A 56,458-nucleotide genomic window follows, 5' to 3' on the forward strand; every position below is an offset into this window, starting at 1 on the left:
GCGGCCTTTTTCACGGTCTTCTTGGTGACGGCCTTCTTGGGCGCGGCCTTTTTCACCGCCTTCTTGGTGGTGGCCTTCTTGGGTGCAGCCTTTTTCACGGCCTTCTTGGCGGCCGTCTTCTTGGGCGCAGCCTTTTCTGCGCTCTTCGGCGCAGCTGCCTTCTTGGGGGCGGCCTTGGGCGCAGCCTTCTTCTCGCCGGCAGCGGCCTTCTTGGCCTTCACGGCCTCCGCGGCCTGCTTGACGGCGCTGACCTTGCGCTTGGGCGCGGGTTTGGCGGCGGGCTTGGCGGGGGCTGCTTCCACCGGCCGCTCGCTGGCGGCCTTGACCAGTTTTTCGGCGCCGCGGGTGACGGCCTGGAAGATATCGGTGATCTCGCCTTCCCCGTCGATGGTCTCCAGCACACCCCGGCTCTTGTAGTAGTTCACCAGGGGCTTGGTCTGCGCCTCGTAGACGCGCAGGCGGTTGCTGATGGTCTCTTCGTTGTCGTCGGCGCGGTGATGCAGGTTGCCGCCGCACATGTCACAGACGGTGTCGTGGCGCGGGGGCTTGGTGTAGCGGTTGAACACGGCGCCGCAGGATTCGCAGGTCAGCCGGCCGCTGAGGCGCTGCATGAGCAGGTCGAAGTCCACGTCGATCAGCAGGGTGCCGTCCAGGGGGCGGCCCATCTCTTCCAGCATGCGGTCCAGGGCTTCGGCCTGGCTGATGTTGCGGGGGAAACCGTCAAGGATGAAACCGGCGTCGGCGTCGGGCATGGACAGGCGTTCGCGGATCATGCCCAGGACGATCTCGTCGGGCACCAGCTGGCCGGCATCCATGGCGGCCTTGGCCTGCTGGCCCAGGGGGGTACCGGCGGTGACGGCACTGCGCAGCAGGTCTCCGGTGGAGATCTGGGGCACCCTGTAGCGCTCCACCATGTGTTTGGCTTGCGTTCCCTTGCCGGATCCCGGCGCTCCCAGAAGCACGATGCGCATGGCGTCTCCCCCTCACTGTTCGCCCGCAGGCGCCACAGCCCGGCAGGCGAGGTTTATTGGAAGTGTTTGGGCCTGACTTATACCTCCTCGGCCGGTGCCGCGCAAGAGAGCGACGGCCCGCTGTCGGCGGGCCGCGGAGCCGGTATAATGCGCGCTCCACACCGAATTCTCAGGAATCGAGGCATATGAACCTGGACAAGATTTCGGCAGGCAAAGACCTGCCCAACGACATCAACGTGATCGTCGAGATCCCGGCCCATGGTGCGCCGGTGAAGTACGAAGTGGACTATGAGAGCGGTGCGCTGCTCGTGGACCGTTTCCTGAACGTGGCCATGTTCTATCCCTGCAACTACGGCTTCGTACCCCACACCCTCTCCGAGGACGGCGATCCCGTGGATGTCCTGGTGCTGACCCCGGTGCCGGTCATGAGTGGCTCGGTGATCCGCTGCCGCCCCGTGGGCATGCTCAGGATGACCGACGAGAAAGGTCCGGATTCCAAGATCATGGCGGTGCCCGTCAATGACCTGCACTCCTCCTACGACCATGTCCAGAGCCCCAGTGACCTGCCTCAGTCGCTCCTCGCTCAGATCGGTCACTTCTTCGGGCACTACAAGGAACTAGAGCCCAACAAGTGGGTCAAGATTGACGAGTGGGTCGGTGTCGAAGAGGCCAAGGCGGAACTCGTCGCTTGCCAGAAACGCTTCCAGAAGAGCAAGGTCTGATGCCAGTGGCAAGTGGCAAGTCTCAAGTGGCAAGGAACAAGGGAAACCACCCTCTGACATGAAGGAACATCGTGATGGTTTTCCCTTGCCACTTGCCACTTGCCACTTGTTTTTATAGCACCCAATGGCTGTCCGACAGGCGATCAAGAACCACCAGCAGGAGCAGCGCCTGTTCTTTGTCCGTGCCGTGATCATGGTGCTGGTGGTGCTGATCCTGGTCGGCATCCTGGCCACACGGCTCACCTTCCTGCAGGTGGTCAACTATTCCCACTTCACCACGCTGTCCCAGAACAACCGCGTGCGTCTGGAGGCGGTGCCCCCGCCCCGCGGCCTGATCTACGACCGCAACGGCGTGGTGCTGGCCGAGAACCGTCCCTCCTACCAGCTGGAGATCACCCCGGAACAGGTCCGTGACCTGGAGGACACCCTGGCCCGCCTCACGGACCTGCTGTCCCTGGAGGAGGCGGAAATCACCCGCTTCCGCCGCGAGCTACGCGGCAAGCGTCCCTTCCAGGCGGTGCCGGTGAAGCTCAACATGAGTGACGAGGAGGTGGCGATCTTCGCCATCAACCGGCACCTGTTCCCCGGCGTGGACATCCAGGCGCGTCTGGCCCGGCACTATCCCCTGGGCGAGGAGATGGCCCACGTGGTGGGTTACGTAGGACGCATCGACGAGCGCGAGCTGGCGCGCATCGACCGGCGCAACTACAGCGGCACCACCCACATCGGCAAGATCGGCGTGGAGCGCTTCTACGAGGACGTGCTGCACGGCCAGGTGGGTTACCAGAAGGTCGAGGTCAACGCCCAGGGCCGGGTGTTGCGGGTGCTGGAGCGCGAGGCCCCGGTGCCGGGGCGGGACCTGGTGCTGAGCCTGGACGTGGGCCTGCAGGCCGCCGCGCGCCGGGCCCTGGAGGGGCGCAACGGCGCGGTGGTGGCCATGGACCCCAACACCGGCGAGGTGCTGGCCCTGGTGAGCAAGCCGAGCTTCGACCCCAACCTGTTCGTGCATGGCATCCCCGCCAGCGTGTTCAACGAGCTGCGCAACGACCGCTACCAGCCTCTGTTCAACCGCGCCCTGTCGGGCCAGTACCCGCCCGGCTCCACCATCAAGCCCATCGTCGGCCTGGCGGGGCTGGAGGCCGGCGTGACCACGGCGGCACGCACCATGTTCGCCCGGGGCTACTTCCAGCTGCCCAACGACGATCGTCGCTACCGCGACTGGCGCCGGGAGGGACACGGGCTGGTGAACCTGGACAAGGCCATCGCCCAGTCCTCGGACGTGTACTTCTACGACCTGGGGGTGCGCATGGGGATCGACCGCATGTCGCCCTTCCTGGGCCAGTTCGGCCTGGGGCAGGTGACGGGGCTGGATACCACCGGCGAGCGGCCGGGCCTGCTTCCCAGCCGGGAATGGAAGCGCGCCACCCAGAACATGCCCTGGTTCCCGGGCGAGACGGTGATCACCTCCATCGGCCAGGGCTACATGCTGGCCACGCCGCTGCAGATGGCTTCCATGACCAGCACCATCGCCACCCGGGGCGAGCGGGTGCGTCCGCACCTGCTGCGCGGCATCATCGACCCGGTGAGCGGCGACCTGCGCCTGCATGAAACCGAGTGGCTGACCCCGGTGCAGGTCTCCCGCCCGGAACACTGGGACCAGATTATCCAGCCCATGATCAATTCCGTGCACCGCAGCAACGGCACCGCCTACTGGTCCACCGGACGCTTCATCCGCGGCTACACCCTGGCCGGCAAGACCGGCACCGCCCAGGTGTTCGGTCTGGCTGAGGACGAGGAATACGACGAGGAGGGGCTGGCCAAGCACCTGCGCGACCACGCCCTGTTCATCGGCTACGCACCGGCGGAGGCGCCGCGCATCGCGGTGGCCGTGATCTCCGAGCACGGCGGCAGCGGCGGGCGTGTGGCCGCGCCCATCGCCCGCGAGGTGATCGACTACTACCTGCTGCGGGAGGATCGCTGATGCGTACCCTGGTTCGGGCCCTGCACCTGGACATGGTGCTGTTCACCGGCCTGCTGCTGCTCGCCGGTGTCGGACTGGTGGCCCTGTACAGCGCCACCGGCGAGAGCATGACCATGCTCAACCGTCAGCTGCTGCGCCTCGGGATCGCCTTCACGGCCCTGCTGGTCATGGCCCAGATCCCCGCCGACAACCTCAAGCGCTGGAGCCCGTGGATCTACGCGCTGGGCATCGGCCTGCTGGCGGTGGTGCTGGTCATGGGCGAGATGGGCAAGGGCGCGCAGCGCTGGCTCGACCTGGGCTTCGTGCGCTTCCAGCCCTCGGAACTGATGAAGATCGCCGTGCCCATGATGGTGGCCTGGTACCTGGCCGACCGGCCCCTGCCGCCGCGTTTCCTGGAGGTGGTGGCAGCGGGCCTGCTGGCGCTCATCCCCATGGTGCTCATCGCGCGCCAGCCGGACCTGGGCACGGCGCTGCTGGTGGGCGCCGCCGGCCTGCTGGTGGTGTTCCTGGCCGGCATCCGCTGGCGCATCATCTTCGCCCTGGGCGCGCTGGCCCTGGTGGCGCTGCCGGTGCTGTGGCATTTCATGCGCCCCTACCAGCGCCAGCGGGTGCTGACCCTGCTCAATCCGGAAAGCGACCCCCTGGGCGCCGGTTATCACATCATCCAGTCCAAGATCGCCATCGGCTCCGGCGGGCTGTATGGCAAGGGCTGGCTCAACGGCACCCAGTCCCAGCTGGAGTTCCTGCCGGAACGCTCCACGGACTTCATCTTCGCGGTGTATGCGGAGGAGTTCGGCCTGCTCGGCGGGCTGCTGCTGCTGAGTCTGTACCTGCTGGTCATCCTGCGTGGTCTGTACATCTCCGTGAAGGCCCAGGACGCCTACGCGCGGCTGCTGGGCGGTTCCCTCAGCCTGACCTTCTTCGTCTACCTGTTCGTCAACGTGGGCATGGTCAGCGGCCTGCTGCCGGTGGTGGGCGTGCCCCTGCCGCTGGTCAGTTACGGCGGCAGCTCCATGGTGACCCTGCTGGCGGCATTCGGTATCCTCATGTCCATTCACTCCCATCGGAGGCTGCTGGCCCGATGAGTCTTCTTCCCCTAGACCGCCCCGTGTTCCGTTTCCTGACCACCCTGTTGCTGTGCCTCGCGCTGTCCGGCGTGGCATGGGCGCAGCCGGCCTTCGTGGCCGGTGATCCGCCCTACCTGGAGCGCGAGGCGGTGCAGCAGTTCATCGACGAGATGGTGGCCGAGGGCTTCGAGCGCCGCGAACTGGAGGCCCTGTTCCGGGGCGTGGAGCCCCAGCAGCGGGTGCTGGACCTGATCTCGGCCCCCGCCGAGGCGCGGCCCTGGTACCGCTATCACCCCATCTTCCTCACCGAGCAGCGCATCCGCGAGGGCGAGCGTTTCTGGCGCGAGCACGACGAGCTGCTGGCGCGCGCCGAGCGGGAGTTCGGCGTGGAAGCGGCGGTAGTGGTGGCGATCATCGGCGTGGAGACCTTCTACGGCCGCAACCAGGGCGGCTTCCGGGTGTTGGATGCCCTGGTCACCCTGGGCTTCGACTATCCGCCCCGCTCCCGCTTCTTCCGCTCCGAGCTGGGACACTTTCTGCGCCTGGCCCGGGAAGAGGGCCTGGACCTGCGCGACACCCGCGGCTCCTACGCCGGCGCCATGGGTCGCGGCCAGTTCATCTCCTCCAGCTACCGGGAATACGCGGTGGACTTCAGCGGCGACGGACGCCGCGACCTGATCGGTTCCTGGCCCGACGCCATCGGCAGCGTGGCCAACTATTTCCGCCGCCACGGCTGGGCCCAGGGCGAGCCGGTGGTGGCCCGCGCCGAGGCGCAGGGCGAGGCCTACCGGGCGCTCATGGGCGGCGGCTTCCAGGCCCGCCACAGCCTGGAGGACCTGGCCCGGCACGGGGTGACGCCCCGGGAGCCCGTGCCCGAGGACGGGCGTTTCTCCATCATCGAGCTGGAGACGGAAAACGGCATCGAGGTCTGGCTGGGCTATCCCAACTTCTACGTGATCACCCGCTACAACCGCAGCCCTCTGTACGCCAAGGCGGTTCACCTGCTGGCGCAAGAGATCAGCCGGTCCATGACCAATTGAGGTGATGCGTGAAGCGTGAGGCGTCAGGCGTGAGGCGTGCAAAGATGAATGCGGCTGTTCTGCTCAGGGCGGCGCTGCTGGCCCTCGCTGCCCTGACGCTGGCCGCCTGTGGCAGCCCCGGGTCAAAGAAACCGGCCTCGTCCACGGCCGGGCCGGCACCGGCGCATGTACAGGACGGTGCCCCCCGTCATCGTCCCGCGGACCTCTCCAGCATCCCCGACGCGGTGCCCCGTGTGGAGCCGCGCAGCCGCTACGGCAACCCCGCCACCTACGAGGTGTTCGGCGTGACCTACCGCGTCATGGATTCCGCCGATGGCTACGTGGAGCGGGGCGTGGCCTCCTGGTACGGCACCAAGTTCCACGGCCGGCGCACCTCCAGCGGCGAACCCTACGACATGTTCGCCATGACCGCCGCCCACACCCGCCTGCCCCTGCCCACCTACGTGCAGGTCACCAACCTGGAGAACCGCCGTTCCGTGGTGGTGCGGGTCAATGACCGGGGCCCGTTTGCCCGGGGCCGCATCATCGACCTCTCCTACGCCGCGGCCTATCGCCTGGGCATGCTGGAGCAGGGCACGGCACTGGTGGAGGTACGCGCCATCGATCCGCGCGCGCCGGGCACCCAGATGGCCCAGACCCAGCCCGCGCCCCTGGCCGGGAACACCGGCGGCGCGCCGTCGGTCTACGTGCAGGTGGGTGCATTCAGCAGCCGCCACAATGCCGAGCAGCTGCTCGCCCGGCTCAATGGCCACAACCTGGGCCGGGTGGCGATCCACGAGGCGCCCGATCTGTCCGTCTACCGGGTGCGCATCGGCCCCCTGGCCAGCGTGGATCTCGCCGACAGCGCCGCCCGGGACCTGGAACGCATCGGCTTCCCCGACTACCGCATCGTCGTGGATTGACCGCCGTCCCGTTCCCGGCGGGAACGGCTGTGGTAGTGTACGGGGCCGGTGCATGGCCCCGTCGATGCAGCCTCTTCTCCCCAAGTGAACCCTGTCTGAACCCGAGAGTCCGACCCGATACCATGATTCAGCGCATTCTCCTCAGCCTCATCTGCCTCCTCCTGATCGCCCCCCTGGGCCAGGCCCTGGCCCAGTCCACCGTGCGCGTGCCGCCGCCCTCGGATCTGGAGTCGCGCAACTACCTGATCATGGATCACCTGAGCGGCATGGTGCTGGCCGAGCGCGCCGCCGACGAGCGGGTCGAACCCGCCAGCCTGACCAAGCTCATGACCGCCTACCTGGTATTCCAGGAACTCGAGCGCGGCACCATCTCCCTGGACGACGAGGTGCGCATCAGCGAGCGCGCCTGGCGCACCGGCATGCAGGGCGCCTCGCGCATGTTCATCGAGGTCAACAACCGGGTGCGGCTGCAGGACCTGTTGCGCGGCCTGATCATCCAGTCCGGCAACGACGCCAGCGTCGCCCTGGCCGAGCACGTGGCTGGCACCGAGGGGGCCTTCGTGGACCTGATGAACGCCCAGGCCCGGGTCCTGGGCATGGTCAATACCCATTTCACCAATTCCCACGGCCTGCCCACCGAGGAGGCCCAGTACACCTCCGCCCGGGACATGGCCCTGCTGGCCAGTGCCCTGATCCGGGATTTCCCCCAGCACTACGGCTACTACTCCGAGCGCAACTTCACCTTCAATGGCATCACCCAGTCCAACCGCAACCTGCTGCTGTGGCGGGACAGCCAGGTGGACGGCCTGAAGACCGGCTGGACCCGTGCCTCGGGCTACAACCTGGTGTCTTCCCGCGAGCAGGAGGGCATGCGCCTGGTGGCCGTGGTGATGGGTATCGACGCCCCCAGCCATCAGCAGGGCGGCATCAAGCGCGCCAACGAGTCCCAGGCCCTGTACAGCTGGGGCTTCCGCCAGTTCGAGACCCACCGCCTCTACGAGGCCGGCACCGCGCTGACCGACGCGCGGGTGTGGAAGGGCGCCACCGACCGGGTGCCCATGGGCCTGCGCGAGGACCTGTACGTCACCGTGCCCCGTGGCCGCTACCGCGACATGCAGGCGCAGATGGAGCTGGACGCGAGCCTCGAGGCCCCGGTGCAGGCCGGCGAGGTCTACGGCGAGGTGCAGCTGATCCTGGACGGCGAGATCCTGAGCCGCCGCCCCCTGGTGGCCCTGGAATCCGTCGAGACCGGCGGCATCTTCCGCCGCCTGCTGGATTCCGTGCTGCAGATGTTCTGATCGGCAACCAGGAGCGGCGGGTTCGTCCCGTCCTCCTTGCCACTAGCCACTAGCCACTAGCCACTGGTTCACATGACTGTCTATCTCAACGGCGAATTTCTCCCTGAATCCGAGGCGAAGATCTCGGTGCTGGACCGCGGCTTCCTGTTCGGCGACGGGGTCTACGAGGTGGTGCCCGTGTTCGGCGGCCGCCTGTTCCGCCTGGAGCAGCACCTGGACCGCCTGGAGCGCAGCCTGTCGGCGGTACGCATCGACCCGCCCCTGGACCGCGCCGGCTGGGCGCGCATGCTGGAAGACCTGGTGGCGCGCAATCCCGGCGACGACCGTTCCGTGTATCTGCAGGTAACCCGGGGCGTGGCCCGTCGGGACCATGCCTTCCCGCCCGACGTGCCGCCCACCGTGTTCGCCATGGTCAGCCCCATCAAGGCCCCGGACCCGGCCCTGTTCGAGCAGGGCGTGTCGGCGGTCACCGTGCCCGACACCCGCTGGAACCGCTGTGACATCAAGGCCATCACCCTGCTGGCCAACATCCTCGCCCGCCAGCAGGCGGTGGAGGCCGGTGCCGCCGAGGCCATCCTGGTGCGCGGCGGCTTCGCCACCGAGGGCGCGGCCAGCAACCTGTTCGTGGTGGCCGACGGGGTGATCGTCACCCCGCCCAAGGACACCAGCCTGCTGCCCGGCATCACCCGCGACCTGGTGGTGGAACTGGCCCAGCAGCACGGCCTGCCGGTGATGGAAAGCGCCATCCCCGAGGCCAGCCTGCGCGACGCCGAGGAGATCTGGCTGACCAGTTCCACCAAGGAGATCCTGCCCGTGGCCCGCCTGGACGAGCGCGCCGTGGGTGAGGGGCGACCCGGCCCCGTGTGGCGGCGCATGTTCGACCTGTACCAGGACTACAAGCGCAAGCTTCGGACCGGCGAGCATGGCTGACGAAACCCTGATGGAATTCCCCTGCCGCTTCCCTCTGAAGGTCATGGGGGCCGCGGTGCCGGAGTTTCATGCCCAGGTGGCCCGCATCGTCGAGCGCCACGTGCCGGGCACCCCCGAAGAGGCCTACACCCAGCGGGCCTCCAGCGGCGGCCGCTACCTGGCCATCACCGTGGTGGTGGAAGCCCACAGCCAGGTGCAGCTGGACGCCCTGTACCGGGAGCTGACCGCCTGCGAGCTGGTGACCATGGTGCTTTGAGCGGAGAATTCAAAATTCAAGATTCAACATTCAAAGGGAAGGCTGCAAGTGCCTGCATAGGTGGCGCGGAGGTCTTCCTTTGAATTTTGAATCTTGAATTTTGAATTCTGAATCGCCCCTCCCGTGCCCGACATCATCCTCAAGCAACTCGGCCTCAGCGACTACGACCCCGTCTGGCGTCGCATGCAGGCCTTCACCGATACTCGCGACGAGACCACCGCCGACGAACTCTGGCTGGTGGAGCATCCCCCCGTATTTACCCTGGGCCTGAACGGCAAGCCCGAGCACGTGCTCGACCCCGGCCCGATCCCCGTGATCCCCGTAGACCGGGGCGGCCAGGTGACCTACCACGGCCCGGGCCAGGCGGTGCTCTACGTGCTGGTGGACCTGCGCCGCCGCGGCCTGGGCGTACGCGCCCTGGTCACGTTGCTGGAACAGGCGGTCATCGCCTTCCTCGCCGATCACGGCATCCGGGCAGAGGCCCGCCCCGACGCCCCGGGTGTCTACGTGGACGGCGCAAAGATCGCCGCCCTGGGCCTGCGGGTGCGCCGGGGCGCCAGCTATCACGGTCTGGCGCTGAACGTGGACCCTGACCTGTCCGCCTTCGCGCGCATCAACCCCTGCGGCTACGAAGGGCTCGAGACCACCTCACTCAAGGCACTCGGCGTGGAGATGGACCTGGAAACCGTGGGCAGGGCAGTGGCCGACAAACTGATGCAAAGCCTCGCCCCGTAGGAGCGGCGACCCCGCCGCGAATGGCCCGGGATCATGGACGAGTTGTGGATGTCCCAAAGCGCACCACTCTGAGGGTGACTGGTTCTTGGTCGGACCGGTTGCAGTACTACCTGATATGCAGCGTCGCGGAATCGGTTCGGCGCTCCTCGAGGCAGGTCTGAGTGAGTTACGGGACAGGGGAGCGAAAGGGTGTGTCCTGGTTGGCGACGCCGGTTACTACAGCCGGTTCGGTTTCAGCACGTTTCCCGGTCTGGAGCATGACGGCGTCCCGAATGAGTATGTGCTCGGATTGCCTTTCGGATCTGATACCCCTGCCGGGAGCATCCGGTCCCACGAGGCCTTTGGGGTCGAGCCTGAGTGATGGGCCTGGGCGTGTCTTGGCGGTTTTGGGGCGGTTTTGGACACCCAAAATCCCTGACTGTGGATGTCCCAAAGTACTTTTGAAATCCCTGACTGTGGATGTCCCAAAGTACTTTTGTGAATGACGACCATGAGTCTCCTCGATGTAATCCTTCTGTTTTCAGTCATGTCCCTTTTGGCGCTGGTTCCAAGTGCCAGCGTTGCCCTGGTCGTTACTCGTTCATCAACCGCAGGATTCCCGCATGGGGCAGCGGTCGCCGCCGGCATCGTGCTGGGCGACCTGGTGTTTGTTTGTCTGGCGGTGCTTGGATTGGCGGTGATCGCTGAGGCGATGGGGGGATTCTTTGTGGTCGTCAAGTACCTGGCAGGGGCCTACCTGATCTGGTTCGGTCTGTCTCTGCTGAGAGCCAAGCGGCCAACACTGGCGGGTATGCGTGATCGAAGCACGTCATCTTTGACGGTGAGTTTTTTCTCTGGCCTCATCCTGACCCTAGGGGATATCAAGGCAATATTCTTCTACGCAAGCCTGTTCCCCGCGTTTGTCGATCTGTCCTCCATATCTGCAACAGATCTAGCCTCGATTGTGGTGATAACCCTGCTTGCGGTTGGCGGTGTGAAAGTTGGTTATGCATACGCCGGAGTCAGAGTGGCAAGCCTGGCAGGCGGGCGCGGGGCTGGGCGCGGCGCAAAGGTTGCTGCGGGCGGTCTGATGGTCGGTGTCGGTGCATACCTGGTTGCGAAGGCATAACGATGCAAAGGTATATGCGTTTTGGTCACGCCGAAGGGAATGGCGCTGATTCGCTCTGAATCACACTCAGGCCAATGAGCGTGACTACTCGCTTGGCTACTTCTGTCCCGCTGGGCACCGGCTACGGTGTGACCTATACTGAATTCCTGTCCTGAGGAGCATCACATGTCACTCGTAAAAGAGAAAATGGCGGAGGTCATACAGTCGCAGCCCGAGGATGCGACCTATGAAGAGATCATGCGGGAGCTTGCTTTCGAGCGCATGGTCGAGCGTGGGCTGCAGGATTCGCGCAATGGACGCGTGATTTCTAATGATGATATGGAGCGTCAAGTCCGGGCATGAGGAACAAAAAGGGGTCGGTGACAAATGGTTCTCGTTTGTCACCGACCCCTTCGTCGTTACCCCTGGATATCGACAGATATCTTCCTTGAATTACTTTTCGTATAAACAACCTCTGCGCCCTTTGCGCCTCCGCGCCCTCTGCGTTAAATCCCCCTAACCCACATCACCCCTCAGCAATCACCTTCTGCGCCTGCTGGTCCGCATGGTACGAGGACCGCACCATCGGTCCACTGGCCACCTGGCTGAAGCCCATTGCGTAGCCGATCTCGGCGAGACGCTCGAATTCCTCCGGCGTCACGTAACGCTTCACCGGCAGGTGGTGCAGGCTGGGCTGCAGGTACTGGCCCAGGGTGAGCATGTCGCAGCCGTGGTCGCGCAGGTCGCGCATCACCGCTTCGACCTCGTGCATCTCTTCGCCCAGTCCCAGCATCAGGCCCGACTTGGTGGGCACCTGGGGATGGGTCTCCTTGAAGCGCTGGATCAGGTCCAGGGACCAGTCGTAGTCGGAGCCGGGGCGGGCCTCACGGTACAGGCGGGGCACTGTCTCCAGGTTGTGGTTGAAGACGTCCGGCGGGGCCTCGTTGAGGATGGCCAGGGCCACGTCCATGCGGCCGCGGAAGTCCGGCACCAGGATCTCGATGCGGATGTCGGGGCTGTGGGCGCGGGTGGTGCGGATGCAGTCCACGAAATGGCGGGCGCCGCCGTCGCGCAGGTCGTCCCGGTCCACGGAGGTGATCACCACGTAGCGCAGGCCCATGGCGGCGATGGTGCGGGCCAGGTTCTCGGGCTCCTCGGCGTCGAGCGGCTCGGGACGGCCGTGGGCCACGTCGCAGAAGGGGCAGCGGCGGGTGCAGATGTCACCCATGATCATGAAGGTGGCGGTGCCGTGGCCGAAGCATTCGCCCAGGTTCGGGCAGGAGGCCTCCTCGCACACGGTGTGCAGGCGCTGTTCGCGCAGTACGCGCTTGAGGCGCTGCACCTCGGGGCTGCCGTGGGTGCGGGCGCGGATCCACGAGGGCTTGCGCAGGGGCTTTTCCGTGGGGGCGATCTTGACCGGGATGCGGGCCACCTTGTCGGCGGCGCGCAGCTTGACCCCGGGCTCCGGTGACTTGCGGGTATCGGTCATGTCGGTTGTGTCTCGGTGTTGTAGGGTATGAACTGCGGGCGTCAGTCGCCGCGCAGCATGTCCATGACGGCGCGGATCTCGGCCTCGGCCTCTTCCACGGGATCGATGCGGTCACCGGCGCAGACCTCCGAGAGGCACAGGCGGGAGAAGGCGGGCACCGCGTCGAAGCGTGGCACGTCGTTGCGGCCCGCCTTGGCGTAGGCGTAGAGCTGGGCCACCTGGACCACGTCGCAGTAATCGACCTTCTCGCCGCCGGCGCGTTCCCAGTGATCCGCCTCGCGCACCACCAGGCTCATGTCAGGCCCCAGACCCCAGTGGTTGATCACCAGTTCGCCCGTGAGGGCATGCAGGCGCGTGATGATGCGCTCGAGTTCCTCGGGGGCGATGTCCGGCTGGTGCTTGCCCACGTAGTCGAGGATGGGCACCACACCCACGTCGTGCAGCAGGCCGGCCAGCAGGGCGTGCTCGGCATCCAGGCGGCCGCAGTGACGGGCGATCACGTAGCACAGGGCGGAGACGTGCACGCTGTGGTCCCAGAGGCTATGCATGCGTTGTTTCAGGGACGGCACGTCGGTCTTGAACACCTGGCCCATGGCGATGCTGATCACCAGCTGCCGGGTGGCATTCGTGCCCAGGCGCCGGATGGCGTCGCGCACGTGGTTGACCGGCGCGGAGCCGCCGTACATCGCGCTGTTGGCGGCCTTGATCAGCCCGCCGGTGACCGCCATGTCCAGTTGCACGATGCGCGCCAGGTCGTTGAGGTCCGTGGTCGGGTCCTCGGTGGCGCGCTGGATCTTCAGGGCCACGTCGGGGACGCTGGGCAGGTCCAGCTGGTTGCTCATGCAGTCCTGGTAGAGCCGGGCGATGATGGCGCCCTCGGTGGGGCCGTACTCCACGTCTTCCAGTTCAATGCCGGTGCTGGTCTCGTCCGCCTTGAAGGTCTCGAACAGCTGGCGGTCCACCCGCAGCAACTGACCCTGGGTGAGTGCCACGGCGTAGTCCTGCATGCGCTCGTCGCCGAACAGGGGGCGCAGGGAACGGCTGGAGTGGGCCTCCACTACGTGGGGCTTGCCGTTGCTCATCAGGTTGACCTTGCCGGCCAGCAGGTAATTGATCCAGCGGTGCTCGTCCCGGGCGTTGAGACGCAAGCCGGGGTTCAGATCCACCAGCTTAGCCTTCTCGGCCAGCCGCGCACGATTCTCGGCCTTCAGCTCCTGCAGCGGCCAGAGCCGCGACAGGAGCTCGTCCAGAGGCTCATGCGTTGAGGACATGCTTGATGGCTTCCAGTTCGTCCCGGACCTCGTCCAGGATCGCCAGGTTCATGTCCGCGTCCACGCTGCCGATGTCCATCTTCTTGAAGGCGGGCACCTGGTTCGGGTCGGGCAGGCTGGCCATGCGCGGGGTGTTGAGGTAGCTGAGCAGCTGGCTGACGATCACCAGGTCGCAGTAGTCGGGCTTTTCGCCGGTATCGCGCATCCAGTTGTCCGCTTCCTCGGCCACGGTCACCAGTTCCGGGTCCATGCCCCAGTAGTTCATCACCAGCACGCCGGTCATGCCGTGCAGCTTGAACAGGGTGGATTCCAGGGCCTCGGGCGAGAGCTTGGTGCCCTGGTTCTCCATGTACTTGAGGATCGGGATCACGCCGATGTCGTGCATCAGGCCGGCCAGCAGGGCGCGCTCGGGATCGAACTTGCGGCTCTTGCGGGCCAGCACGTAGGCGATGGCGGAGACGTTGACGCTGTGCTCCCAGAGCTGGCGCATGCGTTCCTTGACCAGGGACGAGTCGGCCTTGAAGGTCTGGCGCATAGCGATGTTGGTGGCCAGCATGCGGGTGGTCTTCAGGCCCAGGCGCACCACGGCGTCGCGGATGTTGGTGATGGGCTGGGCGCCGCGGTAAAGGGGGCTGTTGGTGGCGTGCAGCAGGGCGCCGGCCACGGCGGCGTCCATCTGCACCACCTTGGTCAGTTCCGGGATGCCCACGTCCGGGTCGTCGGCCATGCGCTGGATGCGGATGGCCACCTCGGGCATGGGCGGCAGCTCCAGGCGGTTGTTCAGGGTGGCCTCGTAGATCTCCTGGAAGATGCGCCCCTCGTCGGCGTTAATCTCCACGTCGTTGACCTCGAAGCCGGCGGTGCGCTCGTCGTTGAGCCGATCGCCGAACGCGGCCTTGTCGATCACCAGCAGCCGGCATGTGCTCTCGGCCACGGCGAACTCGTTGCTGATGCGCTCCGGGAACAGGGGCAGGCGCGCGCGGGGGGCGTCGGCAGTCACCCGGTTGGCCTTGCCCTGGCTCACCAGGCCCAGGCTGCCTTCCAGGAGATAGACCAGGTGCTCGCGATGGTCGGTGGCGTTGATCTTGGCACCGGCGGCCAGGGTGTCCTGTACGGCCTGCTGCAGAAGGGCCGCGCGGCCTTGCTCGCTGAGTTCCTTGAGGGGCACGAATTCACTGGCGATCTGCTCAAGCGATTGGGTCATGGTGCAGGTTCCCGGTGCGGCTGCTGGTTGGCTGAAAAATGATGCCCTGCATTCTCTCACAGGGTGGCGGCAATCCCAATTCCGCGGTCCTGCCCGGGAGATGGGCGCGGTCCGGGCCCGGACAGGCGTGGATGTGCGCGCATCAGCGCTGGCGAAGCCTGCCGGTGAAGGCCTGGTCGGCGTCCACGAGGCCGTGCGCCTGGAGCCATGCCCGCGCGTCCTCGGCATCGCCGTGGAACCAGGCCCGGGTATCGCCCAGGCGGAAGCTGTAGCCCCAGGTGTCCATGTCGTCCATGAGCCTTTCCCGGCCCACGCCGGGGAGCTGATCCGCCAGCAGGATCTGCAGGTAGCAGACCGCGCTTTCCTCCAAGTCATCGCCGCCGGCGTCGGTGTGCAGGCCGCTGCGCCGGGCCGGGTCCATGCACAGGTAATGGCAGGCCTCGTGCAGGGCCGAGTGCACCGGGGTGTCCGGGCGCACGTGCAGCACGTCGCCCACCAGCCCCGCCTCCGGCGCGCCCCAGTAGGAGCCCGGCAGTTCGGCGCCCTCGGGATGCCGTCGGATCTCCAGCCCCAGCGGTTCGAATAGATCCCGCAGGCTACTCAAATGCCCTGCTTCACAGACCAGCACGTCCATCATTACTGTTTGTCAGTTGTCAGTTGTCAGTTGCAGGAGGGGAGGCTTGCGATCTTTCAGCCCGGGCGGGCAGTGCTCCGGATGCCGCCGGTACCAGTCCATGGCCGCGTCCACGTAGGCGCGCAGGCCGGAGGTGACGTAGAAGCGCGCCTGGCTGGCGTCGTGGATGGGCGGGTTGCCGTTCTCGGCGATCACGGCCGCCTTGAGCAGGGCGAGGATGGTGGTGGCCGCCTGGCGTTGTTCCATGGCGGTGATGGCTTCCCAGGCGGCGGGCTCGAAGTACAGGCGCATCAGGTCCGGGCGCTGGCTGAGCAACAGGCGTGCCACCTGCTTGAGGGTGCGGTCGGCGCCTTCCCAGTCCTGGACCAGGCCGGAGCCGAGCAGGGTGCGCAGTTCCTCCCGGCCCTTGGCGGAGATCATGAAACCCCTAGCCCGCACATCTCGCCACCCTCCTACTGCGGCCGCCGATCCGCTCGCTGTGGCAGGGCGTACTCGCTCCAGCCAGCTTGACGTAGTGTCGGCTACGCCTGCGCCGTCTTGCGCTCCGTGCACCCTGCCACAGCGGCATCTCGACGCCCTCGCTACGGATGGTGGCGAGATGTGCGGGCTTGCAGAGTCGGCCCCGGGGTCTCGCGACTCAGATACTGGTGGATGACGTCGGCAAGCTTCACGCCCAGGGGCTCCAGACCGCCGTTGCCGAACAGCACGTTGAATTCCAGGATGAAGGGATGGCCGTCCACCAGGGCCACGTCGAAGCCGGCGTGGTCGATCTTCAGCCGGCGGGCGAGATCGGCCACCAGGCTCACCGCCTGGGGCGGCACGTCCTCGAAGATCAGTTCGCCGCCCCGGGCGATGTTGTTGTGGAAACCGCCCTGGGGGGCCTTGCGCCAGTAGGCGGCCACCACCTGGTCGCCCACCACCGTGACGCGCACGTCCCGCTCGATGGGCAGGCGTTCCTGGGCATACAGCACGTCGTGGCTCGCCGCCCAGTCGCGCAGGGCCTGGCGGTCCTCGATCAGCGCCACGCCGCGCCCCTCGGCGCTGCGCGGTTCCTTGAGCACCAGGGGGAAGCTGAAGGTGTCGAGGATCTCCTCCAGTGCCGCCGGCGTGGAGGGCAGGATCAGGGTCTCGGGCACGTGGGCGGGGGCGGCGGCCCACAGGGCGCGGGTCATGCGCACCTTGTCGTGGCCCAGGTGGTAGCTCTGGATGCTGGGGAACAGGCGCTTGTTGTAGACCCAGGCCAGCACGTCCACCTGCCAGGAGGCGGGGAACAGCAGCCAGTCGGCGGCCAGGATCTCGGCCTCGTGCCGGTACATGAGTTCCGGCTTGAGATAGCGGGTGTCCGGGATGCCGAAGGAACGGTAGGCGTCGAAGGACAGCAGGCGCATGGGCGTGGAACGGACCGGGACAGGGGAGGGCGCCGGGGCGCCCGGTGTCATCAGCCGTTGCTGGCCTCCCACTGGGCAGGGGTGAAGGGCTTGATGCTCAGGGCATGGATGGCGCCGCTGGCGATCTCGCCGCCCACGGTGGCATAGACCCGCTGGTGGCGCTTGACCGGGTTCAGGCCTTCAAACTCGGCGCTGATCACCGTGGCCTCGAACTTGCCGTCGCCGCCGGTGACAGAGACCCGGGCGTCGGGCATGCGGCTGCTGATCAGTTGCTGGACCTGTTCGGGAGTCATGGGATGGGTATTCCTGGTGGCTTGAATCGAGCGGCCAATGATAGCGCCTGCCGGGGTTCTGCGTCAGCCGGCGTCCGTGTCCCGGGCGTCGCTGTGCTCGGCCTCCAGCCCCAGGTAGGTGCGCAGGCTCGGCCACTGGCGCGCCAGCACCTGGTCCATGTAGGCGGACATGAGGTGGGCGCGGTCCACGCCCTCCACCCAGCCGTAGATGGACTGGCGCAGGTCCGCGGGTCCGTTCACGTTCACGTGCAGGTCGTGCACCACCCGTTGCCATTCCGCCAGGGTGGGGCGCAGGTCCAGGGCGCGGAACAGGGCCTCCAGGCTCTGGATCATGGGCCGGGCATTCTCCGCCAGGCCCAGCTTCGCCGGTGTGATCGCCTCGTCCGGGTCGTCCCGCTGGCCCAGCCACAGGCTGAAGGCCGCCTGGCGCAGGCTGTGGTAGAGGGGCTCGTCGGAGATGAAGCTCACCAGCAGGTTGCGCCGATGGGCCTTGAGCGCCACCTCGCCATAGCGCCAGGTCCCGTCGCGCACGAACTCCGCCAGGCGCAGGTGGGTCTGGAAGGGGGCCCTGTGCAGCTGGTCCAGGATCAGGAAGGCGGGATCGCCCTCGCTGAGCGCGCAGGCCTCGGCCATCACACGGTCCAGGGCATCCATGGGTGCCTCGCCCGGGGCCTCCTGCGCGGGTTCGGCGGGATCCATGCGTACCGGCGGCTGCGGGGGCGGGTCGGTGAATTCATGGTAGAGCACGTGGCCGTGGCCCAGGGCGTGGCCCAGGGCATAGGCGAAGGCGGTGCGCCGCCGGCCGCAGTCGCCCTCCAGGTTCAGGCAGCGCAGGTGATCGCCGGGCGCGGACAGCAGGCACTGCACGGCATAGTCGTAATCCTGGTCGGAGACGAAGCCGTGTTCCGCAAGCCTTTGTTTCAGTGCCGTCATTTGGTCATGTCCCGGGAAGCTGCCATGATTATTGGTGCGCCCCGCTGGTTCATCAAGCCGGGGCCTGCCTGCGCCGACGGACGGCGCGCAGGGCCCGTTAAGATGTCATTCAAAGATGGAGGTCCCCATGCATTTCAAGCAGCTGTTCGAACCCGACTCTTCCACCTACACCTACCTGCTCGCCTGTGACGAGACCCGTGAGTGTGTGCTTATCGACCCGGTGATCGAGACCGCGGAGCGGGATCTGGCGGTGATCAACGAGATGGGGCTCAAGCTCACCTGCGCCCTGGAGACCCACATCCACGCCGACCACATCACCGGCGCGCGCAAGCTGAAAGCGCTAAGCGGCTGCAAGATCGCCGGCCCCGCCATGGACGAACTGCCCTGCCGGGACATCGGCGTGCGCGAGGGCGAGCCGTTTCGCGTCGGCGGCATCACCCTCAATCCCCTCTACACCCCGGGGCACACGGACACCCACCACGCCTTCCTGCTGGAACACGGCGGCCTGAACCTGCTGTTCTCCGGCGATGCCCTGCTCATCGAGGCCTGCGGCCGGACCGACTTCCAGTCCGGTGATGCGCGCGTGCTCTATAAGTCCATCCACGACAAGTTCTTCTCCCTGCCCGACGAGACCCTGGTGTATCCCGCCCACGACTACGAGTCCCGGCAGATCACCACCATCGGCCAGGAGAAGATGCGCAACCCGCGCCTGGGCCGGGGCAAGACGCTCGAGGAATTCGTGAAGATCATGGACGAGATGGACCTGCCCTATCCGCGCAAGATCGATTTCTCGGTGCCCGGCAACGAGCGCTGCGGCGAGTGCCCGGACAACGTGCCGGACGAGATGAAGCGGCTGTGCGAGGTGAGTAGGCAGGGGTGAGGGCAGTGGCTAGTGGCTAGTCTCAAGTGGCAAGGAAAACCGGTTTTTTTCCTTTCCTTGCCACTAGCCACTTGAGACTTGCCACTGGCCCGTTGGTGAGCGCCTTTTCAGGCGCTCACCAACGGGCCTTTTCCCACATCTCCGGATTCGCCCAGTACCGGGGGTTCAGCCAGTCCGGGGTCTTCTTGTAGTCCTTGATGTTGAAACGGAACAGGTGGGTGTTGCCTTGTGCCTGACCGTAGCTGCGCACCCGGGTCAGGCCCAGGGCGATCAGGTCCTGTTCCTGCCATCCGTTCTCGCCGTCCTCGGGCATGAGCACGTAGAGGCTCTCGCTGTTGAGATCCCGCAGGCGGGCGATCATGTGGGTGGCCTGGTCGCGGTCCAGTACCGTCAGGGCATCCAGCACCAGCACCAGTTCGTGCCGGTCCACGTCCTCCAGGGCGGCGTAGGCCTCGGCGGTGAACAGCCAGGTGATGGGCAGCGTGGGCAGGCGCGCGTGGATGGCCTCGGGCAGCGGGTTGTCGGGTGCGCTGATCACCAGCAGGGAGCGGGGGCCCAGTTCCTCGGGCAGGTGGGTCAGGTCGGCGAAGATGCGCGGGTCCATGAAATCCCCTACGTGTTGTCGATGAATGTGGCGGGCTGCCGGTATACTTGCTGCATCCCATTTTTCATCCAGTATAGCGCGAGGGTCTGTCATGTCGTTCGATGCCAAGCTCAACGAATTCCTGAGCAAACACCCCATGTCCGCCTCTCTCACCCCCAGCGAGGTGGGCACCCTGCTCGAATACCTGGAAGAGTCCAGCTTCAAGAGCAATCAGGTGATCGCGGAGATCGGCGAGGTGGGCGAGGCCCTGTATTTCGTGGTGGACGGCGAGGCCGCCCTGTACCACGACGACGCCGGGCGCGAGGTGGAGGTGGGGCGCATGAAGGAGGGCGAACTGATGGGCGAGATGTCCTTCTTCGACCGGGTGCCCCGCGCGGTGCGCATGCGCGCCCTCAAGAACGGCACCCGGGTGCTCAAGCTCACCCGCTCCATGTATGACCGCCTGCGCGTGGAGCGTCCCTACATCGCCGTGAACCTGCTGGAGTTCGCCATCATCAGCCTCGACCACCTGATCCGCCGGGTGAGCGAGGATGTGGCCACCTTCAACCGCTATTTCTACGCCCCGGGCAAGAAGTAGCCTTCGCGTCCATCGCCGGCGCGTCCCGTGCAGGTCCTCGAACTGCTCATCCTGCCGCCCGCCAGCGGCCTGATCGCCATCGTACTCGGGCTGCTGTTCTGGGGGCGCCGTCTGGGCAAGGGGCTGGTGTTCGCCGGCATCGTCTGGATTTATGTGGCGGCCACGCCCCTGTTCGCGGGCTGGCTGCTGGCGGGGCTTGAATCCGCGTACCCGGCGTCACCGACCTTGCCTGCCGGTGCGCAGGCCATTGTCGTGCTGGCCGGCGGGCGCTATCCCGATGCCCGGGAATACGGCAGCGAGACGGTCAATGCCTTCTCGCTGGAACGCCTGCGTTACGGCGCAAAGCTGCACCGCGAGACAGGCCTGCCGTTGCTGATCAGTGGCGGCCGGGTGCGCGGCGACGAGCCTTCCAGCGAGTCACAGCTGATGGTGCGGGTTCTGGAAGGGGAACTGGGTGTGACGGTGCACTGGCAGGAGACCGAAAGCCGCAATACCTGCGAAAACGCCTTCTTCAGTGCGCGCCTGCTGGCAGAGGCGGGTATCGAACATGTCCTGCTGGTGTCCCACGCCCTGCACATGCCCCGGGCCGTGTGGTGTTTCCAGCGCACGGAACTGGCGGTCACGCCGTTCCCCACCCTGGCGATGGGCGACCTGTCGCGCCATCGCGGCATCACCGCGTTCCTGCCCCAGCCCCGCGCCCTGTGGCTGACGGGGCAGGCGCTGCATGAGTACCTGGGCCTGGTGTGGTACCGGGTGAAGTGGGAAGTGAGAATTGGGAAGTAGGAATAAAGACATCGAAAGCCATTCTTCGCTCTTCCCAATTCACACTTCACACTTCAACTGTGCCATCCGCACTGGCATCCGCCGCTCCCCCCACTCCCCCGGCTGCGCCTCGAACACGCCGGGCAGCTTCGTGTCGCATTTCGGGCAATGGCCGTCGGCGGTGAGCTGCCAGTGGGTGATGCGGTAGCCGTCGCGGCCGATGAGCCGTTCGCCGCAGCCGTGGCAGAAGGTGCTGGCGCCCTGCTCGTCGCGCACGTTGCCGGTGTAGGCGTGGCGCACGCCGTTGCGCCGGGCGATCTCCCGGGCGCGGGTCAGGGTGCTGGCCGGGGTGCGCGGCACGTCGGTCATCTTCCAGTCCGGGTGAAAGGCGGTGAAGTGCATGGGCACGTCCGGGCCCAGGTTTTCCACCACCCAGCGGGTCATGCAATCCAGTTCCGCATCGGAGTCGTTGTGGCCGGGGATCAGCAGGGTGGTCAGTTCCAGCCACACGTCGGTCTCGTGGCGGATGTAGCGCAGGGTCTCCAGCACCTTGTCCAGGTGGGCGCCGCAGGTCTTCCTGTAGAAGTCCTCGGTGAAGGCCTTCAGATCCACGTTGGCGGCGTCCATGTGGGCGAAGAAGTCCTCCCGGGCGCCGGGTGAGATGTAGCCCGCGGTCACCGCCACGGATTTGATGCCCCGCTCGCGACAGGCGATGGCCGTGTCCACGGCATATTCCAGGAAGATCACCGGGTCGTTGTAGGTGTAGGCCACCGAGCGGCAGCCCAGCCGCTCCGCGGTCCGGGCCAGGGCCTCGGGGGAGGCCTGGTCCATGAGGGTGTCCATCTCCCGGGATTTGCTCATGTCCCAGTTCTGGCAGAACTTGCAGGCCAGGTTGCAGCCGGCGGTGCCGAAGGAGAGCACCGGCGAGCCGGGCAGGAAGTGGTTGAGCGGCTTCTTCTCGATGGGGTCCACGCAAAAGCCGCTGGAGCGCCCGTAACTGGTCAGCACCACCTGGTCGTTTTGCCGGGCGCGCACGAAGCACAGCCCCTGCTGACCCTCGTGGAGCTTGCATTCCCGGGGGCAGAGGTCGCACTGGATGCGCCCGTCCGGCAGGGCATGCCAGTAGCGGGTGGGGACGGTGGTCTGAATCTCGGGAGTGGTCATGGGAGGGGGGCCGGCCGGGCCGGCAGGGTGGGATACACCATGAGATATGGGTCTCAGGATGGAGAATTTCAATCGGGCATTTCCTGTACAGACACTATACTCGGGTGACGGACGCCGGAATTGCCGGCTCCCCGGGCACGCCAACAAGAACAACAATCCCAGCCGTTGGTCAAATACATACCCTATAAATTCATGGGGTTGGTGATGGCCGTGTCTCCAGGTGTCGTGCAGGAGGAGTATCGAATGATGAGAATGGAAGCGAGGAGTTTGCAGGGTGCCGTCCGCCCGGCGGCGGTGGCGGGTCATTTCTATCCGGCGGACGCCGGTCTGTTGCGTACCGTGGTCGAGGGGCTGCTCTCGGACTTCGCCGAGGCCGAGCCCCCGGCGCGTCCCCCCAAGGCCCTGATCGTCCCCCATGCGGGTTATGTGTATTCCGGCGCCGTGGCTGCCCGGGCCTACAACCGTTTGCGGTGTGCCTCGGGCATTCGACGGGTGGTGCTGGTGGGGCCGGCCCACCGGGTGGGCTTCTATGGCATCGCGGCCCCCGAGGCCGCCTGGTTCGAGACCCCGCTCGGCCGTGTGCCCGTGGACCAGCCGGCGGTGGAACAGGCCTGCGAGCTGTCCTCGGTGTTCCGCTATGAGGCCGCCCACGCACCCGAGCACTCTCTGGAGGTGCAACTGCCCTTCCTGCAGCGCACCCTGAGCGAGGACTTCACCCTCGTGCCCCTGGTTGTGGGCGGTGCCACCACCGATGATATGGCCCGGACCCTGGAGGCCGTGTGGGGCGGACCGGAGACCCTGGTGGTGATCAGCTCCGACCTCAGCCATCACCTGGACTACGAGGCCGCCCGCGAGGTCGACGAGCGCACCAGCCAGGCCATCGAGCGCCTGGACGAGCAGGGCATTGAGCCGGGCATGGCCTGCGGCCGGGTGCCCATCCAGGGCCTGCTGCGCCTGGCCCGCCAACGGGGCCTGGCGGCTGAACGCCTGGACCTGCGCTGCTCCGGGGATACCGCCGGCCCCCGGGACCGGGTGGTGGGTTACGGGGCCTATGCCTTCGGTGACTGAGGCCCTGGCGCCCGCCGCCGGGCGTGAGCTGCTGGCGGTGGCCCGGGAGTCCATCCTGCATGGTCTGAGTCAGGGCGTGCCCTCAAGCCCGGATCCCGCCGACTATGAACACCCCCTGCAGGCACCGGGGGCGAGCTTCGTCACCCTGCGCTCCGCCGGCGGTGATCTGCGAGGCTGCATCGGGCACCTGGAGGCCCACCGGCCGCTGGTGCTGGACGTGGCCGGCAACGCCTTCTCCGCGGCCTTCCTGGATCCTCGCTTCAAGCCGGTCAATGAGGCGGAATTCACCCAGCTGGACATCCACATCTCCGTGCTCAGCCCTTCCGAGCCCCTGCCGGCGGACGCCTGGCGGGACCTGCCGTCCTACCTGCAACCCGGCCACCATGGCCTGATCATCCAGCTGGGATCGCGCCGGGCCACCTTCCTGCCCGCCGTCTGGGCACAGCTTCCCGAGGCGCAGGAGTTCGTGGCGGCGCTGTACCGCAAGGCGGGTCTCGAGGCCTTTGCCGATGCCTCGGGTCGCATCACCGGCTTGAGCGCCTGGGTGTACTCGGTCCACGAGATCCACGCCTAGCCCGTGCGGGCTAGCAGCAAGGCGTGCGAGCGATTGTGGTCTCTCGATTTGTCTCGCGCCCTTGCTGGAAAAATGAGGCGCAGCCGTAGGTCGGCCTTCATGCCGACAGCCACGGTTCAGTTTGACGCCGTTGGTCGGGCTAAAGCCCGACCTGCAAGCAAGACAGGTCGCGTGGCTGCAAGCATCCGCGCTTGCGGTTTTCGGGGTTCAGCCCAGCCAGCCCACCAGTTCCCCGGCAGGCATGGGCCGGGCGATGAAGAATCCCTGGACCGCATCGCAGCCGTGTTCGCGCAGGAAGCTGGCCTGTTCCCGGGTCTCCACCCCCTCGGCGATCACCTGCAGGCGCAGGGTGCGGCCCAGGGCGATCACCGCCTCGGCGATGGCGGCATCGTCGCTGTCACGGCCGATGCCATCGACGAATTCCCGGTCGATCTTGAGCGCGTGCACCGGCAGGCGCCTGAGGTAGGCGAGGGAGGAATGCCCGGTACCGAAGTCGTCGATGGACACCCGCACGCCCAGCCGGGCGATGCGGCTGAGGGTGTCCACGGTGTGTTCCAGGTCCACGATGATCAGCCGCTCGGTGATCTCCAGTTCCAGGCGCTCCGCCTCCAGCCCCGATTCCGCCAGCACCCGCTCCACCATGCCCGGCAGATCCGGGTGACGGAACTGGCGGGGCGAGAGGTTCACGCTCAGGTTGAGGCCCGGCAGTCCCCGGTCCTGCCAGTCGCGCACCTCCCGCGCCGCGGTGCGCAGCACCCATTCCCCCAGGGGCTCGATCAGGCCCGTGTCCTCGGCCATGGGAATGAATTCCGCGGGCGGGACCAGGCCCCGCTCCGGGTGCTGCCAGCGCACCAGGGCCTCGACACCGCAGATGCGTCCGCTGCGCAGGTCCATCTGGGGCTGGTAGTGGACCTGGAACTGGTCCAGTTCCAGGGCCTGGTGCAGCTGGTTCTGCAACAGCAGGCGCTCCATGGCCCGGGTGTTCATGTCCGGTGTGTAGAAGCGGTAGCAGGCGCCACCCTGGGCCTTGGCCAGGTACATGGCGCTGTCGGCGTGGCGCACCAGGTCCTCCGGGTCCTCGTCGTCTTCCGGGTACAGGCTGATGCCGATGCTCACGTTGCAGAAATGCTCGTGCTCGCCCAGGCGGAAGGGATGGCGCATGGCCTGCACCACGCGCTCGGCGGACAGGCTTGCCTGTTCGCTGTGCTCGATGTTCTCCAGGAGGATGATGAACTCGTCGCCGCCGAAACGGGCCACGGTGTCGCCCTCGCGCACGCAGCCCAGCAGCCTCTCCGCGGTCTGGCGCAACAGCTCGTCGCCCATCATGTGGCCCAGGCTGTCGTTGACGTTTTTGAACTGGTCCATGTCCAGGAACAGCAGGGCCACCAGGCGCTGGTTGCGCGTCGCGTTGGCCAGGGCGTGCTGCAGGCGGTCCTTGAACAGGGTGCGGTTGGGCAGCCCGGTGACCGGGTCGAAGTTGGCCAGGTGCCTGAGCCGGTTCTGGTAGTCGTGGCGTTCGGTGATGTCCTGGGCGGTGCCGCGCAGCAGCAGGGGTTTGCCAGCGTCGTCGTAGACCAGCTCGCCGTCCTCGTGGAGGATGCGCTCGCTGCCGTCCGGGCAGGTGATGCGATGGTCGATCTCGTAGGGCACACCGTGCTCGAGGCAGCGGGCGACGGCCTCCTGCAGCCGCTGCCGGTCGTCCCCGGGGATCATCTCCAGGAAGCGTTCGTAGTCCGGGGTGGTGAATTCCGGGCCCAGGCCCAGGAGGCTGTAGACCTCCGCGGACCAGTACAGCCGGCCGGTGGCAATCTCCCATTCCCAGTGGCCGAGGCGCGCGATGCGCTGGGCGTTGGCCAGGCGCCGCTCGCTCAGGCGCAGGGCGGACTCCACCCGGGTGCGTTCCTCGATCTCCCGGCGCAACTGCCTGACCGCCTCGGTGAGGTTCTCGGTGCGCGCCTCCACCTGCCGTTCCAGGGCATCCCGGCTGCGACGCAGGGCCTGTTCGCTCTCCTTGAGCGCCGTGGCGTCGGCGAGCACCGCGATGCACTGGCTGATCTCGCCGCGCTCGTTGAAGATGGGCGAGAGGGCGACATCGTTCCAGAACAGGCTGCCATCCGGGCGCTGGCAGCGCAGGGTCCTGCGCATCGAACCGCCGGCGCGCATCTGTGAGACCATCGCCGTGCAGGTCTGCCCATCCTCGCCCTCGCAGGCCAGCAGGGTCAGGCCTCGACCGAGCAGGTCCACCGCCGGGATGCCGGTGATCTGGGCGAAAGCGGCATTGGCGTAGCTGATGCGCTCGCCGTCGGCGTCCACGTCTGCGATGGCGATGCCGTTGTGGGCGCTGTCCATGGCCCTGCGGAACAGGGCCAGGGTCTGGTGAAACTGGTGCCGCTCGCTGATGTCCCGCACGATACCGGTGAACAGGTGCTCGCCGCCGGCCTTGACCTCGCTCACGGCCAGTTCCAAGGGGAACAGGCTGCCGTCCTTGCGCTGGCCGTGGACCGTGCGGCCCACGCCGATGATGCGGCCCTCGCCGGTCTGCAGGTAATTGCGCAGATACTCGTCGTGGCGCTCCCGGTCCGGCGAGGGCACGAGCAGGCTGACGTTGGCGCCCAGCATCTCCGTGCGCTCATAGCCGAAGATGCGCGTCACCGCCGGGTTCACCTCGCGGATGATGCCCAAGCGGTTGATGAGCACCACGCCGTCCACCATCTCCTCCAGGACGGCCCGCAGGACACCTTCGTTCAGGGTGTCGTAGCGGGACATCAGGTCCAGGGGCTGGGACTGATCGGTCATGGAAAGGTCCGGGGCGGGGAATATGTGATGCTCATCACATTATCTATGTTTTTATGGGTCTGTGAATAGCCGCAGGCCGACGGGATAGCGCGGAACATTGACAGATGTCATCAACACGACCGGTATTCCCTTGATCGCCAATCGGGTCCATCTTCAGGCCATGCGCCAGCGCTTCCCGCCCCCTCTCATCCTTGCCCTGTGCCTGGTGCTGCTGGCGGCGCCTGCCCGGGCCGTCGAGACCCTGGTGCTGGCGGTGGAATCCCTGCAAGGGGAGGGTTTCTCCCTCACGGACCTGCGGGCCGAACTGCGCCCCGGCGAGGGGCGCCACGGGCTGAGCCTCGAGATCGGCCAACTGCGGCTGGGCGATGAGCTGCTGCTGGAGCGGGTGCGTCTGGATTGCCCCGCCCTGGTCTTGCTGGGCCTGGGCGGCACCTGCGAGCGGGGCAGCGTCCGGTTCGAGCATCCCTGGCTGGGACCCCAGTCGCTCACCGCGGCCTTCACCTATGTCCATCCGGGCGTGCTCTCCCTGGAGCTGCAGGGCCTGCGTCTGGCCGGCGGATGGGCGCAGTTGATCGTCCATCTCGACGGGGATCGCTGGCAGCTGCGCGGCAGGGGCGATGGGCTGGACCTGGAGGGGCTGTCCCGGCTTTCCGGGCTCGCGGGCCATGCCTGGCCGGTCACCGCCACAGGCTCCGTTGCATTCCGGTTCGATGCCCGGGGACGAGGGACGCTGCCGGACAGCGCGACGCTGCAACTGGATCTTGCGGATGTGGATTTCGCCAGCGAGGACGGGCTCAAGGCGGGCGAGGACCTTTCGCTCGGCCTGAATCTCGCCCTGCGTCGGGAGCGCACCGACTACAGGGTCGAGCTGGTCGCACGCTGGCACACCGGCGGGGTCTACGTGCACCCGGTGTTCGTGGAGGCGGATGCCCCCCTGAGTCTCGACCTGCGTGGCCGGATCAGGCCGGCCGACCGCCATCTCACCGTGGACAGCCTGCGTTTCGAGCAGCCAGGCGTGGCGGTCTTGTCCGCTCGGGGCAGTTGGGCCGCGGCGCTGGGCCTGGCAGGCCTGGATGCCACCCTGGACCTGGAGAGCCTGCGACTGCCGGCGGCCTTCGATACCTATGCCCTGCCGTTCCTGCCGGGCACGGCCCTGGACGCCCTGGACAGCGAGGGTCTGCTGGCCGGGCGGGTGCGTCTGGCACAGGGGCAGCCCGTGGAGGCGGCCCTGCAGGCCGTGCGCCTGTTCGCGCACGACCGCATGGGGCGCTTCGCCCTGGATGGGGTGGACGCCGCGCTGAACTGGCGGGCCGACGGCACCGCGCCCGCCTCCCGGGTCGCCATGGACGGCGGGCATGTCTACGGCATCGCCCTGGGCGCGATCCGGTTCCAGCCGCAGATCAGCCGGGACGGAGTGCGCCTGCCTGAGCCCGTGCACGTGCCGATTCTGGACGGCGCCCTGGAGATCCGCGGGTTCGAGGTGGCCGGTCTGGGCAGCGGAGCGACCCGCTGGGCCTTCGACGGGGGGCTGAGCCCCATCAGCATGGAACGGCTCACCCAGGCCCTGGGCTGGCCGCTGCTCTCAGGCACCCTGGCGGGCATCATCCCCGACGTGCGTTACGAACAGGGCCTGCTCACCGTGGGCGGGCGTCTGCTGGTGCGTGCCTTCGACGGCACGGTGACCCTCGGTGACCTGCGCCTGCGCGACCCCCTGGGCGTGGCGCCGGAGCTTTCCGCCCAGATCCAGGTGCGCGGGCTGGACCTGGCGGAACTGACCCGAACCTTCGACGTGGGCCGGATCACCGGCCGCCTGGACGGTGACATCCGGGACCTGGTGTTGGTGCGCTGGTCGCCGGTGTACTTCGACGCGGTATTCCGCACGCCCCCCGGCGACACCTCGCCGCGACGCATCAGCCAGCGGGCCGTGGACAACCTGACCCGGGTGGGCAGCGGCGTGGGTGGTGCGCTCTCGGGCGGATTCCTGCGTTTCTTCGAGGACTTCTCCTACCGTCAGCTGGGCCTGAGCTGCCGCCTGGTGGGTGAGGTCTGCACCATGGACGGCGTTGCCCCCGCGCCCCAGGGTTACTACATCGTCCAGGGCTCGGGCCTGCCGCGCATCGACGTCATCGGCTTCACCCGCGAGGTGGCCTGGCGGGACCTGGTCAACCGGCTGTCCACGGTGGTGCTGGAGGGGGGTGGCCCGGTGGTGAGGTGAGTGGCTAGTGGCAAGGACAACCACCCTCACCCCAACCCTCTATTCCGGGCGTCCTGCCCTCCACCCTTCGGGCCAGCCTGGCGGCTGTTCAAATCCGCTCCCGGCGGATTTGTCCCTGAGGGCGAGGGGGTAAAACAGCTCCTTGCCACTAGCCACTTGAGACTTGCCACTGCTTTCAAGCCCTATGCCGACTCTCCCCCGCCGTCACCCCGCCCGCGATCATGTGCGCCACGCGCAGGTCGGGATCTGGACTACATAGTTGGAGTTGAGCGCTGATCTGACCGGCCATGATCCCATGAGCGTCATGCAACTCACACCCTACGCCCCGGGCCAGGCCCGAGGCACGCTCCGGCGTCCCGGGTCAGGCGCCGGGATCCTGGTCCTGGAGCATGCTGAACTGGACAGGCTGACCGGGCCATTCACGGGCCTCGTGGTGGTGAGCGCCGCGCCCTTCTCCCATGCCATGATCCGGCTGTTGGATCTGGGCGTGCCGGTGGTCATGGCGAACCGTGCCCAGGCCGATCGCTTGCCCCTGGATGAACAGGTCTGGCTGGACGGCGAGCGTGGCCTGCTGGTCCATCCGGCAGCGGACATGGCTTTGGCATCACCACCCGCGTCCACAGCGGTCCCTGCCCGGACCGGGGATGGTGAGCGCATCGAGCTGCGCTGCACCGTGGGCGATGCCTCCGCAGCCGGACGGGCGCGGGCGGCGGGGGCCACGGCCATCGGCCTGGTGCGTACCGAATACCTGCTGCCGGCGGACGACGCCGTGCCCGACGAGGCCTTCTATCAGCAGGCGTTCGCGGACATCTGCCAGGCGGCCAATCCCCTGCCGGTGACCCTGCGATTGCTGGACATTGCCGCCGACAAGCGACCGTCCTGGCTGAGTGGCGCAACGCTGCCCGGCGGCGCGTTGGGCATGCAGGGAGCGCGGCTGTTCAACGAGAACGATGTGCGACGCATCTACAAGGCCCAGGTGCGGGCGGCGGGCCGCGTCGCCCGACAGCATCAACTGCGCCTGCTGATCCCCTACCTCACCTCGGTGGAGGAGTTCCTGCACTGGCGCGAGGCGGTGCTGGCCGACCTGCCGGACCGGCTGCCCATCGGCGCCATGGTGGAGACGCCGGCCTTGGCCATGATGCTGGACCGGCTGATGGACGAGGCCGACTTCGTGGCCCTGGGCCTCAATGACCTGATGCAATGCCTGTTCGCCGCGGACCGGGACCAGCCGGCGCTGGGGCCCTGGCTGGATCCTCACGCGCCGGCCCTGTACCGTTTTCTCAACGGGGTGGCCGAGGCCGCCGGCGCGCGGGTGGGGGAGATCCAGTTGTGCGGCCTGTTGCCCCAGCTGCCGGGCATCCTGCCGGTGTTGCTGGGTCTCGGCTTTCGCATCTTTTCCGTCACCGCCCACGTGCTGCCCTATCTGCATCGGCGCGCGGCACAGGTGCCCATGGCCGAGGCCCGGGTCCTGGCGCAGAAGGTCTGCGCCGCGGCGGATTCCGATGCCGTGCGTGCCATGTTGACGTCTTTCATGGAACAGAGCCGTCTTGACCCGTTCATTGCCGAAGACTAGCTTCACAGGAGAGGCCGATCTTTGCGATGCCTTGCATGGCATCCGGTCCACCGGCGCAAGCTCACCCGGTATCAGGGTGACGATCAGCCAGAGCCCCCATCTCATCGAGGATCCGAAATCATGCCCGCTTCATTGTCTGATACCCAGATCAGGGAACTGGAGGCACGCCTGAAGGACCGCCTGACGACGCTGGTGGAAGAGACCCGCCAGATCCTGCTGGCCTCCGACAAGGAGCCCTACATCCGACTCGCGGGCGAGGTGCACGACATCGGCGAGCAGTCCGTGGCGGACCTGCTGGTGGACCTGGATCTGGCGGACGTGGACCGGCACGTGGAGGAGGTCCGTGATGTGGAGGCCGCGCTGCTGCGCATCGCCGGCCAGAGCTACGGCATCTGCACCGACTGCGGCGACGCGATCGCCTACGAGCGCCTGAATGCCTATCCCACCGCCAAGCGCTGCGCCCGCTGCCAGGCGCAGCATGAAAAGACGTTCATCTCGCCCGGGCATCCTTCCCTTTAGGAGGCCGTTGAAAAGCGCCGTAGGCCGGATAAGGCAAAGCCGCATCCGGCAACGCCTAGCCTTGGGGCATCGCCGGATGCGCTGCGCTTATCCGGCCTACGAGTCTGTGTGTCACGCCGGATCGTTCGTTAAATCATCGTTCATTCAACTGCCCGTACGCTCAGACTAGAATCAGTCATAGACGACACTTATTCCTACCCATGAGGAGTCCTGGATGAAAACCCTGCGAGTCGCACTCTGGATGCTGGTGGCCATGGCCCTGTCCGCCTGCGTGACCGTGAACATCTACTTCCCGGCGGCGGCGGCCGAGGATGCGGCACGGACCATCGTGCGCGACGTGCTGGGCGCGCCCGAGGCCGCGCCCGCCCCTGCGCCCACGCCGGAGCCCGGCGCACGCAATCGCGGCGCGGCCGTGCAGCTGGCGGGCAGTCTGTTGAACCTGGCGATTTCCCCGGCCCAGGCCCAGCAGCCGAACATCGACATCCGTTCCCCGGCCATCGACGCCCTGCGTGCCTCCATGCGCGCCCGTTCGCCGCAACTCACGCCCCACTACCGCAGCGGCGCCGTGGGCTTCGGCCGCGACGGCCTGCTGGCCATCCGCGATCTGAACGCCGTACCCCTGCGCGACCGGGCCACGGTGCAGCGCCTGGTGGCTGACGAGAACAACGATCGCCAGGCCCTCTATCGCGAGATCGCCCGGGCCAACGGCCATCCCGAGTGGGAGGCCAACATCCGCGACACCTTTGCCCGGGTGTGGGTGGAAGAGGCCCCGGCCGGTTACTGGTACCAGGACGCCGGGGGCAACTGGCGGCAGAAGTAGGCCGCCATGAGCGGAACCGGTGATCCAGGGAACGGGCCGCCGTCGCTGCCACTGCAGCCGGCGGCCTGGGACGTCTGGGACCGCAAGTACCGGCTGCGGGATGCCACCGGCCGTCCCCTGGAGGACACGCCCGCCGAGACCCTGGCCCGGGTCGCCCGGGCCCTGGCCGACGTGGAGGCCACCCCGGCGCTGCGCGAACACTGGCGCGAGCGCTTCCTCTGGGCCCTGAACCACGGCGCCCTGCCCGCCGGGCGCATCTTGGCCAATGCCGGTGCCCGGGATCACAAGCGCGGCACCTCCACCATCAACTGCACCGTCTCCGGCACGATCCACGACACCCTGGACGACATCCTCGGCAAGCTGCGCGAGGCGGGCCTGACCCTGCAGAGCGGCGCGGGCATCGGCTACGAGTTCTCCACCCTGAGACCCAAGGGCGCCTGGGTGGCGGGCGCCGGGGCGCGCAGTTCCGGTCCGCTGTCCTTCATGGACGTCTACGACCAGATGTGCCGCACCATCGCCTCGGCCGGCGACCGGCGCGGCGCCCAGATGGCCACCTTCCACATCGGCCACCCGGACGTGCTGGAGTTCATCGAGGCCAAGCGCGAGCCCGGGCGGCTGCGCCAGTTCAACCTCTCCCTGCTGGTCCCCGACGCCTTCATGGCGGCACTGGATGCGGGTGAAGACTGGCCTCTGGCCTTCCCCCTGAGCCCCGCCGAGCAGGCGCGCACCGGCGCGGATCTGGACGATCCCAAACAGGTGGTCTGGCGCGAGTGGCCCATCACCGAGGGGTACCTCACCGATGACCACGGCCGCGTCGCCTGCCGGGTGCAGCAGTGGATGCCGGCGGTGGCGCTTTGGGAGCAGGTGATGCGCGCCACCTACGACCATGCCGAGCCCGGCGTGATCTTCATCGACCGGGTGAATGCCGAGAACAACAACGGCTTCTGCGAGGCCATCCGCGCGGCCAACCCCTGCGGTGAGCAAATGTTGCCCCCCTACGGCGCCTGCCTGCTGGGTTCCGTGGACCTGACCCGCTTTGTGCAGCATCCCTTCACCGGCAAGGTGCGCTTCGATTGGGACACCTACCGGGAGGTGGTGGCGGTGTTCACCCGCATGCTGGACAACGTGGTGGAGATCCACGGCCTGCCCCTGGTGCAGCAGGCCGAGGCCCTGGAGCGCACCCGGCGCCACGGCATGGGTTTTCTCGGTCTGGGCTCGGCGCTTGCGTTGATGGGCATCCGCTACGGCAGTGAGGAGGCGGCGGCCTTCACCGCCCGGGCCGCCCGGGAACTGGCGCTCACCGGCTGGCGCACGGGCCTGGCACTGGCGAGGGAGAAGGGGCCGGCGCCGCTCATGGAGGAGCGCTTCACCGTCACCGAGCACCTGCTGGCCCGCTATCCCGCCCTTGCCGAGGACGGCATCCGGGTGGGCGACGTGCTGCCCGGCCGGGTGCTGCACGCCCGCTACAGCCCCTATATGCGCCGCATCGCGGGGCTCGATCCGGCCCTGGTGGCCGCGCTGGCCGAGGAGGGCGCCCGCTTCACCCACCACAGCGCCATCGCCCCCACCGGCACCATTGCCCTGTCCTTCGGCAACAACGTCAGCAACGGCATCGAACCGAGCTTCGCCCATACCTACCTGCGCAACATCCTAGCCCGCATATCTCACCACCCTTCTACTGCGGCCGCCGATCTGCTCGCTGTGACGGGGCGTGCTCACTTCAGCCGGCTTGACGTAGTGTCGGCTACGCCGGCGCCGTCTTCCGTTCCGCGCGCCCCGTCACAGCGGCATCTCGACGCCCTCGCTACGAACGGTGGTGAGATATGCGGGCTAGGCCGGGACGGCGCCACCCGGGACACGGTGCCCGTGACCGCCTACGAGCTGCTGGCCTGGCGCGCCCTCGTCGACCCGGACGCCGACCCGGAGGCGAAGCAGGGCCCCCACCGCCTGCCCGAGGCCTTCGTCACCGCCGGCGCCATCGCCCCCCGCGCCCACCTGGCCATCCAGGCCGCCGCCCAGCCCTGGATCGACGCGGCCATCTCCAAGACCATCAACGTGCCCACCGACTGCCCCTTCGAGGACTTCCGCGACCTGTACCGGGAGGCCCATGCCCTGGGTCTCAAGGGCTGCACCACCTACCGTCTGAACCCCGCCGCCTTCCAGGGCGTGCTGCTGCGCCCGGAGGACCTGGCCCACAGCCGCTACCGTTTCATCCTGCGTGACGGCCGCTGCCTGAGCATCAAAGGCGATCGCTGGGTGCGTTACGGCGAGCACCGCGAACTGGCCGCGAACCTCTACGGACAACTGCGCGAGCGGGGCATCCGGGAGACCGTGGGCGACCTGCCGTCGCTCACACCCGAATGCATCGATCCGCCCGACCCCATCGAGATCCGCGTGCCGGTGGTGGAGGTGGCCTGCGAGACGCCCCATGGGGTGTCGCCGGTGTGTCCGGTGTGTGAATGAAGGCGCAGAGACAAGGGACGAGATACAAGAGGAAAGTGAAGGTAGGCCGGATAAGCGCTGCGCATCCGGCGCCTTGCCCATAACCTTCGTGTGGCGAAAAGATGCTCCTCTCACGGAGCCACAGAAGCACGGGGATTATCTAATGATCACTCCCAGTGTCCCAGCACATGCGCGTGAGAACTTTTTTTCAGGTGATCACACAAAGAGCCTGATGCCCTCGTGCGTACATCAGGGGGCAGGGTTGTCATTCATATGCCTTTCCACCGTGTCTCCGTGTCCCCGTGAGAGGATCGCCTTTCGGGCTTGTCGGAGGTCCTGGCGGCTGACTCACCCCCGACGGGCTCTGTTAGGCTTGATGAAACCATGGATACCCTCTCCACAGGACGTTTGAGTCGGCGCGCGGCACGGGCGAGGCGCTTTGCCATCACCCTGGTGCTGGCGGCGCTGTTGTGGTGGGTGCTGGCGGGCCATGCCTCGCTGCTCTCGCCCCTCGCCGTGCTCGCGATCCTGGGCGCGGCCGTCTCCACCCTGTTCCTGCCCCTGGGCCGACCCTTCCGCCTGAGTCTCTCGGCGCTGCCGGGTTTCGCCGCGTATTTCCTGCGCGCCTCGGTGGCCGGCGGCGTGGACGTGGCGCGCCGGGCCCTGTCGCCCGCCATGCCGCTCAAGCCCGGTTTCGTCTCCTACACCACCGAGCTGCCCCACGGTGCGGCGCTCACCTTCTTCATGGCGATCATCAGCCTGCTGCCGGGCACCCTGAGCGTGCGCCTGGAGGGGCGACTGCTTACGGTGCACGTGCTGGATACTCGGCTGCCGATCGAGACCTCCCTGACGGATCTGGAAACCCACATCACCCGGGTGTTCATCATGGCGCCAAGACCGGGAGGGGCGGCATGAGCGGATTCCTCCTGGCCTCGGCCCTGTTCCTGCTGATCACCATCGCCGCGGGCATGGTGCGTGTGCTGCGCGGGCCCACCGACAGCGATCGCATGCTCGCGGCGCAGTTGTTCGGTACCACCGGCGTGGCCATCCTGCTGCTGCTTGGCGAGGCACTGGCCATGCCGGCGCTGGTGGATGTGGCCCTGGTGTTCGCGCTGCTGGCGGCGGTGGCCACGGTGGCCTTCGTGCGTCAGCGGGGCGGGCGGGAGACCGGGAATGATTGACGTGCTCAGCATCATCCTCATCGCCGCGGGCCTGGTGTTCTTCGCCGCCGGAACGGCGGGCCTGTTGCGCTTCCCCGATGTCTACACCCGGCTGCATGCACTCACCAAGGCGGACAACCTGGGTCTCGGCCTGGTGGTGCTGGGCCTGCTGATCCGTGCCGATGCCCTGGCGCCGATGTTCAAACTGGTGCTGGTCTGGGCCCTGGTGCTGGTGGCCGGGGCGGCGGCCTGCCATCTCGTGGCGCAGCGGGCCTGGACCCGGCTGGACGGGGAGGACGAGTCATGAACCCCTGGCTGTGGGCCTTCGACGTCGTGCTGTTGCTCACCCTGGTCTGGGTGGCCTGGCGCGTGCTGGCGGGCCGGGAGGCGGAGCTGTTCCGGGCGGTGGTGCTGTTCATCGCCTTCGGTCTGCTGCTGGCCGTGGCCTGGGTGCGCCTCAAGGCCCCGGACATCGCGCTCGCCGAGGCGGCCATCGGCGCCGGCGTGACCGGCGCACTGCTGCTGGTGACACTCGGCCGGCTGAAGGCGAGCGCCCGGGATGAGAGCGGCCAGGAGACGGATTCATGAACCGCGCCGCCTCACGGGTTTCCGGTGTCATGGCCATGGTCATCGGTGTGCTGCTCGCCGCCGTGCTCCTGCCCCTGCCGGACAACGCTGGCCTGCGCGCCCCGGTCAGCGAACACATGCACGTCTCCGGGGTGGATCATCCGGTCACCGCGGTGCTGCTCAACTTCCGCGCCTATGACACCTTCCTGGAACTGGGGGTGCTGCTGATCGCGGTGCTCGGCGCCTGGTCCCTGGGACGCCACACGCCGCTGCCGGCCCGGCCGGTACCGGGCCCGGTGATGCCCGGCACCATACGACTGCTGATCCCCGCAGCGGTGGTGATCGGCGTGTACCTGCTGTGGGCCGGCAGCGACGCCCCCGGCGGTGCCTTCCAGGCGGGTGCGGTGCTGGGCGCGGCCGGGGTGCTGTGGGTGCTGTCCCGGCCCCGGAATCTGCCGGCCCCGCCGCCGCCCCTGCTGCGTCTCGGTCTGGCGGTCGGTGCCGCGCTGTTCCTCGCCGTGGGGATCGCGGGGCTGCTGCTCGGATTTGGCTTCATGGGCTATGCGCCGGGGCAGGCCTATGTGTTCATTCTGCTGATCGAGACGGCGGCCACGGTGTCCATTGCGCTGACCCTGGTGGCGTTGTTCCTGGGTGGAGCGCCTTTGAAGTCGGAAGGGTGAATTGGGAAGTGGGAAATGAAGGGCGAAGTGTGAATTTGGAGGTGCGAAGTGAATAACGGTTTGCGAACTGAGATGACTTCACGAAAGCAAATTCATGACCCTGCGGTTTCGGGGTTGTGGACCTTTCTTCCCACTTCCAAATTCTTACTTCGCAATTGATCCCTCTCTACCTCATCGGCGGCGCCGCCCTGTTCGCCTTGGGCCTCCACGCCCTGGTGGTGCGCCGTCACCTGGTCCTCAAGGTGCTGGCCCTGAACGTCATGGGTTCCGGGGTGTTCATGGTGCTGCTGGCACTGGCGGCCCGGGGCGGGGCGGAGCCGGATGCCGTGCCCCATGCCCTGGTACTCACCGGCATCGTGGTGGCGGTCAGTGCCACGGCCTTCGCCCTGGCCCTGATCCTGCGGGTGAAGGCGGTCACCGGGCGGGCCTACCTGCCTGAGCGCAACGGGGACGATCCAGCGTGATGTTCGCCACGGGACTCGACTGGGCCGCCTGGGCGGTGGCCGTGCCGCTGGTGGGCGCGCTCCTGGCCGGGCTGCTGCCCCGGCTGGGACCTGTGCTGGGTCTGGTGTTCGGCCTGCTCACCGCGCTGGCCGTGGCCGGCGCGGTGATGGGTGTGTGGCACGAGGGACCGGTGCGCGCGGGTCTCGGCGGCTGGGATGTGCCCCTCGGCATTGCGCTTTCCCTGGACGGGCTCGCCGCGCTGATGCTCGCCATGACCGCCGTGGTCGGGCTCGCGGTGAGCATTTACGCACTGGGCTATCTACGCAGCTCGCAGACGCGCGGCAAGTTCTGGGCCCTGTGGCTGTGGCTCTGGGCGTCCATGAACGCCCTGTTTCTCTCCGGGGACGTGTTCAACATCTACGTGACCCTGGAGCTGGTGGGTCTCGCGGCGGTGGCGCTCACCGCGCTCTCGGGGGGCGCGGCGGCCCTGGGAGCGGCCATGCGCTACCTGCTGGTGAGCCTGCTGGGCTCGCTGGCCTATCTGATGGGCGTGGCGCTGCTCTATGGCGGCTACGGGGTCCTGGACCTGGCGGCCCTGGGCGCGGCCATGGAACCGGACAAGGTCTCGCGTCTGGCGGCCGTGCTCATGACCGTGGGGCTGCTCATGAAGACGGCCCTGTTTCCCCTGCACGTCTGGCTGCCGCCGGCCCACGGCAGTGCGCCGGCGCCGGTCAGCGCGGTGCTCTCGGCGCTGGTGGTGAAGGCCTCCTTCTATCTCATCCTGCGCCTGTGGCTGGACGTGTTCCCCGTGCTTACCGTGCCGGGCTTTGAGCTGTTCATGGGGGCGCTGGGGGCCGGTGCCCTGTTGTGGGGTTCGCTGCTGGCCCTGCGCGCGGCGCGGCTCAAGCAGGTGGTGGCCTATTCCACCGTGGCGCAACTGGGTTACCTGTTCCTGGTGTTTCCGCTCATGGCGGTCACGCCCGGTGCCTGGCAGGCGGTGGTGTTCTTCGCCCTGGCCCACGCCTGCGCCAAGGCCACGGTGTTCCTGGCCGCTGGCAGCCTGCAGAAGGCCGCCGGCCACGACCGGCTGGCGCAACTGGGCGCCGTGATGCGCAAGGAACCGGTGACCGTGTTTGCCTTCGGCATCGCCGGTGCGAGCCTGGTGGGACTGCCGCTCACCGGCGGCTTCATCGCCAAGTGGCTGCTGGTGGATGTGGCGCTGCAGGGGCATGCCTGGGGCTGGGCGTCGCTGGTGCTGGCCGGCGGGCTGCTGGCCGGGGGCTACGTCTTCCGGGTGCTGGGCCATGCCTTCGGGCGCGGTTCGGTAAACCCGGATCACCGCCCGGTGCCTGCCGTGATGGTCTGGTCGACCCTGGTGCTGGCCCTGGTGTCCGTGGCCCTGGGTTTTGCCGGTGCTGCCAGCCTTGAGCTCCTGGCGCTGCATGGAGGCCGGACATGAACGCGTCCTGGCTGCTGATCTTCATCCTGATGAGCTCCCTGGTGCCGGGGCTGCTGATCTTCTTCCTGCGCGAGGAGAGCCATGGCCTGCGCACGGCGCTCAACCTGGGTGGCGCGGGCCTGAAGCTGATCCTGGTCGGATACCTGCTGCTGGGGGTGCAGCGGGGTGATGTCTATGAACTGCGGGCGGTGTTGCTGCCCGGCGTGGAACTGGTGCTCGCGGCGGATTCCCTGTCGCTGCTGTTCGCCACCCTCTCCACGCTGCTCTGGTTCGTGACCACCATCTACGCGGTGGGATACCTGGAGGGCTCTCCCAACCACAGCCGCTTCTTCGGCTTTTTCAGCCTGTGCGTCAGCGCCACGGTGGGCATCGCCTTCTCGGGCAACCTCATCACCTTCCTGATCTTCTACGAGATCCTGACGCTGGCCACCTGGCCCCTGGTGGTGCACCGGGGCACGGCCCAGTCCCTGCGCGCCGGGCGGTTGTATCTTGCCTACACCCTGGCCGGTGGTGCGCTGTTGCTGGCGGCCATGGTCTGGCTGGCGCTGCTGGCCGGCTCCGGGGATTTCAAACCCGGTGGCTATCTCATGGGTCTTGAGCAGGAATTCCCGACCCAGCTGAAGCTCATCTTCGCCATGCTGGTGGCGGGCTTCGGGGTGAAGGCGGCGCTGGTGCCACTGCACAGCTGGCTGCCCCGGGCCATGGTGGCGCCGGCGCCGGTGAGCGCGCTGCTGCACGCGGTGGCGGTGGTCAAGGCCGGCGCCTTCGGCATCGTGCGCGTGGTGGATGATGTCTACGGTCTCACCCTGGTCCTGGAGCTGGGGCTGGATCTGCCGCTCATGGCGGCTGCGGTGATCACCATCGTCTACGGCTCCGTGCGCGCGCTGTTCGCCGATGACATCAAGCGCCGGCTGGCGTTTTCCACCGTCAGCCAGGTCTCCTACATCGTGCTGGGGGTGGCGCTCGCCGGTCCTCTCGGGGCGGTGGGCGGCCTGGTGCACCTGGTGCACCAGGGGCTGATGAAGATCACCCTGTTCTTCTGCGCCGGCAACTTCGCCGAGACCCTGCACATCCACAAGGTCAGTGAGCTGAAGGGGGTGGGGCGGCGCATGCCGCTCACCATGCTGGCCTTCACCCTCGGCGCCCTGGGCATGATCGGCGCGCCGCCGCTCGCCGGGTTCATCAGCAAGTGGTACCTGGGGCTCGGTGCCCTGCAGATGGAGCAGCACTGGGTGCTCGCGGCCCTGGTGGTGAGCAGCCTGCTCAACGCCGCCTACTTCCTGCCGCCGGTGATCCGCGGCTGGTTCGGTCGGCGCGAGGAACCCTGGCACGACGAGCACATGAAACATCATCGCTTCGAGACCCACTGGATGTTGCTGGGTCCGACCCTGTTCGTGGCCGCCGTCGCCGTGGCGGCCGGGGTGCTGGCGGGCATGCCCTACAGTCCCCTGGACTGGGTGAGCCTGATCGTCGAGCGTGAGTACGCGCCCACGGGGGGTGGCCTGTGACCGCCGCGCTGCTGCTCGCCGTGCCCCTGCTGCCCCTGCTGCTGGCCGCGCTGGTGCCGTGGCGGGGGATGACCCGGCTGCAATGGCTGACGCCGCTCGCGGTGCTGCCCGGGCTCGCCGTGGTCCTGTTCCTGCCGGATGGCAGCCACGCCAGCTACCCCTGGCTGATCATGGGCATGGACCTGCAGCTGGATGCCACCGGGCGGGTGTTCCTGCTGTTGACCACCCTGCTCTGGGGCGCGGCCGGGCTCTATGGTCTGGGCTACCTGCGCGGCCAGGACCATACGGCCCGATACCACCTGTTCTTCCTGCTGGCCATGGCCGGCAACCTGGGCCTGGTGCTGGCCGCCGATGCTGTGGGCTTTTACCTGTTCTTCGCCCTGATGAGTCTGTCCTCCTACGGGCTGGTGGTGCATGCCGGGGGAGACGCGGTCTATCGCGCCGGACGCATCTACCTGATCATGGCGGTGGTCGGCGAGCTGCTGCTGTTCGCGGGCCTGGTGCTGCATGTTTCCGCCGCGGGCGGCTACCACTTCAGCCTGATGGCGGCCACGCCCCTGCAACCGGTCACGGCCGCCCTGCTGCTGATCGGCTTCGGCATCAAGGCGGGCCTGATTCCCCTGCACGTGTGGCTGCCCCTGGCCCACCCAGCCGCGCCCACACCGGCCAGCGCGGTGCTCTCCGGGGCCATGATCAAGGCGGGTCTGCTGGGCTGGCTGCGCCTGTTGCAGCTGGAGGGACCCGGTTGGGAGGCCCTGGGCTGGCTGCTGGTGACGCTGGGGCTTGCGGGCGCCTTCCTCGCCGCGCTGGTGGGTGTGCTGCAAAGCCGCCCCAAGACCATCCTGGCCTACTCCAGCATCAGCCAGATGGGGCTCATGATCTGCGGCGTGGGCCTGATCTTCCTGTTGCCCGATCTCGGCGACCTGCTGCTGGCGGCGGTGGTGCTCTATGCCCTGCACCACGGGCTCGCCAAGGGCGCGCTGTTCCTCGGTGTCGGCATCGTGGAGCGCAGGCGTGCGCCCTGGGTCCTGGCGGTGCTGGCGGTGCCCGCGCTGGCCCTGGCCGGACTGCCCTGGACCAGCGGGGCCCTGGCCAAGCAGTCGCTCAAGTCCCCCCTCTACGAGGCGCTCCCGGCCTGGGTAGGTACGGTGGAAACCCTGCTGACCCTGGCCGCCGTGGGCACCACCCTGCTCATGGCCCGTTTCCTGTGGTGTCTGTGGATCAAGGGCGCAGCCAGGCCGGGCGCTTTGCCCTGGCAGATGTGGGTGCCCTGGCTGGTGTTGTCATTCGCGGCCCTGGTCCTGCCCTGGGTCTGGGCCGGGGAGGCGGGTTCGGCCTGGTCCCTGATCTGGCCCCTGATACTGGGTGTCGTGCTGTCCCTGGCGGGTCTGCTTGCCTGGCGTGGCCTGCGGGTGCCGCAGGTGCCGGAGGGGGATGTGCTGTTGCCGGTGGAAGGCCTTGCACGCTGGCTGGCACGCACCGTCCGGTCCGCGCCCCGCCTCTGGCAGACCGCCGGTGACGGCCCCGCCCGCGCCCGCCTGCGCCTGGCCTGGCGCCGCACCCGTCATGGCGCGGCGCGTCTGGAGGCGGGCCTGGGTCGCTGGGAGACCGTGGGCATCGTCTTCATGGCGCTGCTGGTGGGGGTGTTCGTGAGTCTCTGGGTTTGAGGGTGGTTGAAGACGTTTAGCCACAGAGGGCACAGAGGACGCAGAGAAAAAACCAAACGGCAAAACATGGGTCTCTCGCAAAGATGCGAAGCCGCAAAGAGAACTTTTTTGAAAGATCTTTTGTTTACTTCACGACTTTGCGTCTTCGCGAGAGAAATGAGTTTTTTCTCTGTGTCCTCTGTGGCTAATAAATCACCCTGATGTAGGTTGGACTGAGCGCAGCGATGTCCAACATGGCGGCATAGATTCGGCATATTGGGGTTCGTTCCTCACCCCAAGCTACGAGCGACGTTCAACAACGCACCGCCCCGAAGTGGTCACAAGCGGTTATCCTTGCCACTTGCCACTTGCCACTTGCCACTTGCCACTTGCCACTTGCCACTTGCCACTTGCCACTGTCTTTATGGATCCGCTCAATATCCTGGTCATCTCCCTCGCCGCCCTGGTGGCCGGTGCCATCAACGCGCTGGCGGGCGGCGGCAGTTTTCTGACCCTGCCGGCCCTGGTGTTCACGGGCGTGCCGCCGGTGGCGGCCAATGCCACGGGCACGGCGGCGCTGTTGCCGGGGTATCTCGCCAGCGCCTGGAGCTACCGGGACCTGATCCGTTCCCCGGGTATCGGCCTGTCGGTGACGGCGGTGGTGGTGCTGGGCACCCTGGGCGGGGCGCTGGGCGCGACCCTGCTGCTGTTCACCTCCAACGAGGCCTTCCGGGTGATCGTGCCCTGGCTGCTGTTGTTCGCCACCCTGCTGTTCGCCTTCGGTCCGCGCATCCACGCCCTGCTGTCGCGCCGGGCCTCGGCAGGCAGGGGTGGTTTCTGGGGCAAGCTGGGGATCGTGGGTGTATGCGGCTACGGCGGGTATTTCAACGGCGGCATGGGCATCGTCATGCTGGCCATGTTCCGCCTGCTGGGGGTGAAGGATCTGAACGTGGCCAACGGCCTGAAGAACCTGCTCTCGGCGGTGCTGACCCTGATCGCGGTGCTGATCTACGCCGCCGGCGGGGTGATCTCCTGGCCCGAGACCGTGCCCATGGCCATCGCCGCCACCCTGGGCGGCATCGCCGGCGCCTGGATCGGCCGGGCCATCCCGCCGCAACTGCTGCGCAACGGTATCGTGGTGGTGGGGGCTGTCACCACGGTGCTGTTCTTCCTGGATATTTGAGGGGCGAATTCAAAATTCAAAATTCAAAATTCAAAGGGAAATTGCGGACTCCCCCTTTGAATTTTGAATGTTGAATCTTGAATTGCCTTCAACTTACCAGCCAATCGCCTCCGGCAGCCACAGGGTGATGGCCGGGAACAGGATGATCAGGCCCAGGGCCACCAGCTGGATGATCACGAAGGGCACGGCGCCCTTGTAGATGTGGGCGGTGGTGATGCCTTTCGGCGCGACCCCCTTCATGAAGATCAGCGACCAGCCGAAGGGGGGCGTGAGGAAGGAGGTCTGCAGGTTCATGGCGATCAGGATCGCGATCCACACCATGGAGAACTCCGGCACCCCGGCCAGGAAGGGCAGGAACAGGGGCACCACGATGAAGGTGATCTGGATCCACTCCAGGAAGAAACCCAGCAGGAAGATCAGCAGCATCATGAACAGCAGGGTGCCCATGGGGCCGCCGGGCACGAAGTCCACCATGGCCTCGATGAGGAATTCGCCATCCAGGCCGCGGAAGGCCAGGGCGAACACCTGGGAGGCGATCAGCACGAAGAACACCATGGCGGTGATGCGCACCGAGACCATCACCGCCTCGATGAAGGTCTTGCGTTCCAGGCGGCCCATCAGGGCGGCCACCACCACCGCGCCCACGGCGCCGACAGCGGCGGCCTCGGTGGGGGCGGCGATGCCGCCGATGATGGAGCCGAGCACCGCCAGCACGAGGGCGAGCGGCGGCAGCACCGAGGTGACCAGGTCCTTCAGCAACTGCAGCTTGCTCACCTGGGCCCGCTCCTCGGCGTCGATGGCGGGCACGTCGGCGGCGTTCCACCACGCCAGGGCCAGCAGGTAGACCACGTACAGGCCGGCGAGCATCAGGCCGGGGATCAGGGCGGCGGCGAACAGGCTGCCCACGGACAGGTTCATGGTGTCCGCCAGCACCAGCAGCACCAGGCTGGGCGGGATGATCTGGCCGAGCGTTCCCGAGGCACAGATGGTGCCGCAGGCCACGGACTTCTTGTAGCCGCGACGCAGCAGGGTGGGCAGCGCCATCAGGGTGAGGGTGACGATGGCCGCGCCCACGATGCCCGTGGCCGCGCCCATCAGCACGCCCACCAGGATCACCGCCAGGGCCATGCCGCCGGGCAGGCCGCCGGCGGCGTGACCGATCACGTCCAGCATGCGTTCCGCCACCCGGGTCTTGTCCAGCATCACCCCCATGAACACGAACAGGGGGATGGCCAGCAGTGTGTAGTTGGTGATGGTGCCGAAGATGCGTGCGGGCAGCAGCTCGAACAGCCAGCCGTCGAAACCGATGAAGCCGAACACGAAGCCCACCGCGGCGATGGCGAAGGCCACCGGCATGCCGGTCAGGACCAGCACGAAGAAGGCCACCACCATCATCAGGGCGATGTACTCAAGCGGCATGGCGTGCATTCTCCTTGTTGTTGCGGGACGGGCGGCGGTAGTGGAACACCAGCTTGCGCGCGGCGCGCAGGGCCTGGCGCAGGGCCTCGGCGATGATCAGCACGAAGCCGACGAGGATCATCATCTTGGGCAGGAACAGCCAGGGCATGCCGCCGGGGTTGGGCGAGCCCTCGCTGCGGGTGTAGGAGACCATCATGTAGTCCCAGCCGTAGAAGATCATCAGCGCGGAGACGGGCAGGGCGACCAGCACCATGGTGAGCAGGTCGAGCCACAGTTTCCCGATACGGCTGAAGTTGTGGGAGAAGATGTCCACCCGCACATGTTCGTCGTAGCGCATGGCGTAGGAGATGCCGGTCATCACCGACAGGGACAGCAGGTACCACTCCAGTTCCTGCAGCCACATGGCGCCCGTGCCCAGGGCATAGCGGGCGAACATGTTGGAGAAGATGAGCAGGATCATCAGCACCATGGCGATGCCCGAGATCCAGCCGGAGAAACTCGTAATCCAGTTGAGGCCCCGTTCAAGGCCCAGTGACAGTCGTAACATGGAATTCCCCGACCGGGGCGGGCGCTCACGCCCGCCCCGGTTGCCTAGGGTTTAGGGAATGGCTCAGCTCAGGATTTCCCGGCCCAGGTCGCGGATCTGGGTCTGGAACATGGTCTCCGAGTTGGCCTGCCAGCGGTCGTGCTTGGCCTTGAACTTGAAGTAGCTCTCGTGGACCTTGCGCACCAGCGGGTCCTTGGCGGCGTTGTCGTTGAGGATGTCCTTGGTGGCCTCCAGCAGCGCCTTGATGACGTCATCGGGCAGCGGGCGGAAGTTCACGCCGTGGTTGTTGATGAGGTCGTCCAGGGCATCCGCGTTGCGGGCCTCCAGGGTGGTGTGCGAGGTGATGTTACAGGCCGCGGCGCAGTTGCGCATGATGGCCTTGAGGTCGTTGGGCAGGGAGTCCCAGGCGGCCCGGTTGACCACCACCTCGGTGCTGGTGGCGGGTTCGTGCCAGCCGGAGGAGTAGTAGTTCTTGGCGGCGTTGTGCAGGCCCAGCTCGCGGTCGGAGTAGGGACCCACCCATTCCACGGCGTCGATGGCACCGCGCTCCAGGGCGGCGAACAGCTCACCGCCGGGCAGCAGGCGGGGGTTGGCGCCGATGGCCCGGTAGATGTCGCCGGCCAGGCCGGGCATGCGGATGTTCAGGCCGCGGAAGTCGGCCAGGCTCTCCACCGGGCGGCGGAACCAGCCCACCGGCTGCACGCCGGTGCAGCCCACCACCAGGGGCACCAGGTTGAAGGGACGGTACACCTCTTCATAGAGCTCATAACCGCCGCCCTCGTTGAGCCAGGCGTTGTGGCCCTGGAAGGTCATGCCGAAGGGCACGGTGGTGAAGTACTGGGCGGCGAAGGACTTGTTGGCCCAGTAGTAGGCGCAGCCGTGGTTGAGCTGCACCTGGCGGCCGGCGGAGGCGGCATCGAAGCCCTCGAAGGCGGGCACCAGCTCGCCGGCGGAGTACACGCGGATGCGGATGCGGCCGTTGGACATCTCCTCCACCCGGCGGGCGAAGTCGGTGGCGCTGCCGGGGCCGGCCTGGAAGAAGGGCAGACCGGCGGGCCAGGTGGTGGTCATGCGCCAGTTGAAGCGCTCCTGGGCCTTGACGATGGCGGGGGCACCGACGATGGCGGCACCGGCGGCCGCTGCGGTGCCTTTCAGAAAATCACGACGCTTGATGGACATGTGGGCGATTCCTCCGACTTTGTGTCAGTTATTGTCAGACCGCCGGGCGGCGGGCCGGTTTTTCGACGCCGGAATAGGCTCCGGGTTCCGCTCAGCCGCGATTCGCGGCCGAAGGATTGAGTCTAGCAGGCCGTGCGGCGCTGCTGCCACAGGACACAGGCGCGGGCGCCCTGGCCTTGCAGGCTGTGGCACACTGTGTTCCGGGGTGACGGATTTGCACCATGATGGTGTGGGATTTCCGGGATGAGATGATGATGTTATTCAGGAGACCGGGGGAGGGCCCATGAACTACAGCGTCACGGACCTGATCGGCAACATCGGCGTGGCCATGGTGGTGTTCGCCTATTTCCGCCTGCAGATCGGGCGCTGGGGCTTCCATGACCTGCCCTACCTGCTGTCCAACCTGTGTGGCTCGTCGCTGATCATCGTGTCCCTGGTGTTCGACTTCAATCTCTCCACCATGATCCTGCAGATCTTCTGGATCGGCATCAGCCTGATCGGCCTGATGCACCTCTATCGCAAACGCACGGAGGCCGGCCCATGACCCTCAATGACATCCAGGTTCGCGTGCGGGCCGTGCTGGAATACCGGGACCTGCGCAGCCTGCCGCGCTGGAAGCGACCCCTGATCGGTGCCCTGCGCATCGCCTGGGGCATCGGCCGGGAGGTCACCGAGGGACAGCTCACCCTGCGCGCCATGAGCCTGGTCTACACCACCCTGCTGTCCATGGTGCCCCTGCTGGCCCTGTCGTTTTCCGTGCTCAAGGCCTTCGGGGCTCACAACCAGCTGGAGCCCCTGCTGCTCAGCCTCCTGGAGCCCCTGGGTCCCCAGGGGGTGGAGGTGGCGGAAAACGTCATTGGATTTGTGGATAACATGCGTGTCGGCGTGCTGGGCTTCATCGGCCTGATATTCCTTATCTATACGGTGATCGCGCTGGTGCAGAAGATCGAGAGCGCCTTCAACTACACCTGGCGCATCAATGGCACCCGGAGCCTGGCCCAGCGTTTCAGCAATTATCTGAGCGTGATCCTGGTGGGTCCGGTACTGGTGGTCTCGGCCTTGGGGATCACCGCCTCCATCATGGCCACCTCGGTGATGCAGCAGGCCATGGAGGTGCAACTGCTGGGTGATGCGGTGCAGCTGGCCGGGCGCATGGTGCCCTACCTGCTGATCATCGGCGCCTTCATGTTCGTCTATGTGTTTGTGCCCAACACCCGGGTGAAGCTTTTCCCCGCCCTGGTGGGCGCCGTGGTGGCGGGTCTGCTCTGGCAGAGCACCGGCTGGATCTTCGCCGCCATGATGGCCGGCTCCACCCGCTATGCGGCCATCTACTCCAGTTTCGCCATCATGATCATGCTGCTCATCTGGATGTACCTGAGCTGGCTGATCCTGCTGATCGGCGCCAACGTTGCCTTCTTCGTCCAGTATCCGGAGTACATGCTGGTGCGTCGCGGGCAGGTGCAGCTGTCCAGCGCCCTGAAGGAGCGCCTGGCCCTGCGGGTGATGAAATCCATCGGCACGCGTTTTCACGAGGGCAGGGGCCCCACGCCTCTGGACGACCTGGCCCATGAACTGGACATGCCCGTGGAGGCCGTGGAGCGGGTCACCGACGCCCTGCGCAAGGCGGGCCTGCTGGTCACCGCTGGTCAGGACCCGGTCAGTTTCGTCCCCGGCCGGGACACCGGCCAGATCACCCTCAAGGCCTGCCTGGACGCCGTGCGCGGCGCCGACAGCACCGTGCCGGGACCCCGGGGGGAGGACGAACCGGTGGACACGCTCATGGAGGCGCTGGATCGGGCCCTGGGGGAGCGGCTGGAGGGATTGACCCTGGCGACGCTTATCGAGGGACGGGAGAAGTGAGAAGTGTGAATTGGGAAGTGCGAACGGGCTCCAGACTCACCATCAACCTCATTCGGTGGGGGAATGGCGCGGCGACTTCGTACTTCCCTATTCACACTTCCGACTTCAGGCGCGTCTCAACGCGCCTGACAATCTCCTCGCTGAGCTTGCGCACCAGGGGCGTGGCGGCCTTGTTGACCGCCTTCTCCATGAGCCGGCTCTTCAGGCTGTATTCCAGGCTCAGGGTGATGCGGGTACCGCCCTCCACGGCGCTGAGCCGGTAGCTGCCCTGGTTCCTCACCCCGGTGACCGAGCGCCAGGCCAGGCGCTCGTGGGGCACGCATTCGGTCACCTCCACCTCGAAGCTCATGGCCATGCCCAGGGCCCGCACCTGCCAGCGGTAGCGGTCCTCTCCCAGGGGGATCACCTCTTCCACGGAGTCGGTGTACAGGGCGAAGTCCTCCACCCGGCTGATCAGCGCGAACACCGCCTCGGGGGCGGCGGCGATCTCGACTTCATGTTCGATGACAGGCAAGGGGATACCACTCAATTCAAAATTGAAAATTCAAGATTCAAAATTCAAGATTCAAGATTCAAAGGGGAAACAGCCAGTTGGTTGCCTGCGGGGCAGGGGTGGGCATAGGCTTTTCCTTTGAATTTTGAATATTGAATCTTGAATTGCCCGTCCGGCGCCAGCCCTGTCACAAGATTGTCACAATCCGTTCATAAACTTGACACCCGAGCTCCCCATACTGCGTCCCGTCGACATGACCTGACGGACGGGAATCAGTCCATCGGCTCCCGACGAGATCGCCAACCACCCAGTTGAGGGAAATGCTCATGAGTCTGAAAAAAGTCTTCACCGCCGGCATCGCCGCCACTCTGCTGTCCTCCGGCGCGGCCCTGGCCGACGTCGATCCCAACCTGCCCAGCTATCAGCGTGTCGCCGGTATCTCCGGCAACCTGACCTCGGTCGGTTCCGACACCCTGAACAACCTGATGACCCTGTGGGCCGAAGAGTTCGCCAAGTTCTATCCGAACGTGGCCATCCAGGTCCAGGGCGCCGGCTCCGGCACCGCCCCCCCGGCCCTGACCGAAGGCACCTCCAACTTCGGCCCCATGAGCCGCCCCATGCGTGCCTCCGAGATCCGCGCCTTTGAAGAGCGCCACGGCTACGCCCCCACCGAGATCCCGGTGGCCATCGACATGGTCGCCGTGTACGTGAACAAGGACAACCCGATCGAGGGTCTGTCCATTCCCCAGGTGGACGCCATCTTCTCCGCCACCCGCTCCTGCGGCTACGCCAGCGACATCAGCACCTGGGGTCAGGTGGGTCTGACCGGCGCCTGGGCCAACCGTGACATCACCCTGTACAGCCGCAACGCCGTGTCCGGCACCTACGGCTTCTTCCGCGAGCACGCCCTGTGCGGCGGTGACTTCAAGGCGACCGTGAACGAGCAGCCCGGTTCCTCCGCCGTGGTGCGCGGCGTGGAGCAGACCATCGGTGGTATCGGCTACTCCGGTATCGGCTACCGCACCTCCGGCGTGCGCGTCCTGCCCCTGGCCAAGGAACACGGTGGCAAGTTCGCCGAGGCCAACGGCGAGAACGCCGTCTCCGGTGACTACCCGCTGGCCCGCTTCCTGCTGGTCTATGCCAACGCCAACCCGACCCGCGGCATGAACCCGCTGGAGAAGGAGTTCTTCCGCATGGTCCTGTCCAAGGAAGGCCAGGAAGTGGTGCACCGCGATGGTTACGTGACCATCCCGGCCAGCGTCGCCGAGCGCCTGCGCGCCGAGAAGGGCCTGAACTGATCCAGGTCTGAGGACAACGGGCTCTGTCGCCGATGGCGGCAGGGCCCGTTTCACTTGCTGAAGCAGACTAGTTACTAGACACACGCAATTTCGGAAACCAGACCATGGCCGCGATCCTGCCCAACGAGAATACTCCGCGCGCATCCCTGCTGCCGAACACCGAGCGCCGTGAGAGACTGCGCAAGATCCGCGGTATTCGCGACGGCATATCCCGCTATGGCGTGGCTGCGGCAGGCCTTGGGGTGATCTTCGCCCTGGCCCTGATTTTCTTCTATTTGTTCTACGAGACCTTCCCCCTGCTCAAGCCCGTGAGCATGGAGGTCGCTTACGAGATTTCCGTGCCCGGTGACGAGGAACCCGCCCCCACCGTGCATCTGACCTTGGACCGTTTCGAGGGAATCGGCGGGCGTTTCTCCGCGTCTGGCGGCATCACCTTCTTCTCCCCCGAGACCGGCTCCATCCTGATGCGCAAGCAGGTCAATGTCCCCGAGGATGCCACGGTCACGGCCTTCGGGCGCTCGGAAAGCCGCCGCAGCCTGTTCGTCTACGGCTTCTCGGACGGCTCTGTGCTCCCGTTGAAGCTGGAATATGACCAGACCTTCCCCGAGGGTGTGCGCGTGGTGACACCCAGGCTCTCCTTCCCGCTCGGTGAGGAGCCCATGCGCATCGGCGACCGGGTGCAGGGCGATTACACGGCCCTGACCGTGGTGGAGGGGCGCACCGGCTACGTGGTGGCTGGTGGCAACCAGGACGGCAGCATCGCCATGGCCCTGTTCAGCGCCCGCAGGAACATGCTCACCGGCGACGTGCAGATCAGCCGCCAGGACTATGAACTGCCCGCCATCTCCCGGCCCGTGCGTCAGCTGCTCATCAACGAGACGTTGCGCAACCTGTTCGCCGTCGATGACCAGGGTATGTTGTACAACATCGACATCGTCGACCCCAACCGGCCGCGCATCATCGAGCGGGTGCAACTGGTGGCTGATGGCGCTTCCGTCACCGCGGCGGACTTCCTGGTGGGGTCGCGTTCGCTGATCGTGGGCGGTTCCGACGGCAGCGTCTCCCAGTGGATGCTGGTGCGCGACGAGGAAACCAACGTGCCCCACCTGACCCGGGTGCGCGGATTCCGTCAGCATCCCGGCGCAGTGACCTATATCGAACCCGAGTACACCCGCAAGGGCTTCCTGGTGGGCGATGCCACCGGCACCGTGGGGCTGCACTATGCCACCTCCAGCGTGACCCTTAAGCAGATCCCGGTCTCCGGACAGCCCATCACGCGCATCGCCGTCTCGCCCATCAACCGCCTGGCCCTGGTCAAGGGCGAGGACTCCGAGGCCCTGCGCGTGATCCGCATGGACAACCCCCATCCCCAGGCCTCCCTGAGCGGGCTGTGGGGCCGGGTCTGGTACGAGGGGCGCGGACAACCGGAATTCATCTGGCAGTCCTCCGGCGCCGACGATGCCTTCGAGTCCAAGTTCTCCCTGGTGCCGCTGACCGTGGGCACCCTCAAGGCGGCGCTGTTCGCCATGCTGCTCGGCACCCCGCTGGCCATCATGGGCGCCATCTACACCGCCTATTTCATGGCCGGTTCCATGCGCCGCATCGTCAAGCCCTCTCTGGAGCTCATGGAGGCCCTGCCGACCGTGATCCTGGGCTTCCTGGCGGGGATCTGGCTGGCGCCTTTCATCGAGAACAACCTGCCCATCCTGGTCTCCGTGCTGGTGCTGCTGCCGCTCGGCATGCTGGCGTTCGGCTACGGCTGGACCCGCCTGCCCACCAGTATCCGGCACATGATTCCCCCAGGCTGGGAGGCGGCGCTGCTGGTGCCGGTGGTGCTGGTACTGGGCTGGGTGGCCATCACCACCAGTCCCTGGATCGAGGTGGCCTTCTTCGGCGGCTCCATGCGCCAGTGGTTCACCGACGTGGGCATCCCCTACGACCAGCGTAATGCCCTGATCGTGGGCCTGGCCATGGGCTTTGCCGTGATCCCCACCATCTTCTCCATCGCCGAGGACGCGGTGTTCAACGTGCCCAAACACCTGACCCAGGGCTCTCTGGCCCTGGGCGCCACTTCCTGGCAGACGGTGGTGGGCGTGGTGCTGCCCACGGCGAGCCCCGGCATCTTCTCGGCGGTGATGATCGGTTTCGGCCGCGCGGTGGGTGAGACCATGATCGTGCTCATGGCCTCGGGCAACAGCCCCATCGTGAACTTCAACCTGTTCGAGGGCATGCGCACGCTGGCGGCCAACATCGCCGTGGAGCTGCCGGAGACCTCGGTGGGCGGCACCCACTTCCGCATCCTGTTCCTCTCTGCGCTGGTGCTGCTGATACTCACCTTCGTACTCAATACAGCGGCGGAAATCGTGCGCCAGCGCCTGCGCAAGCGCTATGCGTCCCTGTGATCCCGGAACCGATTCGAGGCTTTTGACATGAAAGAATGGTGGAAGAGCGGTTCTCCCTGGATCTGGCTGAACGGTGGCGCGGTCACCGTCAGCATGATCATGGTGTTCGGGCTGCTGATGCTGATCCTGATCCGGGGCTTCGGCCACTTCTGGCCCCACGGTGTGGTCCAGGCCTACTACGAACTGCCCGGTGCCGATCGCGTCGAGGTGGTGGGCACGTTGCGCCGCTCCGAGACCCTGACTGGACAGTCCATGCGCGAGGCGGGTGCCCCCATCCCCGAAGACCAGCTGGTGGTGACCCGGCACCTGTTCAAGCTGGGTAACCGGGACGTGACCGGCCGTGACTTCACCTACTTCATCGACGACTTCCTGGGTGAATGGCGCTATCCCAAAGACATGACCGTACTGGAACGCCGTGAATGGGGCGACTTCTACGGCCAGCCCCTGCGAGTGCTCGAAGCAGGCAGCACGGTAGCGGAAGGTGCGGAGCTCTGGCCCGAGTTCCAGGCCCGCCTGGCACGTACCAACCAGCTCTACGACGAGATCCGCCAGATCGAGCGACGTGACATCGGCAACATCAATTTCCGCCTGGAGCGAGTGCGCCTGGATCAGCGCCGTGCCGAGCTGCGTGGCACACTCACCCCGGAACTGGAGCGCCAGTTCGTCGAGCGCCGCGCCGCCCTGGATGCGGAATACGCGGTGCTGCAGGAACGCCTGGACACCCTGATCGACGAGGCGCGCCGGGACGCCATCGTCATGCGCGCCGCCGGCGGCCAGGAGGTGACCATCCGCCTGGATCGCATCGTCAAGGCCTGGCAGCCGAACAACATGTCGATCCCGTCCAAGGTGGTGTTCTACGTTCAGTCCTTCTTCGACTTCATCTTCGGTTATCCCCGCGAGGCCAACACCGAGGGCGGCATCTTCCCGGCCATTTTCGGCACCGTGACCATGGTGCTGGTGATGTCCATCATCGTGACCCCCTTCGGCGTGCTGGCGGCCATCTATCTGCGCGAATACGCCAAGCAGGGCCCGCTGCTCAGGACCATCCGCATCTCGGTGTACAACCTGGCCGGGGTGCCCTCCATCGTGTTCGGCGTATTCGGCCTGGGCTTTTTCGTCTACCTCACCGGTGGCGCCATCGACCGAACGTTCTTCCCCGAGGCCCTTCCGGCGCCCACCTTCGGCACCCCGGGCCTGTTCTGGGCCTCCCTGACGCTCGCGCTGCTCACCCTGCCGGTGGTGATCGTCTCGACAGAAGAAGGCCTGGCGCGCATACCCTCCACCATCCGCCAGGGTTCCCTGGCGCTCGGTGCCACCAAGGGTGAAACCCTGTGGAAGGTGGTGGTGCCGCTGGCCACGCCAGCCATGATGACCGGCCTGATCCTGGCCATCGCCCGGGCCGCAGGCGAGGTGGCGCCGCTGATGCTGGTGGGCGTGGTCAAGCTCGCTCCAACGCTGCCCATCGATGGCAACTTCCCCTTCATCCATTTGGAGCGCAAGATCATGCACCTGGGCTTCCACATCTACGACGTGGGCTTCCAGAGCCCCCATGCGGAGGCCGCCGAGGCGCTGGTCTACGCCACGGCCCTGATCCTGGTGCTGCTGATCGTGATGCTCAACCTCACGGCCATCACCATCCGAAACCACTTGCGTGAGAAATACCGCGCGGAATCCGACTGATCACCGAAGCTGTCGGACACACAAGAGATCACAGATATGGACGGTACCAACACCATGAGCCAGCAGACCACGATGACCCACGGCATGGGCGAGAAACTCTTCGAGGGCGTGAGCCGCAAGCGGCTGAACATCGCCAGCGAGGACATCTGTCTTCAGGTCAACGACCTCAAGCTCTACTATGGCAATGACATCGCCATCAAGGGCGTGAGCATGGCGATCCCGCGCAACCGGGTGACCGCCTTCATTGGCCCCAGCGGCTGCGGCAAGTCGACCCTGCTGCGCTGCTTCAACCGCATGAACGACCTGATCGACGCCTGCCGCATCGAGGGCGAGATCCTGCTAGATGGCAAGAACATCTACGAGCGCGGAGTCGATGTGGCCGAACTTCGTCGCCGGGTGGGCATGGTGTTCCAGAAGCCCAACCCCTTCCCCAAGAGCATCTACGAGAACATCGCCTACGGTCTGCGCCTGCAGGGTGTGAAGGATCGCAAGGTGCTGGACGAGGTGGTGGAGCGTTCCCTGAAGGGCGCCGCGCTGTGGGACGAGGTCAAGGACCGTCTGCACGAGAACGCCTTCGGCCTGTCCGGCGGTCAGCAGCAGCGTCTCGTGATTGCGCGGGCCATCGCCATCGAGCCCGAGGTGCTGCTGCTCGACGAGCCCGCCTCGGCCCTGGACCCGATCTCCACGGCCAAGATCGAGGAACTGATCGACGAGCTCAAGGATAACTACACCATCCTGATCGTAACCCACAACATGCAGCAGGCGGCTCGCGTGTCCGACTACACCGCCTACATGTACCTGGGCGAGCTGATCGAGTTCGACGACACCCTGACGGTGTTCACCAACCCGGCCCAGAAGGCCACCGAGGATTACATCACCGGCCGATACGGTTGATTTGATAGACGCCGCAGCGTGGCAATAAATCTAAAACATTCGACAGGGTTTACATGATTAACAGGATTAAAAAACGTCTTTCCAAGCGCTTCTGATTTAATCCTGAAAATCATGTACATCCTGTCAAATAATTTTTTCTGCGACAAATAGCAGTTATCTTGATTCCACCCGGAGCAAAGTGTCATGGATAAAACCCGTCTTGGCGGTCACTACCTGGAGAAATACGACGAGGAACTGGAGTCGGTGCGTCACCGGGTGCTGTCCATGGGCGGCCTGGTGGAGGAGCAGATCAGCAATGCCATCCTGGCCCTGGGCAGCGGCGATGCCAAGCTGGCCGAAGAGGTCATGGCCAATGACATGAAGGTCAACGGATTCGAGGTGGCCATCGACGAGCAGTGCTCCCAGATCCTGGCCCGTCACCAGCCCGCCGCCACCGACCTGCGTTTCCTGCTCGCCGTCATCAAGACCATCACCGACCTGGAGCGCATCGGCGACCAGGCCGAACGCGTGGCCCGTATGGCCATACACCTGGCCGAGAAGGACCGTCCCAAGAACCAGTATGCCGACGTGGTGGCCCTGGGCGAGCGTGTGCTCAAGATGGTCCACGAGGCCCTGGACGCCTTCGCCCGCATGGACGTGGGAGCCGCCGTCGCCGTGGCCCGCTCCGATGCCGCCGTCGACAACGACTACGAAGCCATCATGCGCCAGAGCATCACCTTCATGATGGAAGACCCGCGCACCATCAGCCGTGCCATGGACGTGATCTGGGCGATCCGCGCCCTGGAGCGCATCGGGGATCACTCTCGCAACATGTGCGAGTACGTGGTGTATCTGGTCAAGGGCAAGGATGTGCGGCACATCAGTATTGATCAGATGGAAGAGGCGGCATTGGGGAAGAAGAAGGAGTGATTCTTTCGCTGGTGTCTTTGTCCGGCCGTAGATCCAGGTTGTTGTGATTCGAGGTGGGTTTTTCTTAGAGCCAAGGTCAAAGGCTTCCGATCCCCGTTGCACGGGGCTCGGGTTACTTTTCTTGCTTGTCCAAGAAAAGTAACCAAAAGAAGGACACCCCGATGCCGCACCCGCTGATCGCGGGTGCCCTGCGTTGCTCGGCTTCGAGGGGGGCGCCTGACAGGCCGTCCTTGGCCTGGCAGGCGACGCGCCGCGTCCCTGCGGCGCCCCTTCGGGCTATTTCCCTCGAAGCCTGCGCTACTCGGTGCGGCATAAGGGGGAGGTAGGTCAAAACCGCTTCGATCTGCCTTGGGTTTTCCTGGTAGGAGCCCCGATCCCGGGGCGAATATCCCACCATTCGCCCCGGGGTCGGGGCTCCACATAAAGAATACAACCCCACCGAAGGTCAAAGGGGTTGCTGCCTTTGACGTCCCCTCCCGTTTTTCTCGCCGAGCACGGGGGTGTTCCGGGGTTAAAGCCCGATAGGGGCGCCGCAGGGAAGCGGCGCGTCGGCTGCCAGGCCACGGACGGCCTGTCAGCCGACCTCCCCGGAACGCCCCCGCGCGCAGGGCACCCCGCAGGGGCGAGAAAGTCGGGTGTCTTTTCTTTGGTTACTTTCTTTGGACAAGCAAAGAAAGTAACCCGAGCCGGCTGCAAGCCGGATCGGAAGCCTTTGACTTTGACTCCAGCAAAAAACCAACGGGTTACCCCGCCGCCAACCCAAACGCCCCCTTCAACCCAAAGAAGAACACAACCGCCAGAATCGCCCCCGCCGGCAGCGTCACGATCCAGGACAGGAAGATGGTGCGCAGCACCCCAGGTTGATGGCCGCGATGCCCCGCGCCATACCGACCCCTTGATTACGGATGCGGGAACGCCCCTGGGTGGGGCGGGCA

The 56,458-nt window shown here is 66.6% G+C and carries 51 protein-coding genes and 4 pseudogenes; 38 read left to right on the plus strand and 17 right to left on the minus strand.

Translation table 11 applies throughout. The annotated features are described in order from the left end of the window. Positions 1-359: 359 nt before the first annotated feature. A pseudogene (locus D580_RS16770) lies at positions 360-971 on the minus strand (adenylate kinase); the annotation flags it as partial. A 185-nt stretch (positions 972-1,156) separates the two neighbouring features. Here D580_RS16770 and ppa point away from each other — a divergent pair. From ppa to D580_RS16675, 12 genes and pseudogenes are all read left to right on the plus strand, one after another. Next, on the plus strand, positions 1,157-1,693 hold the full coding sequence (gene ppa / locus D580_RS0104445; protein WP_018953230.1) for an inorganic diphosphatase: 537 nt from the start codon (positions 1,157-1,159) through the stop codon (positions 1,691-1,693). 124 nt (positions 1,694-1,817) lie between these two features. Further along, complete coding sequence (mrdA, locus tag D580_RS0104450) at positions 1,818-3,674, plus strand: penicillin-binding protein 2 (protein WP_018953231.1); 1,857 nt, start codon at positions 1,818-1,820, stop codon at positions 3,672-3,674. Further along, entirely contained in the window at positions 3,674-4,759 is a 1,086-nt protein-coding gene (rodA, locus tag D580_RS0104455) for a rod shape-determining protein RodA (RefSeq protein ID WP_018953232.1), read from the plus strand. The genes mrdA and rodA overlap by 1 nt, the downstream gene beginning before the upstream one ends. Beyond that, a complete protein-coding gene (gene mltB / locus D580_RS0104460; protein WP_026289707.1) occupies positions 4,756-5,781 on the plus strand; it encodes a lytic murein transglycosylase B in 1,026 nt (341 codons plus the stop codon). Before rodA ends, mltB begins: the two co-directional genes overlap by 4 nt. Before the next feature lie 44 nt (positions 5,782-5,825). Then, the gene (locus tag D580_RS0104465; RefSeq protein ID WP_012639258.1) at positions 5,826-6,683 is read left to right on the plus strand and encodes a septal ring lytic transglycosylase RlpA family protein; all 858 of its coding nucleotides are present in this window, start codon (positions 5,826-5,828) and stop codon (positions 6,681-6,683) included. A gap of 122 nt (positions 6,684-6,805) precedes the next feature. Beyond that, positions 6,806-7,981, plus strand: coding sequence for a D-alanyl-D-alanine carboxypeptidase family protein (locus tag D580_RS0104470; protein WP_018953234.1), 1,176 nt, complete (start codon positions 6,806-6,808; stop codon positions 7,979-7,981). A gap of 72 nt (positions 7,982-8,053) precedes the next feature. Continuing rightward, entirely contained in the window at positions 8,054-8,911 is an 858-nt protein-coding gene (locus D580_RS0104475) for a D-amino acid aminotransferase (protein WP_018953235.1), read from the plus strand. Continuing rightward, on the plus strand, positions 8,904-9,167 hold the full coding sequence (locus D580_RS0104480; RefSeq protein WP_018953236.1) for a YbeD family protein: 264 nt from the start codon (positions 8,904-8,906) through the stop codon (positions 9,165-9,167). The genes D580_RS0104475 and D580_RS0104480 overlap by 8 nt, the downstream gene beginning before the upstream one ends. A 123-nt stretch (positions 9,168-9,290) precedes the next feature. Continuing rightward, positions 9,291-9,902 carry a lipoyl(octanoyl) transferase LipB gene (gene lipB, locus D580_RS0104485; RefSeq protein ID WP_018953237.1) on the plus strand — a complete coding sequence of 204 codons (612 nt, stop codon included), beginning with the start codon at positions 9,291-9,293 and terminating at the stop codon, positions 9,900-9,902. 79 nt (positions 9,903-9,981) lie between these two features. After that, positions 9,982-10,263: pseudogene (locus tag D580_RS17060) on the plus strand (GNAT family N-acetyltransferase); the annotation flags it as partial. A 129-nt stretch (positions 10,264-10,392) separates the two neighbouring features. Next, entirely contained in the window at positions 10,393-11,010 is a 618-nt protein-coding gene (locus D580_RS0104495) for a LysE family translocator (protein WP_231363489.1), read from the plus strand. 165 nt (positions 11,011-11,175) lie between these two features. Further along, positions 11,176-11,352, plus strand: a complete 177-nt coding sequence (locus tag D580_RS16675; protein WP_018953240.1) for a hypothetical protein — start codon at positions 11,176-11,178, stop codon at positions 11,350-11,352. 163 nt (positions 11,353-11,515) lie between these two features. On the opposite strand, the gene lipA is transcribed toward D580_RS16675, so the two are convergent. The 8 genes from lipA to D580_RS0104540 all read right to left on the minus strand — a co-directional run bounded on the left by lipA (position 11,516) and on the right by D580_RS0104540 (position 18,201). After that, positions 11,516-12,478: a lipoyl synthase gene (lipA, locus tag D580_RS0104505; RefSeq protein WP_018953241.1), complete on the minus strand. Its 963-nt coding sequence runs from the start codon at positions 12,476-12,478 to the stop codon at positions 11,516-11,518. A gap of 41 nt (positions 12,479-12,519) precedes the next feature. Next, positions 12,520-13,749, minus strand: coding sequence for an HDOD domain-containing protein (locus D580_RS0104510; protein WP_018953242.1), 1,230 nt, complete (start codon positions 13,747-13,749; stop codon positions 12,520-12,522). Next, positions 13,733-14,953, minus strand: a complete 1,221-nt coding sequence (locus D580_RS0104515; protein ID WP_018953243.1) for an HDOD domain-containing protein — start codon at positions 14,951-14,953, stop codon at positions 13,733-13,735. The genes D580_RS0104510 and D580_RS0104515 overlap by 17 nt, the downstream gene beginning before the upstream one ends. A 142-nt stretch (positions 14,954-15,095) precedes the next feature. Next, on the minus strand, positions 15,096-15,590 hold the full coding sequence (locus D580_RS0104520) for a hypothetical protein (protein ID WP_018953244.1): 495 nt from the start codon (positions 15,588-15,590) through the stop codon (positions 15,096-15,098). A 9-nt stretch (positions 15,591-15,599) separates the two neighbouring features. Next, positions 15,600-16,007 (minus strand): hypothetical protein, encoded by a 408-nt coding sequence (locus tag D580_RS0104525; RefSeq protein ID WP_018953245.1) that lies wholly within the window; start codon positions 16,005-16,007, stop codon positions 15,600-15,602. A gap of 161 nt (positions 16,008-16,168) precedes the next feature. Further along, the gene (locus D580_RS0104530) at positions 16,169-17,026 is read right to left on the minus strand and encodes an ATP-grasp domain-containing protein (RefSeq protein ID WP_231363490.1); all 858 of its coding nucleotides are present in this window, start codon (positions 17,024-17,026) and stop codon (positions 16,169-16,171) included. Then, positions 17,026-17,268 (minus strand): BolA family protein, encoded by a 243-nt coding sequence (locus tag D580_RS0104535; protein WP_018953247.1) that lies wholly within the window; start codon positions 17,266-17,268, stop codon positions 17,026-17,028. Before D580_RS0104535 ends, D580_RS0104530 begins: the two co-directional genes overlap by 1 nt. Positions 17,269-17,331: 63 nt before the next feature. Then, on the minus strand, positions 17,332-18,201 hold the full coding sequence (locus D580_RS0104540) for a hypothetical protein (protein ID WP_018953248.1): 870 nt from the start codon (positions 18,199-18,201) through the stop codon (positions 17,332-17,334). Positions 18,202-18,328: 127 nt separating this feature from the next. Between D580_RS0104540 and D580_RS0104545 the strand changes: the two genes are divergently transcribed. Next, on the plus strand, positions 18,329-19,081 hold the full coding sequence (locus D580_RS0104545; protein WP_018953249.1) for an MBL fold metallo-hydrolase: 753 nt from the start codon (positions 18,329-18,331) through the stop codon (positions 19,079-19,081). A gap of 115 nt (positions 19,082-19,196) precedes the next feature. Here D580_RS0104545 and D580_RS0104550 read toward each other — a convergent pair whose 3' ends face one another. Then, positions 19,197-19,685: a DUF6231 family protein gene (locus D580_RS0104550; RefSeq protein WP_018953250.1), complete on the minus strand. Its 489-nt coding sequence runs from the start codon at positions 19,683-19,685 to the stop codon at positions 19,197-19,199. Positions 19,686-19,776: 91 nt separating this feature from the next. On the opposite strand from D580_RS0104550, the gene D580_RS0104555 reads away from it, so the two are divergent. Together D580_RS0104555 and D580_RS0104560 are read left to right on the plus strand one after the other, a co-directional pair. Beyond that, positions 19,777-20,262: a Crp/Fnr family transcriptional regulator gene (locus D580_RS0104555; RefSeq protein ID WP_018953251.1), complete on the plus strand. Its 486-nt coding sequence runs from the start codon at positions 19,777-19,779 to the stop codon at positions 20,260-20,262. 27 nt (positions 20,263-20,289) lie between these two features. Beyond that, a complete protein-coding gene (locus tag D580_RS0104560; protein ID WP_018953252.1) occupies positions 20,290-21,045 on the plus strand; it encodes a YdcF family protein in 756 nt (251 codons plus the stop codon). 39 nt (positions 21,046-21,084) lie between these two features. Here D580_RS0104560 and amrS read toward each other — a convergent pair whose 3' ends face one another. After that, positions 21,085-22,188, minus strand: a complete 1,104-nt coding sequence (gene amrS, locus D580_RS0104565) for an AmmeMemoRadiSam system radical SAM enzyme (protein WP_018953253.1) — start codon at positions 22,186-22,188, stop codon at positions 21,085-21,087. A gap of 243 nt (positions 22,189-22,431) precedes the next feature. Here amrS and amrB point away from each other — a divergent pair, with 243 nt between their 5' ends. Together amrB and amrA are read left to right on the plus strand one after the other, a co-directional pair. Then, on the plus strand, positions 22,432-23,256 hold the full coding sequence (gene amrB / locus D580_RS0104570; RefSeq protein ID WP_051081772.1) for an AmmeMemoRadiSam system protein B: 825 nt from the start codon (positions 22,432-22,434) through the stop codon (positions 23,254-23,256). Then, entirely contained in the window at positions 23,240-23,830 is a 591-nt protein-coding gene (amrA, locus tag D580_RS15190) for an AmmeMemoRadiSam system protein A (protein ID WP_018953255.1), read from the plus strand. The genes amrB and amrA overlap by 17 nt, the downstream gene beginning before the upstream one ends. Positions 23,831-24,037: 207 nt before the next feature. On the opposite strand, the gene D580_RS0104580 is transcribed toward amrA, so the two are convergent. Further along, a complete protein-coding gene (locus D580_RS0104580) occupies positions 24,038-26,626 on the minus strand; it encodes an EAL and GGDEF domain-containing protein (RefSeq protein ID WP_018953256.1) in 2,589 nt (862 codons plus the stop codon). Positions 26,627-26,756: 130 nt separating this feature from the next. Between D580_RS0104580 and D580_RS0104585 the strand changes: the two genes are divergently transcribed. From D580_RS0104585 to D580_RS0104655, 14 genes and pseudogenes are all read left to right on the plus strand, one after another. Next, a complete protein-coding gene (locus D580_RS0104585; RefSeq protein ID WP_018953257.1) occupies positions 26,757-28,841 on the plus strand; it encodes a hypothetical protein in 2,085 nt (694 codons plus the stop codon). Positions 28,842-29,106: 265 nt separating this feature from the next. Then, complete coding sequence (locus D580_RS0104590; protein WP_231363491.1) at positions 29,107-30,414, plus strand: putative PEP-binding protein; 1,308 nt, start codon at positions 29,107-29,109, stop codon at positions 30,412-30,414. A 120-nt stretch (positions 30,415-30,534) separates the two neighbouring features. After that, positions 30,535-30,933: a TraR/DksA family transcriptional regulator gene (locus D580_RS0104595; RefSeq protein WP_026289710.1), complete on the plus strand. Its 399-nt coding sequence runs from the start codon at positions 30,535-30,537 to the stop codon at positions 30,931-30,933. A 214-nt stretch (positions 30,934-31,147) separates the two neighbouring features. Continuing rightward, complete coding sequence (locus D580_RS0104600) at positions 31,148-31,753, plus strand: YdbL family protein (RefSeq protein WP_051081773.1); 606 nt, start codon at positions 31,148-31,150, stop codon at positions 31,751-31,753. Positions 31,754-31,759: 6 nt separating this feature from the next. Then, on the plus strand, positions 31,760-34,216 hold the full coding sequence (locus tag D580_RS0104605) for an adenosylcobalamin-dependent ribonucleoside-diphosphate reductase (protein WP_018953261.1): 2,457 nt from the start codon (positions 31,760-31,762) through the stop codon (positions 34,214-34,216). Positions 34,217-34,579: 363 nt separating this feature from the next. Beyond that, positions 34,580-35,110, plus strand: a complete 531-nt coding sequence (locus D580_RS15195) for a Na+/H+ antiporter subunit E (protein WP_038043162.1) — start codon at positions 34,580-34,582, stop codon at positions 35,108-35,110. Then, entirely contained in the window at positions 35,107-35,376 is a 270-nt protein-coding gene (locus tag D580_RS0104615) for a monovalent cation/H+ antiporter complex subunit F (RefSeq protein ID WP_012639218.1), read from the plus strand. The genes D580_RS15195 and D580_RS0104615 overlap by 4 nt, the downstream gene beginning before the upstream one ends. Next, positions 35,369-35,662: a cation:proton antiporter gene (locus D580_RS0104620; protein ID WP_018953263.1), complete on the plus strand. Its 294-nt coding sequence runs from the start codon at positions 35,369-35,371 to the stop codon at positions 35,660-35,662. Before D580_RS0104615 ends, D580_RS0104620 begins: the two co-directional genes overlap by 8 nt. Further along, positions 35,659-36,602: pseudogene (locus tag D580_RS0104630) on the plus strand (hydrogenase subunit MbhD domain-containing protein). Before D580_RS0104620 ends, D580_RS0104630 begins: the two are co-directional and overlap by 4 nt. Positions 36,603-36,742: 140 nt before the next feature. Then, positions 36,743-37,066 (plus strand): NADH-quinone oxidoreductase subunit K, encoded by a 324-nt coding sequence (locus tag D580_RS0104635; RefSeq protein ID WP_231363494.1) that lies wholly within the window; start codon positions 36,743-36,745, stop codon positions 37,064-37,066. After that, the gene (locus D580_RS0104640; RefSeq protein ID WP_018953267.1) at positions 37,066-38,505 is read left to right on the plus strand and encodes a complex I subunit 5 family protein; all 1,440 of its coding nucleotides are present in this window, start codon (positions 37,066-37,068) and stop codon (positions 38,503-38,505) included. Before D580_RS0104635 ends, D580_RS0104640 begins: the two co-directional genes overlap by 1 nt. Then, positions 38,502-40,013, plus strand: a complete 1,512-nt coding sequence (locus tag D580_RS0104645) for a complex I subunit 5 family protein (protein WP_018953268.1) — start codon at positions 38,502-38,504, stop codon at positions 40,011-40,013. The genes D580_RS0104640 and D580_RS0104645 overlap by 4 nt, the downstream gene beginning before the upstream one ends. Next, entirely contained in the window at positions 40,010-41,680 is a 1,671-nt protein-coding gene (locus D580_RS0104650) for a complex I subunit 5 family protein (protein WP_018953269.1), read from the plus strand. Before D580_RS0104645 ends, D580_RS0104650 begins: the two co-directional genes overlap by 4 nt. 403 nt (positions 41,681-42,083) lie before the next feature. Beyond that, on the plus strand, positions 42,084-42,842 hold the full coding sequence (locus tag D580_RS0104655; RefSeq protein WP_018953270.1) for a sulfite exporter TauE/SafE family protein: 759 nt from the start codon (positions 42,084-42,086) through the stop codon (positions 42,840-42,842). A 93-nt stretch (positions 42,843-42,935) separates the two neighbouring features. Here D580_RS0104655 and D580_RS0104660 read toward each other — a convergent pair whose 3' ends face one another. The 3 genes from D580_RS0104660 to D580_RS0104670 form a co-directional block, all read right to left on the minus strand. Beyond that, positions 42,936-44,261 carry a TRAP transporter large permease gene (locus D580_RS0104660; RefSeq protein WP_018953271.1) on the minus strand — a complete coding sequence of 442 codons (1,326 nt, stop codon included), beginning with the start codon at positions 44,259-44,261 and terminating at the stop codon, positions 42,936-42,938. Further along, entirely contained in the window at positions 44,251-44,808 is a 558-nt protein-coding gene (locus D580_RS0104665) for a TRAP transporter small permease subunit (RefSeq protein ID WP_018953272.1), read from the minus strand. Before D580_RS0104665 ends, D580_RS0104660 begins: the two co-directional genes overlap by 11 nt. 63 nt (positions 44,809-44,871) lie before the next feature. Beyond that, a complete protein-coding gene (locus tag D580_RS0104670; RefSeq protein ID WP_018953273.1) occupies positions 44,872-45,987 on the minus strand; it encodes a TRAP transporter substrate-binding protein in 1,116 nt (371 codons plus the stop codon). 283 nt (positions 45,988-46,270) lie between these two features. Between D580_RS0104670 and D580_RS0104675 the strand changes: the two genes are divergently transcribed. Both D580_RS0104675 and D580_RS0104680 read left to right on the plus strand, forming a co-directional pair. Next, entirely contained in the window at positions 46,271-46,531 is a 261-nt protein-coding gene (locus D580_RS0104675) for a CBU_0592 family membrane protein (RefSeq protein ID WP_018953274.1), read from the plus strand. Then, positions 46,528-47,847, plus strand: coding sequence for a YhjD/YihY/BrkB family envelope integrity protein (locus tag D580_RS0104680; protein ID WP_018953275.1), 1,320 nt, complete (start codon positions 46,528-46,530; stop codon positions 47,845-47,847). Before D580_RS0104675 ends, D580_RS0104680 begins: the two co-directional genes overlap by 4 nt. Before the next feature lie 91 nt (positions 47,848-47,938). On the opposite strand, the gene D580_RS0104685 is transcribed toward D580_RS0104680, so the two are convergent. Further along, positions 47,939-48,361, minus strand: coding sequence for an SRPBCC family protein (locus tag D580_RS0104685; RefSeq protein ID WP_018953276.1), 423 nt, complete (start codon positions 48,359-48,361; stop codon positions 47,939-47,941). A gap of 305 nt (positions 48,362-48,666) precedes the next feature. Here D580_RS0104685 and D580_RS0104690 point away from each other — a divergent pair, with 305 nt between their 5' ends. The 5 genes from D580_RS0104690 (at position 48,667) to phoU (ending at position 55,523) form a co-directional block, all read left to right on the plus strand. Continuing rightward, the gene (locus tag D580_RS0104690) at positions 48,667-49,638 is read left to right on the plus strand and encodes a PstS family phosphate ABC transporter substrate-binding protein (RefSeq protein WP_018953277.1); all 972 of its coding nucleotides are present in this window, start codon (positions 48,667-48,669) and stop codon (positions 49,636-49,638) included. Between the two features lie 104 nt (positions 49,639-49,742). Then, on the plus strand, positions 49,743-52,040 hold the full coding sequence (locus D580_RS0104695) for an ABC transporter permease subunit (protein WP_018953278.1): 2,298 nt from the start codon (positions 49,743-49,745) through the stop codon (positions 52,038-52,040). A 27-nt stretch (positions 52,041-52,067) separates the two neighbouring features. Continuing rightward, a complete protein-coding gene (gene pstA / locus D580_RS0104700) occupies positions 52,068-53,720 on the plus strand; it encodes a phosphate ABC transporter permease PstA (protein ID WP_018953279.1) in 1,653 nt (550 codons plus the stop codon). Positions 53,721-53,756: 36 nt separating this feature from the next. After that, entirely contained in the window at positions 53,757-54,614 is an 858-nt protein-coding gene (gene pstB / locus D580_RS0104705) for a phosphate ABC transporter ATP-binding protein PstB (protein ID WP_018953280.1), read from the plus strand. A gap of 183 nt (positions 54,615-54,797) precedes the next feature. Further along, positions 54,798-55,523: a phosphate signaling complex protein PhoU gene (gene phoU / locus D580_RS0104710; protein ID WP_018953281.1), complete on the plus strand. Its 726-nt coding sequence runs from the start codon at positions 54,798-54,800 to the stop codon at positions 55,521-55,523. A gap of 743 nt (positions 55,524-56,266) precedes the next feature. On the opposite strand, the pseudogene D580_RS16680 reads toward phoU, so the two are convergent. Continuing rightward, a pseudogene (locus tag D580_RS16680) lies at positions 56,267-56,418 on the minus strand (phosphate permease); the annotation flags it as partial. Positions 56,419-56,458: the final 40 nt, after the last annotated feature.

This window comes from Thioalkalivibrio sulfidiphilus, from assembly GCF_000377945.1.
Taxonomy (GTDB): domain Bacteria; phylum Pseudomonadota; class Gammaproteobacteria; order Ectothiorhodospirales; family Ectothiorhodospiraceae; genus Thioalkalivibrio_A; species Thioalkalivibrio_A sulfidiphilus_A.

Bases quoted from the DNA above. Each gene is read 5' to 3' on its own strand.
- ppa (WP_018953230.1), top strand. From the start codon at position 1,157: ATGAACCTGGACAAGATTTCGGCAGGCAAAGACCTGCCCAACGACATC.
- mrdA (WP_018953231.1), top strand. From the start codon at position 1,818: ATGGCTGTCCGACAGGCGATCAAGAACCACCAGCAGGAGCAGCGCCTG.
- rodA (WP_018953232.1), top strand. From the start codon at position 3,674: ATGCGTACCCTGGTTCGGGCCCTGCACCTGGACATGGTGCTGTTCACC.
- mltB (WP_026289707.1), top strand. From the start codon at position 4,756: ATGAGTCTTCTTCCCCTAGACCGCCCCGTGTTCCGTTTCCTGACCACC.
- D580_RS0104465 (WP_012639258.1), top strand. From the start codon at position 5,826: ATGAATGCGGCTGTTCTGCTCAGGGCGGCGCTGCTGGCCCTCGCTGCC.
- D580_RS0104470 (WP_018953234.1), top strand. From the start codon at position 6,806: ATGATTCAGCGCATTCTCCTCAGCCTCATCTGCCTCCTCCTGATCGCC.
- D580_RS0104475 (WP_018953235.1), top strand. From the start codon at position 8,054: ATGACTGTCTATCTCAACGGCGAATTTCTCCCTGAATCCGAGGCGAAG.
- D580_RS0104480 (WP_018953236.1), top strand. From the start codon at position 8,904: ATGGCTGACGAAACCCTGATGGAATTCCCCTGCCGCTTCCCTCTGAAG.
- D580_RS0104495 (WP_231363489.1), top strand. From the start codon at position 10,393: ATGAGTCTCCTCGATGTAATCCTTCTGTTTTCAGTCATGTCCCTTTTG.
- D580_RS16675 (WP_018953240.1), top strand. From the start codon at position 11,176: ATGTCACTCGTAAAAGAGAAAATGGCGGAGGTCATACAGTCGCAGCCC.
- lipA (WP_018953241.1), bottom strand. From the start codon at position 12,478: ATGACCGATACCCGCAAGTCACCGGAGCCCGGGGTCAAGCTGCGCGCC.
- D580_RS0104510 (WP_018953242.1), bottom strand. From the start codon at position 13,749: ATGTCCTCAACGCATGAGCCTCTGGACGAGCTCCTGTCGCGGCTCTGG.
- D580_RS0104515 (WP_018953243.1), bottom strand. From the start codon at position 14,953: ATGACCCAATCGCTTGAGCAGATCGCCAGTGAATTCGTGCCCCTCAAG.
- D580_RS0104520 (WP_018953244.1), bottom strand. From the start codon at position 15,590: ATGATGGACGTGCTGGTCTGTGAAGCAGGGCATTTGAGTAGCCTGCGG.
- D580_RS0104525 (WP_018953245.1), bottom strand. From the start codon at position 16,007: ATGATCTCCGCCAAGGGCCGGGAGGAACTGCGCACCCTGCTCGGCTCC.
- D580_RS0104530 (WP_231363490.1), bottom strand. From the start codon at position 17,026: ATGACACCGGGCGCCCCGGCGCCCTCCCCTGTCCCGGTCCGTTCCACG.
- D580_RS0104535 (WP_018953247.1), bottom strand. From the start codon at position 17,268: ATGACTCCCGAACAGGTCCAGCAACTGATCAGCAGCCGCATGCCCGAC.
- D580_RS0104540 (WP_018953248.1), bottom strand. From the start codon at position 18,201: ATGACGGCACTGAAACAAAGGCTTGCGGAACACGGCTTCGTCTCCGAC.
- D580_RS0104545 (WP_018953249.1), top strand. From the start codon at position 18,329: ATGCATTTCAAGCAGCTGTTCGAACCCGACTCTTCCACCTACACCTAC.
- D580_RS0104550 (WP_018953250.1), bottom strand. From the start codon at position 19,685: ATGGACCCGCGCATCTTCGCCGACCTGACCCACCTGCCCGAGGAACTG.
- D580_RS0104555 (WP_018953251.1), top strand. From the start codon at position 19,777: ATGTCGTTCGATGCCAAGCTCAACGAATTCCTGAGCAAACACCCCATG.
- amrS (WP_018953253.1), bottom strand. From the start codon at position 22,188: ATGACCACTCCCGAGATTCAGACCACCGTCCCCACCCGCTACTGGCAT.
- amrB (WP_051081772.1), top strand. From the start codon at position 22,432: ATGATGAGAATGGAAGCGAGGAGTTTGCAGGGTGCCGTCCGCCCGGCG.
- amrA (WP_018953255.1), top strand. From the start codon at position 23,240: ATGCCTTCGGTGACTGAGGCCCTGGCGCCCGCCGCCGGGCGTGAGCTG.
- D580_RS0104580 (WP_018953256.1), bottom strand. From the start codon at position 26,626: ATGACCGATCAGTCCCAGCCCCTGGACCTGATGTCCCGCTACGACACC.
- D580_RS0104595 (WP_026289710.1), top strand. From the start codon at position 30,535: ATGCCCGCTTCATTGTCTGATACCCAGATCAGGGAACTGGAGGCACGC.
- D580_RS0104600 (WP_051081773.1), top strand. From the start codon at position 31,148: ATGAAAACCCTGCGAGTCGCACTCTGGATGCTGGTGGCCATGGCCCTG.
- D580_RS0104605 (WP_018953261.1), top strand. From the start codon at position 31,760: ATGAGCGGAACCGGTGATCCAGGGAACGGGCCGCCGTCGCTGCCACTG.
- D580_RS15195 (WP_038043162.1), top strand. From the start codon at position 34,580: ATGGATACCCTCTCCACAGGACGTTTGAGTCGGCGCGCGGCACGGGCG.
- D580_RS0104615 (WP_012639218.1), top strand. From the start codon at position 35,107: ATGAGCGGATTCCTCCTGGCCTCGGCCCTGTTCCTGCTGATCACCATC.
- D580_RS0104620 (WP_018953263.1), top strand. From the start codon at position 35,369: ATGATTGACGTGCTCAGCATCATCCTCATCGCCGCGGGCCTGGTGTTC.
- D580_RS0104640 (WP_018953267.1), top strand. From the start codon at position 37,066: ATGTTCGCCACGGGACTCGACTGGGCCGCCTGGGCGGTGGCCGTGCCG.
- D580_RS0104645 (WP_018953268.1), top strand. From the start codon at position 38,502: ATGAACGCGTCCTGGCTGCTGATCTTCATCCTGATGAGCTCCCTGGTG.
- D580_RS0104655 (WP_018953270.1), top strand. From the start codon at position 42,084: ATGGATCCGCTCAATATCCTGGTCATCTCCCTCGCCGCCCTGGTGGCC.
- D580_RS0104660 (WP_018953271.1), bottom strand. From the start codon at position 44,261: ATGCCGCTTGAGTACATCGCCCTGATGATGGTGGTGGCCTTCTTCGTG.
- D580_RS0104665 (WP_018953272.1), bottom strand. From the start codon at position 44,808: ATGTTACGACTGTCACTGGGCCTTGAACGGGGCCTCAACTGGATTACG.
- D580_RS0104670 (WP_018953273.1), bottom strand. From the start codon at position 45,987: ATGTCCATCAAGCGTCGTGATTTTCTGAAAGGCACCGCAGCGGCCGCC.
- D580_RS0104675 (WP_018953274.1), top strand. From the start codon at position 46,271: ATGAACTACAGCGTCACGGACCTGATCGGCAACATCGGCGTGGCCATG.
- D580_RS0104680 (WP_018953275.1), top strand. From the start codon at position 46,528: ATGACCCTCAATGACATCCAGGTTCGCGTGCGGGCCGTGCTGGAATAC.
- D580_RS0104690 (WP_018953277.1), top strand. From the start codon at position 48,667: ATGAGTCTGAAAAAAGTCTTCACCGCCGGCATCGCCGCCACTCTGCTG.
- D580_RS0104695 (WP_018953278.1), top strand. From the start codon at position 49,743: ATGGCCGCGATCCTGCCCAACGAGAATACTCCGCGCGCATCCCTGCTG.
- pstA (WP_018953279.1), top strand. From the start codon at position 52,068: ATGAAAGAATGGTGGAAGAGCGGTTCTCCCTGGATCTGGCTGAACGGT.
- pstB (WP_018953280.1), top strand. From the start codon at position 53,757: ATGGACGGTACCAACACCATGAGCCAGCAGACCACGATGACCCACGGC.
- phoU (WP_018953281.1), top strand. From the start codon at position 54,798: ATGGATAAAACCCGTCTTGGCGGTCACTACCTGGAGAAATACGACGAG.